This window comes from Sutcliffiella halmapala (assembly GCF_050107295.1).
In the GTDB taxonomy this organism is placed as follows: Bacteria; Bacillota; Bacilli; order Bacillales; family Bacillaceae_I; genus Sutcliffiella_A; species Sutcliffiella_A halmapala_A.
The window spans coordinates 56,110-113,780 of sequence record NZ_JBNIKR010000009.1; the positions used below are offsets into that span (position 1 = coordinate 56,110).

Sequence of the window (57,671 nt, forward strand, 5' to 3'; positions counted from 1 at the left end):
ATATAAAGGTTTTTGTCCTTCTTTGTAGAAATAGTAATGTGTTGAAAGGAGAGAAGGAGGAATCATAGTGAAAATCACAGAATTTATGGGGAATAAGGTATGTACCCTTATTATGGAATCCGATGGTCATAAAGTGAAAATTGAGTTTATGTATTCAGAACATCATCCAGAAATTCTTGACTATAGCTTTCGAATCAATGGCAATCCTTCCTTGCAGACAAGAAACAGAGTAAACGACCTGGCCGAAAAGAAAATGCATGCCCTTTTCTTTGAACTTACACAAAATGTGATCTGAGCGACTCTTCTATGAAGGGTCTTTTTTATGGCTTTTTCTACATCTTTTGTAGAACTATCGCTTGTTTGCATTCACAGAAAAATGAGATAATGAGAATGAAGGGGAGGGGTATATGAATATGAGCATCACAATGGAGGAAATGAAGAAGTGGGATAGCGAGGATGAATTAAGGGGCTATCGCAAAGAATTTTACATAAATGAAAATAGTATTTATCTTGATGGCAATTCGCTTGGATTATTGTCAAAAAGGGCAGAACAAGCATTGCTGGACATGCTTGATTCATGGAAGAAGCTTGGTATCGACGGTTGGATAAAAGGGGATAATCCTTGGTTCTATTTTGCTGAGAACTTGGGAGAATTGAGTGCGCCACTGGTTGGAGCAAAAAAGGAAGAAGTCATCGTAACAGGCTCCACAACCGGTAACCTGCATCAGCTTCTTGCCACTTTTTATGAACCAAAGGGGCGTAGGACTAAAATTGTTGCTGACGTATTGAATTTCCCATCTGATATCTATGCCATCCAAAGTATGTTGAAGTTGAAAGGGTACGACCCTGCTGAACATCTCATCCAAGTGGGAAGCAGGGATGGAAAGCTTATAGATGAGCAGGATATCTTGGCCTCATTGAACGATGAGGTTGCCATACTCATTTTGCCAACTGTCCTGTACCGTAGCGGACAATTATTGGATATTCAAAAGATAACACACGAAGCACATAAACATGGAATTTTGGTGGGGTGGGATGGCTGTCATTCAGTTGGTGCCATTCCTCACCGGTTTCATGAGTGGGAAGTCGATTTTGCCTACTGGTGCAATTATAAATATTTGAATTCAGGTCCAGGAGGAGTGGGAGCACTTTTCGTCCATCAAAAACATTTTGGCAGGACCCCTGGTCTAACAGGATGGTTTGGTTCCAATAAAGAAAAGCAATTTGATATGGAGCATCATTTTACACCTGCTGAGACGAGTGGGACCTATCAGATTGGTACACCGCATATTTTCAGTATGGCACCGCTACTCGGGTCACTTAGAATGTTTGATGAGGTCGGAATGGAGAAAATCCGAAAAAAATCGTTGCATCAAACAAGAATCCTGATGGATCTCATTGAACAGGAGTTGTCGGAATACGATTTTATCATTGCGAATCCAATAGATGACCGATATCGTGGAGGACATGTCAGTCTGGAACATCCGGAAGCTGCAAGGATATGCAAATCTTTGAAGGAGCATGGTGTTGTCCCTGATTTCAGAAAGCCATCCATAATCAGGCTGGCCCCGGTTGCCCTATACACCACATACGAAGAGGTTTATCGGATGGTCGCCATTCTGAAAGGTATTATGCAGCACAAGCATTACGAGAAGTATTCAAATGAACGAGAAGTAGTAGCCTAGGAGGATAATGATGATCATATACGATATTTCACGGAAGCTTCATACCGGAACACCGACATGGCCCGGTGATACACCATTCTCCTATTCTCTGAACTGGACAAAAGAGGAATCGGGTTCTGTTAATGTGGGAAGCATCGAAATGAGTGTACATACTGGGACGCATGTGGATGCACCTTATCATTTTGATGAGAATGGAGCAAAGGTCGACCAGCTTGAACTGTCTGTTTTTATGGGTCCGGCAATTGTATTGAAGGTGTCCAAGCTTAAGGGGCTGGATCGTGGGAAATTGACGGAGCTGTTAAAAGGACATGAGAAGAAACGTGTTTTATTTAAGACAGACGCTTGGGAGGATGAAGCGGCATTTCCTGGGAGTATACCCTCTTTAAATCCTGAAGCAGTAGCTGTTATAAAAGAAATGTCAGTTCCATTAATTGGAGTAGACCTCCCGAGTGTAGATCAGTTGGATAGTAAAAAACTAAGCATACATCATCTTCTTCATAAAGCGAACATCGCCATTTTGGAGGGGATTGATCTAAGGGACGTGGAGGAAGGGGAATACCAGTTAATCGCACTGCCCTTAAAAATAGCAGGTGCAGATGGCAGTCCTGTAAGAGCTGTGCTTGTTAGGGAATAGTTATTGTTAGGGAATAGTTACATTGGATGACCTCGGATATCCGAGGTCATTTACCTTATCAGAATTAGTTGATTATCCCGGTACCTGTTATTTTCACACTTATCTTAGGGATTATTTCGATATTTGGATAAGTCTCTCTCCATTTTAATTCTTCCCATGTCGAATGGTGGTGGACCCGAAGTTCTTCCCCTATTTTTAGAACATCACTATTGGCTTCCTGAATCGTTGCCAGGATGGGTTTGGATTTCTCTTCAATCATTGTTACAGCTTTTTCTGCCAGTTTGTCAACCTTTTGTTTATCTAGCGGACTATTCTTGGGGTATTCCGCAACTGAGGTGCTTAACTCCAGATGCACCTCAACCTTTATGGAATCGGGAGAATCTGCCTGGATTTTAATAGTGGGTTTAGACTTATTAATATGTAATGTCATGTACTGATTCCTTACAATCTTTTCATCCTCATGTACCTTAAGAACCATTTGAGTTTTTTTTCCTTTATAACCTGCCATCAAAAGTAATATTGTCGCATCAGAAGGGGGCAGAATTTCTCCTGTAAAGACTTTATCGCTGATTAGTCCGACTCCGCTTATCTGTATATCATGAGGTTCTATTCTCTCGATAACAGGTAAAACAAAATCAGCAGACGGATCAAACATAATAGGACAAATCGTTTGGACAGTTTCATTTGCGATAATGGTATTTTCCTCGCCATTTTCCAAAAGGTCGGTAACTGCTTCGGTCAGCAAAGTTTCTTTAATGGTCCCCATCTTAATAACATTGGAAGCATCACCTTTTGAAATGGCTAGCTTTGCCCCGAGTGGTGCCCGTGGATCGCGGTAAAGAATATCAAGTATAGAGTACAAATCCTCTCTTGCCAGATCTTCACCGATTAGATATACCCTCATCTTACTGGGAGAGAATTCACCAGGTATTTTCCTATCCAGCTGCAACCTGGTATCCCTCAGGGTAATGCCTGAAGCCTTCACAACAGCAACTGTCGCCTCTCCAGGTTCACCGCCGATGCTGACTTTCTTTGATTCCCTTATTGCAATCGTGGAAAGTATTTCGTCGTTTTCCCCTTTGTCAAATCCAACCGTAAACACAAGCTTTAAATCTTTTAATAAACGCTGGTCCCAGCAGGACGTAAGAAGCAAAAGACAGACAATCATGATAATGGTGACAGAAAGCTTACGTAGACGGGACATGTTTTTTCTCCTTTCCGTTTTTTTTCTTGAAAACTCCAAAAATCAAAAAGGTGATTGGCAAGAAAAAGACAAATGAGTAGATGATGTATTGAAATAAGGAGTCTATCTTTTGAATAATGAATTTATCCTGCAAGAAGAACCCTGAAATAAAAATAGGAATAACGATAATAGGTACAAAGGGGGAATGGGAATCTGCATGAAACAGTTCCTTCAACCCTTTGCTGGCTTGGTACAAGAAGATGATAAAAGAATTTGTCATCGGTATGACCCATATGGATAAAAAAATCAAATCAAGCCTTTCAATTATCTCAAACGAAATAGCCTTTAACATATAGAGCACAGGCTCAGGCACTAATGTTATTTCAACTGGACTAAATATAATCAAGCTCGTGAAAACGAGAAAAGTGTAGATGGATATGGTTGTGACGTTCGCTAGGGTAAGTGTTTTGAATGTTTTCTTTTTATCCTTTAAGAGGGGATAAACCATCAGGATAATTTCAAAGCCAGCCAAGGCGATAAGCACATCCTTTACAGCTATGAAGATGTTTTTTATACCGCCATCCCCGACCGGTAGTATATAAGATAAATTTGCATCGCGATAAACGGTTGATACCAGTAGGATGAAAAAAAGAATAACACCGGTGGTCAAACTGAAAAACCTGGCAATCGTTAAAATGTTATCAGTAGCCAGGTATACCGCTACAACGATAATCAATACATAAATAATCCAAAATGGGGTCAAAGTGAGAATCCATTTATTGATGAGACCTGTCTGTAGGACTGCTACAAGGGCAGCTACAGCAGTAAAGTAAAGGATATAGGCAATAATCAGAATCGAACCGATGAACCTTCCAAACAGATGCTTCATGATTTGATAAATGTTTTTCTCAGGAAACCATCTTGATAAAGTCAGAAAAATAAGCAACCATATCTGTAAGACAATACCAGCAAGTATTGTGGAAATCCAGCCGTCCCCTTTGGCTGTACTATGGACAGCAAAGGGGAGGGATAGAATTCCGACACCCATTTGCGACTGAATGATAATAAAATATAGCTGACTTTGGCTAATCGATTTCTCACTTGCCTTTAGCATAAAAAATCTCCTTAGTTTCTCGTCTTTTTCTTCATTCGAGGCTGTGTGTCACTTGGACGGGATTTAAACAGTGGCAGTGGGGTCCTGATAATGGTATCCCTTATTTCCGAAAATCTTAGAGTGGAAAATGGGGCGAAAAATGGTGTCCCGAATGATTCCAATTTGCACAAATGAATTAGTACAAACATGAGAAAGAAACTCATTCCAATAAAGCCGAAAAGTGACGCCAAAATCATGAATGGAAATCCGAGCAAGCGGATGGATGAGCCCATTTCAGAGATTGGAACAATGAACGAAGAAATGGCAGTGATGGCGACAACGATAATCATCGTATTGGATACCAGGTTTGCTTCCACTACGGCTGTTCCGATTACAAGCCCGCCAACGACCCCGATAGTCTGAGCAATGGGGTTTGGAAGCCTGATCGAGGCCTCCCGCAGTATCTCCAACGTTATTTGCATCGCCAGAGCTTCCACGAGTGGAGGATACGGTACATATTCCAGTGAAGATTTGATGGAAACCACAATCTCCGTCGGGAGCACTTCATAATGGTAGGAAACAATCGCTATATAAGTTGCAGGAAGAGCGATTGTTATGAGGAATCCCATAATTCTTAAAAACCTGATAAAAGAACCGAAATACCATCTGCTATTATAATCATCCGGAGACTGGAAGAAGGAAAAAAATGTGACAGGTGCTATCAATGCGCTCGGACTATTATCTGCAATAATTGCAATCCGCCCATCCATGAGGTTTGCTACCGTCCTGTCAGGCCTTTCTGTACTTAACAGGGTGGGGAATATGGATACATTATCGCTGATATGTTCCTCAATATGCCCTGGTGCAAGAATGAAGTCTGCATCGATATCGGATATGCGCTTTTCCAGTTTGCCGACAGTTTTCCCATTTGCTAAATGATCCAGGTAAATCATCGCCACTTTTGTATGCGAGTCGTTGCCGATTGAAAAATATTTGATTTTTAGTTTTGGGTTGTGAAGCCTTTTCCGTATCAGATAGATATTGGTACTTAAAGTTTCGACAAAGCCTTCATGTGCGCCTCTGATAATGGTCTCGCTTCCGGGTTCAGTGATGTTTCTTTCAGTCAGCAGCTGTGACTGGAAGATCATCGCAAGAGAGTTATCTCTTTGTAAAAGGATAGAATTCCCTTCCAAAAGGAACTTTGAGATTTCCTTAATACTGCTTGTTTCTTTGATGAATGCCTGAGGAAGCAATTCCTTAACATTGTCCGCGTGGCTGATATGAATGGGTTTTATTATCTCCTGTTCAATTAATTTCCTTTCTGTAATACTTTCTATGTAAATAAGAAACGCATCTTTTTCCTGATATGGTGTATAATCCACAACGAAGTCTTCGGAATGGACAAACACTTCCCGCAGAATCATGATATTCTCATCAAGATTAGAAGAAAGCACCGCAGTCGGTTCCTTCTTAGTCATGAAAATTACACCTCCGATTTTACTAAACTATCCAATTACTATATTTTCCTGAGTTCCTGAAATAATTATGCATTACTTCCAATATTCTTTTGTTATACTTGACCTATTATGTGAACGGTAGGGGTAATAGAATGGATAAGAATGTCTCCCTTAAGGTATCAGTCAGAAAGCTTGTGGAGTTTGTAGCGATGGGCGGCAGCATAGACTCCCGCTTTGTTGGAACAAATATCATGCAGGAAGGTACGAAAACTCATCAGCGGCTTCAGGGCAGCCGTGGAGAAGAATATGAAAAAGAAGTGCATCTGTCAATCAACTATCCATATCAATCTCTCCTTCTTCAGATCGAAGGTAGATGCGATGGGATATACCGGAATGAAAAAGAAACGATCATCGAAGAGATTAAGACAACTTCAAGAGAGCTGTCCAATTTGACGGAAGAAGATTTTCCGACATACTGGGCCCAGGTTAAGATGTACGCCTATATTTATGCCAAACAGCAAGAGCTTGAAAATATATCTGTACGCCTCCTTTTTGCTAAACGGGACAGCCTGGAGGAGAAGCTTTTTACAAAGACATATTCCTTGAATGAACTGGATGACTATGTGGAAGGCATTATATTGGAATATATGGACTTTATGGGAACCATACTTGAATCCGAACAAAAAAGAAATGAGAGTCTAAAACAGCTGTCTTTCCCGTTTCCCAGCTACCGTGAGGGGCAAAAGGATTTGTCCAAAGCGGTATTTAAAACTATTAAGGAAAAGAAGCGGCTTTTCGCCAAAGCTGCGACAGGGATAGGAAAGACGATTTCTACCATCTATCCCACTCTGCTTGCCATCGGAGAAAAAGAGTGCGAGAAAATGATTTACCTTACCGCCAAAACGGTCACAAGGCAGGTGGCTGAAGAAGCCTTTCAACGGTTAATAGAAAACGGTTTGCATCTGAAAGTAGTTACCATAACTGCAAAGGAAAAGATATGCTTTCAGGAAGAGGTTCGCTGTCAAAAGGAATTCTGTCCTTTTGCCGATGGCTATTATGACAGACTTAAAGATGGCCTGAAAGACATCCTGGCCAATGAGCTGATCATGAACCGACGGGTAATAGAGGCATATGCCAGCAAGCATAAACTTTGTCCTTTTGAATTTTCCCTCGACATTGCGATGTATGCAGATGCCGTTATCTGTGACTATAACTACTTCTTTGATCCAAAAGTGAGGATGCAAAGATGGAGTGAGTTCCATAGAGACACCATCGTCCTGATTGATGAAGCGCATAATCTTGCAGACCGCGCCAGGGAGATGTACTCTGCCTCCATTTCCAAATCGTTGTTCCTTCAAACAGCCAGAATCGTGAAAGATGTAGACAAAGCGCTTTATGGAAGGCTTAAAGCGGTAAATGATGGTCTATTGGATTGGAAAAAAGAGCTTTTGGACAAAGATTTGTTTGTTTTATCAGAGAAGCCGCACCACATTGTCGAGCTTATGGCAGCACTAGTGGAAGAATGTGAGAGGTGGCTCAAGGCTCATCCTTTAGGTGCTGGGTATGAAGAAGTATTGACTTGCTTCTATGAGGGACAGGCCTTTGTCAGAGTGGCAAAAGAATATAATGTGAACTTCAAGACGATAGTCACCATATATAAAAGTGAAGTGCATGTGAAGCTCGCGTGTCTCGACCCTTCTTCTGTGATTAGATCTTTAACGAAGAAGGTTTATGCAACTGTGTTTTTCTCAGCAACGATGCAGCCGCTCGGCTATTATCAGACATTGCTCGGCGGGGAAAAAGAGGACTATCACATTTCCATTGAATCGCCTTTCAAAAGAGAGCAGCTTGAGGTATATGCTAATGCAGTTTCCACCAAGTACCGAGATCGGGACAAATCCATCGAGCCGATTGTAAAATCGATCATTACAACCTTTCATTCAAAGGAAGGGAACTTTTTGGTGTTCTTTCCTTCATATGAGTATTTAATGCAGGTATATGACGCTTATATGAAAAACGATTTGCCTGATCATGTAAGGACGATTGTCCAACAGCCTGCTATGTCTGAGACTGACAGAGAAGTCTTTTTGAATAATTTCCAGGCACGTAAGGATACGCTGCTCGGTTTTGCTGTTCTTGGTGGAATATTTGCAGAGGGCATTGATCTCGTTGGAGACCGGTTAAATGGAGTGGTCATCATAGGGGTCGGTCTACCCAAAGTCACCTTGGAGAGAAATGTCATGAAAGAACATTTTCATGAGCAGGGCTACGACGGTTTTGATTTCGCCTACGTATATCCCGGTATGAATAAGGTGCAGCAGGCAGGCGGTAGATTGATTCGAACCGAAAAGGATTCTGGCTTTATACTGATTATCGATGACCGCTACTACACCTCCAAATATCGAAATTTGCTTCCCCCTGAATGGCAGAACTTCAAAGACCTGAGAGTTTAACAGAACAAATTTTTTAAAAAATTCTTTTTGTATGGGTTGTTGCTTTAAGAATAGGGTTGGCCTAAAGATAAGGTGTCAACAATAACACCCTGTTGGTCTCCGTTCCAGGCGTTCGCTTATCCAGGGCGGCCTCGGGAGCCTCCTCGGCGCTTTTGCGCCTGCGGGGTCTCCCTTGACACGCTGCTCCCGCAGGAGTCTCACGCCTTGCACTCCAACCAACAGGGGTGACTCATAGTAAAATATTCGCCTTACTAAAGGTACAATAAATGCATTTTATCTTAAATTTTCGTTTCAATAGCGAATTTAATTAATTTAAGCCTCTTTCTAGTAGCAAATAACGTTTATCCCGTGAGTTGATTGTAGCGGAGGACACTTGACTCCTGCGGGAAAGTAGAGGGCATGGGAGACCCCACAGGCGAAGCCGAGGAGGCTCCCATCCGTCCCCGCGGAAAGCAAGTGTCCGGAGCGGAAATCAACGGACTACATTTGATGTGTATATTTCATCTAAAGCAACAATGAATTCGAAAACAATCTTTTTAAAAAAATTTACATTCCCTTTATGTGAAATCAATATTTCTTGGCTATGATATGGTTAAACAATCATTTGAGGGTGATGGCCCATGAAGGGGAATTTAAAAAAGGCTTTGGAACAGCAAAGGGAGTATTATATCAATAAGCTACTTTTGATTGGAGTATATGACTCGCTTATATTGGAGGGCATGACGACAACCGAATTAAATGCTGAATATAACTATTTTTATTATGATGTGCCTAGCAGGAAGTGGAATGAAAAACGGAAAGAAAGTTAAAAAACCTAGTCTCCCAAGGAGGACTAGGTTTTTTAGATTAGTTAACGCTATACTCTTTTTTTAGTTCCTGCTGTGCATCTTTCCCGATATGAAGCGTGCGAGTAGGGAAGGCGATGACCACATCTTCCTCTTCCAAGATTTCCATGATCTTGAAATTGACGTCCTCTTTTACCTTCAGGAATTCTGCCCACATGACAGTGCTAGTGAAGAAGTAGATAAATACATTCATGCTGCTTGCCCCAAAATTATCAAAACGAACGAGAATGGTTTCCTGATGCACTTCCGAATGACCGCGGAGCAGCTGCTCGATTCGGCGAGTTACTGTTTTCAGTTTTTCTCTTGTAGTGTCATATTGAAGTCCAAGCTCGAAAGTGATTTGACGCTTGCCCATTTTCGACCAGTTTGTGATAGGCTCATTCGAAAGCGTCGCATTTGGAACAGTAACGACTGCTTGGGCAAAGGTGCGGATTCTTGTGCTTCGGAAAGAGATATCCTCCACAACACCCTCTACACTTGGTGTTTTGATCCAATCCCCCATAGTAAAAGGCTTTTCTGTCACGATGATGAATCCACCTAAGAGGTTTTTTATTGATTCCTGAGCAGCAAGTGCAAATGCCAGACCTCCAAGTCCAAGTCCTGCAACAAAACCGCCTACATTATAATCCCACTCTTCAAGAACAATGCTCAATGTCAACGCAATTAAAATGAAGCGTAATACCTTGGTGAAAAAAGGCATCACAATTTTGTCCACTTCAAAGTCCAATTTAGTAGAAAGCTTAGAAAAAAGGACGGATGAAGAAGGGATGAAATTGAATACTCCCCATGCAATCAAGTAAATGACAGAAGAGCGCATCAGCCTGGATAATGTTGCTGCCTCCATCAGTTCAAAAGGAGCCGCCTTTAAAGCGAAGAACAGACCTAATATCACAAAGAAGGTGCGTACCGGTTTATTAAATGCTATGACGATGTAACTAAATAGATCGGTAGGTGTCTTTTGGGATAGCGACAGGATCATTTTGAAAAAATATTTGGTGAACAACTTCCTCCATAAGAGAAAGAGGCACAGGATCAGAAGTGCAATACCCAGATCCAGCCAGAAATCCATATCTGTCCAGAATTCATAAGTAAATGTTTCGGTAAAGCTATTTATAAATTTGCTCAAAGGCTCAGACCTCCCATAGATCAATATGTGCGAAGTGGCATAGCTGAGAATTTCATCATGTCTATCAATCTATTATAAAGCATTATAATACTACTTTCGGGTTCGTATTTCAATTGATTAAGAACTCTCTGTTTTTTGAAAAATTAATATTTTTATAGAATTCAAAATAATTTAGTGGTAGTATTTTACTATATTTATTTCGGTTTTCGTAAAGTGGGGGCTATGATGCAGATAACATGGAATATCATGAAATCGTTTCTATTTTTTCTTTTTGTAGCAATTCTTCTGATTTTGGCAGTTCTATTCCCTAGGTCTCCTGATATTGGGGTATCCGGAAGTGCAATGACGCTCGAGTATGGCTACGAATTTTCTTGGGAGGCCTATAGGCATAATATATCCTTGTTTTTGGATGATGTGTCAAATAGGGGGACGCTGGGTTTTACCAGATACAATAACCCCGCAGAAGAAGAAATTGGTTTACATATGGCAAGAAGCCTGAAGGTTATCATCACCGCCTTTATGGTTACGATGATTTTCGGGGTGCTGAAGGGAATCTATGATTTTTATGATCGATGGGGAGGCTGGAATATATTTGGTAAAGGGCTGACTTGGATCGTTCAGTCGATTCCTGATTTCTTTTTATTAATCTGTCTGCAATGGCTGATCATCTTTTACCTACCATCGATAAGGATCTTCGGGCATGATCATTGGTACAGCTTTTTGCTGCCCTCCTTTCTGGTATCTTTGTATCCGATGATGTATGTGGCGAGGATCACATCTGCTGCACTAAGCAATGAAAAAGGAAAGCCTTATATTCAAGTGGCAAGGTCAAAGGGACTGACAGGTAAAAAGGTGCTTTGGAAACATATGCTACGCAACAGTCTCTATCCTATATTTTCTAACTTGCCTGCAATGATGCTATATCTCCTGTCAAACCTTTTGATTGTGGAGTATTTATTGGACTACCGGGGAGCAGCCTATCGGATGTTTCAGGCATTTGATGTAAGCAGTGCCCTTTCAGGAAGTATGAAGTTTATCAATGAGTCCGGTCTGATCATCGGGTTCGGGTTAAGTTTTATGATGATTGTATTTATTTCGCAGCTTATCAGCCTTTTCGTGCTGAAGCTTGTAGAACCGAAGTAGGTGATAGATAGATGAAACGGAATTGGACGTTGATTGTAGGTAGTTCCTTTTTACTCTTTTTAGTATTGGTAACGTTGGTAGGTCCATTCTTACCCTTCATTGATACGGTACTGGAAAGCAAACGGGTCGTCTTTACTAAGGAAGGTATTGAAACCGCACCATTTGAACCTTCAGAAAAACATTTTTTTGGCACAGATAGAGAGGGCAGGGATTTACTGAGTGTCATCGTTGTAGGTGCAAAGGATACGCTGCTGCTGATTTTGGGCGTTGCTTTACTGAGGTACAGCATTGCCATGCTGCTAGCATTATTGTCGATTAACAAAAAAGGTCCTGCAAACTGGATCCTGCAGGGCTGGCACCAGATTTTCTCTGCACTTCCCGTTATTTTTTCTGCAATCATCCTGTTGAACCTGCCAATATTTGTGTTCAACGATAATCGCTTTATCTGGGCTATTATCATTCTAGCTTGCATTGAAGTGGGACGAGTCGGAACGGTTCTGCAAAACCAGTTTTTTCGAATCAAACGCACCCCATATGTGGAAGCGGGCATCACAGTAGGAGTTTCCTCTTTTACTTTGTTTACGAAGTACTATATTCCGAATGCATTACCTGAACTGATCGTTCAGTTCTTTCTTGATTTGGGGAGGATCGCGTTATTGATTGGACAACTGGGGATCTTCAGTATTTTTATCACACAGGAATTTGTCCAGCTTTCCTACGGCTCCGGGGAAATTATGAATACGAGTTTCAACTGGGCCACTCTTCTGGGTGAAGCAAGAGGCGATGTCCTCCGCTCGTTCTGGATACCGTTCTTCCCCGCCTTGGCACTAGCGTTTGCTGTACTGACATTCAATATTTTTGGTGAGGGCCTGAGAAAACATTTCCATCGTTTAGAAGCCTAATGACTGTCGAAAATTCTCGACAGTTTTTCTTTTGTTCTTTAAAATAATAAAGGTGTTTGGAAAAAAGTTCGTTAGGAGAAATAACGATAATGGGAAAGAATCAAGATAATCTACTAAAACTGACTCATAAATTGCCTGCATGGTTGCCTGGAACCATTTTCGTCTTCCTGATTGCTATGGTAGGAAAAGCTTTGGGGAATCTTTTTCCGGCCATAGGTGGAGTCATTTTTGCTCTATTGCTTGGGATTGTAATACGGAATAGTTTAAAGTTGAGTGAGAGGTTTCTACCAGGAATTCAATTTGTTGTAAAAAAATTGTTGAAAGTCGCGATTGTATTGTTAGGTGCGACGTTAAGCATAGGTAGCATATTGGATATAGGCTCACAGTCCATATTTGTTATTTTGCTGGTAGTGATCGGGGGAATCCTAGTGACACTATTGGCAGGAAAATTTCTGAAAATCGATAAAATGCTGAGCTTGCTGATTGGTGTAGGTACAAGCATTTGTGGAGCAACGGCGATTTCGGTTGTGAAAGGGGTCGTCCAGTCAAAGGAAACAGTCACAGCCTATGCAATCTCCACGATTTTCTTCTTTAATATATTGGCTACTTTGCTCTATCCTTGGATAGGTCAGTGGCTCGGTCTTACGGTCCTGCAGTTTGGAATCTGGATTGGTACCTCCATCCATGATACCTCATCGGTTGTTGCTATCGGTTATCTCGTCGGGGAGGACGTCGGGGAAGTGGCGACAACGGTGAAGCTTGTACGGACTCTGTTCATTCTTCCCTTGGTGCTTGCCATTTCTTTTATCATTGTTAATAAGAGTGATAAAAGTGCCAGCATAAAAGGTGCGTTTCCCCTATTTATCATCGGGTTCCTTGTCATGAGCACTTTGTTTTCTGTTGGTGTTGTTTCAAATGGAGTAAGCGCTTGGCTTGGGTCGGTTGCCAAGTCTCTGATCATCATGGTCATGGCTGGCGTCGGTCTTCAGGTAGAGTGGCGGAAATTTCGTGCATTGGGCTTGAAGCCGTTTATTGCTGGGTTTATCGCCTCAGTGTTTGTAGCGACATTAAGTTTAATCTATGTTTTATATATGATTGATTAGCACCCTGAATTCAGGGTGCTTTTTTGAGCGGATTTGTTTGGAAGCTGTTTCGTCGTTTCCTGAACCAGCACATTTTTATTAAAGGCTGTTATCACATACATTTGTTATTAAGAATAAAGTGTACACCTCAAATTTAGCCCGTTGATTGCAGCGAGGGACACAAGATTCCACGGGGACGGATAGGAGCATCCTCGGCTTCGCCTGTGGGGTCTCCCATGCCGTCTACTATCCCGCAGGAGTCAAGTGTCCTCCGCTACAATCAACTCACGGGTTAAACATTATTTGCTAAAATGAAGAGCCTTAAAGTCAATCAAATTCCGTATCTGAAAAAATTGAAACAAAATCCGATTTTTCTATCTTAGTAAGGCAAATTAATTCTTTGAGTCATCCCCTTTTGGTTGGAGTGCAAGGCGTGAGACTCCCGAGGCCGCCCTGGATAAGCGAATGCCTGGAACGGAGACCAACAGGGTGTTTAATGTTAATATCTTATCTTTAGCCCAGTCCTATTCTTAAAGCAACAATCTAAATGAGAGCCTTATTAAATACAATTCAACTCACAAAAACCAAGCTCACCATGTTGAAGGGCAGCTTGGTTTTTATGAGATGATATCCTCTCTTTCAGACGGCATATCGATCTGCTGTAAGAGTACATTGCGGAGAGATGCCAGATAAAATGGAGATAGCATGGATGTGATGTCCTGCCAGTTATCCAGATTTGGCCGATAGACAATCAGCTTAATTTCCTGCAACGTCGTTTTTTGGAGAAAAAGCCGGTATCGACGACTTTCCACAGGCTCCGTTTCATCTACAAATTCCAATATTAAGGTCTGGTCCATTTCAATGATAGGATGGACAATCGCAAAGGACTGCAAATTGATCACCTTTCCCAATTAGAAGCCGATTCACAGACTGAACAGAACTTCATTGTTTTAATGATCATTTTTTCCAAACCACTGACATCCTATACTTTTTTCAAAAAGGAGAGAACCTGTTCGAAGGGCTGCTGAGATTGGATTTTTAGATAGTCCTTGAAAGGGTCGCCCTTTTCCTTCAAACGCTCCATTACGCTAAAAATAGTGAAAAATTCCGGTCTGAGTTTTGTATCCACTTCCGTCCAAAACAGGGGAGCGGCCACTGTAGGCTTAGTATTTCCTCTTAAAGAGTAAGGGGAAATGATGGTTTTCCCTTCTCCATGTTGGATATAATCTACATAGACTTTGTTTCCCCGCCTCTTCTTTAAGCGCTCAATCGTAAATACGTCCGGCTCTGTGCTTACAAGATACTGTGCGATAAATTCAGTAAAAATTCTTGTGTCTTCATAAGTGAACGTCTTTTCTGGAAGAGGGAGATAAACTTGCAGCCCTTTTCTGCCTGAAGTTTTCACAAAGGCATGAAGCTCCAGTTGTTCAAATACCTTTTGCATCAAAAGTGCGCCTTTTACAGCTCCAGAGAAATATTCCGCGGACGGAGGGTCTAAATCAAATACAATTTCACAAGGGGAACTTTCTCCTATTTTCTGAAAAGGGATGTGGAATTCAAGAGCCAGCTGATTTCCAAGCCATAGAAGGGTCTCAAGATTGTTGCATACAATATATCGGATGCCTTCTTCAAGAGCTGTATCTACAAATGGTGGGGCATAATCCGGACAGTTCTTTTGGTAAAAGCTCTCACCGAACATGCCATGTGGAAATCGGATTGTGGTCAGTAGCCTATTTTTCAGAAAAGGGAGAATGTATGGTGAAACCTCTTTTAAATATTGAAGATAATCTAATTTTGTAACAGATTCATCCTTCCAAAGTGGTTTCTCCGGGTGGGTGACAGTCACCGAATTAGGGAGGTTGAGGTCTGTTTTCTGCAGGTTTTCCATTCTGCAATCCTTCACTTGTACGTCAAACCTGAAGCGGTAGAATTCCGGGTGCCGTAGTTGCCCCTGGTACAACTCCAGATAGAAAAGATCCATACAAATTCCAGGCTCTACATGGATGAATTGACTATCTTCATTATAGCTGTTCTCTTTGATAACCGATAAGAGCGCCTGGCGTTCATCCGTACTCATCCCATGTGAAAATAACCCGATAGGGACGATGTTGGAATTTTTATAGAGTCCCACATGAAAAAAACCATTTTCCTTTTGATAGGAAGTAATGAAGCAGGTAATGATTTTATAGTTTTTTATTTTAATCCAGTCATTGGTTCGTTTGCCTTGACGGTAAAAACTGCTAACCTTCTTAGCAATCATGCCTTCTCCATCCTCCAGCTTTATTTTCTCCCAAAGCGTGTCTGCTTCTTTATGGTAAGGGACATATTGTATAGGAAAGGAGCTGTCTTCAGTTGGAGATAATGGAAGTTGTAAGGTTGAAAAAAGATTCTTCAGTTTTTCCTTTCTTTTGAATAAAGGTGTATCAAAAAGTGATTCGTTCTTCATGTGCAGCAAATCAAAGACCAGATATGTTGCAGGATTTGATTGAGCGAGTGCTTTAACTTTTTCTATTTTTTGGGTTCTGCCCCGCTTTTGAATGGAAGAAAAATCGGCTTTCTCCGAAGTGGTGAGTATGGCTATTTCTCCGTCTAATATTAATGGGACCGCCTGCTGGATAACTTCATTTTCCAGTAGGTTTCCCAGGAAGTTTACCACTTCAGGAAACTGATTGTTCAACGGCTTTCCATTTCTGCTTTGCAACAAGATATTATCCTTTTCAAGGAAGGCGAGACACCTAAATCCGTCGTATTTGACTTCATAAACCCAGTCTTTTCCGGTTGGAGGATCGCGGTGTAAACTCAATAGCATAGGTTTAACCATTGTAGAATTCCTTTCATCTTGATTATCTTTACATCTATTTTGCTTTAGAAAAATAAAACTATGTCAAGAAGGTGATGTTTTGTACCAAGGAGTGTTTCTGGATCGGGATGGCGTTATCAATGAAGTACTGACTAAACGGGTCAAATTTGTAAATAAACCAGATGACTTCCACTTTCTTCCTGGAGCTTTGGAAGGGATACGGTTACTGACTGAAGCGGAATTCAAGCTATTTGTCGTTACTAACCAGGGAGGAGTGGGTCTCGGCTTTATGAAGAGTCAAATGCTTGAAGAAATTCATCGGCATATGGTCAAAGAAATCAGCGCTGCCGGGGGAAGAATTGAGGAAGTGGCTGCTTGTATCCATAAGCCGCATGAAGGGTGTTTATGCAGAAAGCCTGGGCCGAAGATGATTGTTGATCTTGCGGAAAGACATGACATCGATTTGCCACGGTCATATATGATAGGGGACAGGGCAGTCGATATAGAAGCAGGAAAAGCGGCAGGGACAAGAACCGTATTCATCGGGGACGAAGTCGGGGTGGGTGATTACCATTTCTCTTCCTTGTTGGATGCTGCGCAATGGCTAGTTAACCATAAGTAAAGCGACCAGCTTGTTTAGCTGGTCGCTTTCTTGCGTGTTGTACGTTTTTTAGGTTTCGCTTTTTCATTTTCGCTTTTTGACTCGGCAGTTTTCTTTGCTTCTGTTTTCTTTTTGGCAGGTTTCAACTCCTGATCCTTAGTACGCTCTATACTCGCCTGAAGGGCGCTCATAAGATCAACGACATTGGTTTTGCCGCCAGCTTCCTTCGGAGTTGCTGTACCTTCCTGGTTGTTCACTTTTTCTTCGATTAAAGCAAGGACAGCTTCCCGATAATCATCATGGTATTTTTCTGGATCGAATTCGGTGGTCAACTGGTCGATCAGCATGATGGCAGTCTTCAATTCCTGTTCATTCACATCCGCTTTTTCCGGCACACTAGGTACTTCGCCAACTTCTCTCACTTCGTCCGGATAATGGACGGTTTCCATGACCAGGCAGTTTTTGTATACCCGAACTATCGCAAGTTGCTTCTTGGAGCGGATCGTAATTTCCGCCACCCCGATTTTTTTGGAGCTTTCCAGCGCTTCACGGAGTAGAGAGTAAGCCTTGCTGCCATTTTCTCCAGGTCCCAGAAAGTAGGATCGGTTGAAGTAGATGGGATCAATGTCCGCAAGCTTCACAAAATCAATGATTTTCACGCTTTTATCCTCGTGTTGTTCTTTCAATTGTTTCAGCTCTTCGTCATCCAGAATGACATATTTCCCTTTTACATATTCATATCCTTTAACAAGGTCGGATGTATCCACCTCTTTATCGCAATTGGGACAGACCTTTTCATACTTGATTGGGGTATTGCACTCTTTATGTAGAGTGCGAAGCTTGATATCCTTGTCTTCGGTTGCAGAATACATTTTTATGGGGATATTGACAAGACCGAAGCTGATTGAGCCCTTCCACATTGTATGCATGGTTCTCACCTTACTTTTCACATTATTTGACTGACACCATTAAACACTGTTGATTTCCGTACTAGGCGCAGCGACCCAAGGGGCGGTTTTTGACCCTCCTCGGCTTCGCCTGCGGGGTCTCAACTAAACGCAACTCCCGCCGGAGTCTCCGCCTATTGCTCCAATCAACAGGGAGTCAAACAGACTAACACTCATTCTTTAAGTTATTATTTGAAAATTTAGATAAAAGCACTTTCTTTGTGCTTCCTGTTAGTTTATCCTGAAAAAAAAGAGAAGAGTATTTCAAATTTTGGAAGGGGGAAAATTATGTGCGGATATTTTTTTACCGGGTTTCCAGGATTCATCTGTCAGGAGCTGGTGAAGGAATTACTGAGTGAAGATCAGCAGCTGAAAAAGTTGTTTTTGTTGGTGCTTCCTACAATGAAAAGCCAGGCAATCCCCATAGTACAAAACCTGCAGATTCAATATCCTGATACAAGCATCACGCTCATTGAAGGGGATATTACTCAGCCAAATATGATGATTAGTGACAAGGATCTCACGATTTTAAGGCAAGAGGTGAATTATGTATTCCATTTAGCAGCGGTCTATGATTTGGCTGTGAAAAAGGAAATCGCCTATCATGTAAATGTTATTGGGACAAAGCGGGTCCTTGAATGGCTTAAAACATTTTCAAACCTGAAGAGGTTTATATATTTCAGTACAGCATATATCGCTGGCCTAAGGGAAGGAATCATCTATGAAAAGGAGTTGGAGCATTCAGCGGGTTTTAAAAATCATTATGAGCATACAAAATACCTTGCCGAGGTGCTGGTTGAGATGGAGAAACAGGTGATTCCTACCACCATCATCCGTCCAGGGATCGTTAAGGGGCATAGCCAGACTGGGGAGACAATAAAGTTTGATGGACCCTATTTCATGCTGAATTTTCTTGATACCTTGAAATTCCTGCCTTTTATTCCACACTTAGGGCGAGGTGTAGCAGAGTTTAATGTTGTACCAATTGATTATATTGTAAAGGGAACCTGTCATCTTGCATTTTCGGAAAAGGCTGAAGGGAAAACCCTGCATTTAACGAATCCGTCGCCTATCTCCATTAGGGAGGCTTACAGTATTGTGACTGAAATTCTTCTTCAGAAAGCCCCTAAAGGATCAATTCCTCTCACACTTGCAAAATCATTTCTGCGGGTGCCAACAGCAAGAAAGTGGTTGAAGGTCGAACGACAGGCATTAGACTATTTCACTTGGAAGGGAAGCTTCGATTGTTCAGAAGCGAGAGGAATATTAACGGAAGCCAATATTTACTGTCCGTCCTTTAAAGAAACGGCAGATAATATGGTGAAGTATTATAAACAGCACAAAAGTAACCGGTTGAAACATGTTCAGATTAGCTAAATTAGGAAGGAAGTTAGCCTTAATGTCCGGGTTGGCTTCTTATTTTTTGTAATTTAATAAACATATTGACACGGTAGGGTTGGGTAATTCGAAGTATTATAAAATTATTTTTTGTTTCTCCCCCGCAAAAATTGAAACATTCACGTAACATTTGGGGAGAGTGAAACAGCTTTCATAAAACGTAAAAGGAGGAATTAAACAGAAATAGCAACTTTCATGGTTAAAAATGGATAAATTTATTTGGATTTAGGGTCAATACATAAGAAAGGGAAACGAAACAGCAAAAAGGGTTTGTGCAACTTTTTTGCACAAAAAGCGTCTTAACAGGTTTTTACATTGACATTTTCTAGAGAAAACGTCACCTTTATATATAGAAAGGTGTCTTTTTCGAGATAATGAAAAAGCCTCCTTCTTAAAATTTGCTTAATATACGGACTCATAGATGCTAATATCATGATTCTTTAAGCAGGGAGAGAGGTGAGGCCAGTGCTGAGCCTACTTTTTAAAATCGGCAAGCGACGCACCAAGTCCCTCGAGGATGAAGTGCTGGAGATTCAAGCTGGCAATCTACAATTACAAAACCAACTAATTAATAAATATAAACCATTTATCGCTAAGGCTGTATCTTCTGTCTGTAAAAGATATATAAACGAGACGGATGATGAATTCAGCATCGGATTGATTGCTTTTAATGAAGCAATTGAAAAATACTCAAAGGATAAGGGAAGTTCCCTATTATCCTTTGCAGAATTAATCATCAAGCGCAGAGTGATCGATTATATAAGAAAAGAAAGTAAAAATATAACGGTAACGATGTCAGAGCAGGAAGTCGACCAGGATGATTATGCATCAAATAAGATTGAAGCAACGTTATCAGTTGAAGAATTCCAGAAGCAAATTGATCAGGAGCAGCGTAAAGAAGAAATTCTTTACTATCAGACTGTCCTAAAAGATTTTGGTCTTTCTTTTTCAGACCTGCTCGAATGTTCACCAAAGCACGCGGATGCCCGCCAAAATGCTATAGAGGTTGCGCATACATTGGTCCAGAACCAGGAGTTGAAGAAGCATCTCTTTGAGAAGAAGATGCTGCCGATGAAACACCTTGAAGGTTTGGTTGATGTGAGTAGAAAAACAATAGAACGTAACCGGAAATACATTATCGCGGTATCCATCATATTATCGGGGGATTATATATATTTGAAAGATTATTTAAAAGGGGCGGTTACGATTGAGAAAAGGGATTGTGCTCGAAGTTCATGACGACTATGTCACAATGCTCACCCCGGATGGAGAGTTTTTGAAGTCCAGAAAACAAAAGGGGCAAGTGGATATCGGGGAGGAAATCATTTTTTTTCCTTTGCATAGGGGCGCAGCGGAAAAGAGGAAACTGACATCTTTTTTCAGGATGAAGTGGGCTATTGTTACGATGCTAACTGCTGCTGTTTTGTTTATGTCCTTCTATCCGAAATATGTAAACAATCAAGTTTATGCTTACGTTTCATTGGATGTGAATCCAAGTCTGGAGTTGGGATTGAATAAAAATATGCAGGTCGTTTCCATTGATGCTTTTAACGATGAAGCAAAATTGCTGCTACCCCGCTTAGGCGATTGGAAAAATGAAGATTTAAGTAAAGTTTCTTCTGACATCATGGAGTTGATTCGCCAAGAAGGTTATCTCAAGGCGGGTGGGGAGATCGTCATCGCATCTGTTCTCGCAGACAGCGAAAACCTGGTGTGGAAAAAGAAAATGCAAAATGAACTAACATCAGTCTCTAAAAATCTCCAGGTGGAAAATGTAAGTGTAACTACAATTGAGACAACAAGTGAAAAACGTGATGAAGCGATTAAGCAAGGGGTTTCTCCTGGTACATATGTACAAAACGAACGAAAAACGGAATTGGTCGATTCGGAAGATACCTCAAAAGCAACTGAATTAGAAGAAATTCATGTTGTACCAAGTAAAGTCACCGATGTTGATAAACTACAGCTGAAAACAGAGCCGGAAAAGCCGGTGCTACCTGATGCAGTGCCGAACAAAAATTGGAAAGATGCAGAAGGCAAACAGCTCCACGATGAAACTAAAGAACAAAGAAAAGAAAATCGTGACAAGCTTAAAGATGAGAAAAAAGAGTACCGCGAGCAGGAAAAAGGGGAAAAGCGGGATCAAAGAGAAGAACGTAAACAAGAACGGGAACAAAGACGTGAGGAAAGAAAAGAAGAGCAGAACCAACGTAAGGAAGATAGAAAAAATGAGCGTGGGCAAAACAATAACGACCACCCTAACAGAGACAGAGACAGAGACAGAGACAGACACTAATTAATTTTGACTAATGCTATTTTACAACTTATAATATTTCAGAAAGACTCCTGAAATCGGGAGTCTTCTTCTTGTTTATTTTTAATCTGCAATAATAATAAATCCCAGAGCCAAAAGCCCTGGGAGTCGCCAATATATTTAATTATTTTCCTTTAAGTTGGGATTGTGCTTGAGCTACTAGGCGTTTCGTAATTTCTCCGCCAACAGATCCGTTGGAACGGGATACTGTATCGGAACCAAGTGTTACGCCAAACTCTAGAGCGATTTCGTATTTGATTTGATCTAAAGCCTGTTCAATTCCAGGAACCAGTAACTTGTTGCTGCTTCTAGCCATGGTAATCACTCCTTTTTTATATACAACTTTTATAGTTAAGTTGTATAGTTAGTATGAGGCAATAGAAACGATCAATACTAGTAAGTATCAGACAAAACATGTAATATAATGAGGATTATGAAACTTTTTCAAAAGAAAGTCGTACATAAAATAAGAAATCAGAAAACAGAAAACAGTTTCGCATTGAAAGGGTTCCTATGATAAAAATAAAAAATGCATTCAGTAACAAAATACATCATTTTTCACCTGCACAGTTGATTTTCACCTTCTACTTAGTAGCGGTAGTGATCGCCGTCTCCTTGCTGAGCTTACCGATTGCCAGACAGGATGGTGCTGATTGGACATTTATAAATGCATTGTTCACTGCAGTCAGCGCTGTCAGTGTAACAGGTCTTACAACTGTAAGTATAGTGGATACCTTCACCGTACCAGGTATAATTATTTTAGCTTTTGTTCTGCAGTTTGGTGGAGTAGGAGTAATGGCAGTTGGTACGTTTATCTGGCTCATCCTGGGAAGAAAAATCGGCTTGAAAGAAAGAAGATTGATGATGATTGACCAAAATCAATCAAATTTATCTGGAATTGTGAAGATGATAAAGCACATCCTTATTCTCATTCTTACCATTGAGATTATCGGAGCCTTGATATTGGGAACATATTTTTTATCTTTCTATTCAACATGGCAAGAAGCCTATTTGCATGGTTTCTTTGCATCTGTCAGTGCCACAACAAATGGAGGATTTGATATAACAGGGGAATCGTTGGTGCCTTTTGCAAAGGATTACTTTGTTCAATTCATCACCATGATTCTTATCATTACTGGAGCCATCGGTTTTCCCGTTCTGGTGGAAGTCAAAGAATTTATCGCAAATAAAGGGGGACGATTCAGGTTTTCCCTTTTCACCAAAATTACTACTATTACGTTTGCTTGTTTGATCACCTTTGGAACAGTTGCCATTCTTCTAATGGAATTCAACCACTTTTTTAAGGGGATGTCCTGGCATGAGTCCTTCTTTTATGCATTGTTTCAATCTGTTACAACAAGGAGTGGGGGGCTCGCAACCATGGATGTTAGCGAATTTACGCTTCCTACCCTGCTGATTATGAGTGGACTGATGTTTATTGGTGCCTCGCCAAGTTCAGTTGGTGGCGGGATAAGAACGACTACTTTTGCTCTGAATATCTTGTTTTTATTCCACTTTGCACGAGGCAACAAAACCATTAAATTATTTCGAAGAGAAATTCATGAGGAGGATCTGATCAAATCGCTCGTAGTATTACTGCTTGCTATATTTATTTGTTCCTCCGCAGTAATCATATTAAGCATTACAGAAAATTTCACCCTGATCCAAATCCTGTTTGAGGTGTGTTCTGCATTCGGAACCACCGGGCTTTCCATGGGAATTACCCCAGATCTAACCACCATCGGAAAATGCGTGATCATGTGTCTGATGTTTATTGGGAGAGTAGGTCTACTCACATTCCTGTTCATACTCGAAAGCAGGCAAAAACCGCCAAAGTACCATTACCCAGTTGAACGGGTCATTATAGGATAGCTAGGATAGCAAATACGTAAATGGCCAGTCACTCTCAAAAAGCAGAGTGACTGGCCTTTCGACGTTGTGGAGGAAATTCCTGCAGGGGTCTGGCCCCTAATCGTAATATTTTTTGCCTTTTGGTTTCATATTAAGAGGGATGAAATAATTTAAGGTAGGTACGTGAGATGGAACATGAGAAAAAATGGGCAATTGTTTCGCTTGCATCGATACCATTGGTCATGACTCTTGGTAATTCGATGTTAATTCCTGTTTTGCCTACTATCGAGAAGAAGCTTAAGATAACTTCTTTTCAAGTAAGTATGATTATTACAGTGTATTCTATTGTTGCGATTATTTTAATTCCTATTGCAGGATATTTGTCAGACCGACTGGGACGAAAAGCTGTCATTATTCCAAGTCTGATCATAACGGCAATTGGAGGTGTCATTTCAGGCTGGGCGGGCTGGAAAATGAATGACCCATATTGGATGATACTTGTAGGACGGACTTTGCAGGGGGTGGGAGCTGCTGGGGCGGCACCAATTGTCATGCCTCTTGTCGGTGATATGTTCAAAAGTGACTCTGAAGTAAGCAAAAATTTAGGGATTATTGAAACCTCCAATACACTTGGCAAAGTGTTAAGTCCTATATTAGGTGCGGTACTTGCCGGTTTTTTCTGGTTTCTTCCTTTTTTCTCCATTCCAGTCTTTTGTCTCGTTTCTATTCTATTAATGATTTTTCTGGTGAAATCGCCAAAGAAAAAAGAAGAGCCATTGCCATTTAAAGAATTTCTACAAGCCGTGAAAGCAATCTTTAAAAAGGACTGCAAATGGTTATTAGCCATATTCTTTATCGGTTGTATATTAATGTTTGTCCTATTCGGGGTTTTATTTTATTTATCGGATTTATTGGAGAAAAAGCATCAGATCGATGGAATCAAAAAAGGACTATTCCTGGCAGTTCCATTGGCATCCCTTTGTATTGCCTCCTTTGTCACAGGAAAGAAAATCGACAAAAATAAAGTATTGATGAAATGGCTGATTGTCATCAGTATTGCTGTTTTAGGCGGGGCGGTTTTCGCCAATAGTTTCTTTTCCAATGTATGGGTCACAATGGGTCTTTTTCTAATAGGTGGGATCGGAATCGGAGTGGCGCTGCCAAGTCTTGATGCGCTTATCACCGAAGGAATAGAGAAAGAGGAAAGAGGGACAATTACTTCCATCTATAGCTCCATGCGATTTATTGGTGTGGCATTAGGTCCGCCAATGGTAGCGTTATTGATTAAAAAGTCAGACAATATGATGTTCTATGTATTGGCTGGAACTTGTGCCGCTGCTCTACTTATTTCTTTTAAAGGGATTGATCCGCCTAAAGGTGAAGAAACTCCACCGGATGATTGTTAAACAACAAATGGAAAAAGCAGCCAGTGTAAATGATCTGGCTGCTTTTTCCATTTTTTTCAGTCTCTTCCGTAACTCACGTCTTTATCGGGATGTGTGAAAGGTACTCCTTGAGGCTTCTTTGACTTTTCCACAAGCTCGCGATTTTCACTAGAGTTCCATCCAATATCATTAGTCGGATGCACCCATTGGTCTCCTGCCATGACAGAGGGGTCCACCTCATCGGTCCAGTTGTTCAAGGGGGATTGTTCGGAATTATACAAGCTATCCCCTATTACAACACCATGCTCATTCACAAATGGTGGCTGCATTTTAATACCTGACCCTTTAAATGAGGGGGAATTAATTTGATGGGGCATCGTCTCCTCCATAAAAGGGTTTTCGAGGTCTTTATTCTTTTTCGTCATCAGTTTTCACCTCCGTGGGGGTATAGTTTTAGCATTTCTATAAAATAAATAAGTATGTAAGAAATGAAAAGGAGATGGGCTAGATGAACAAGGAATATGGATATGCAAACATTCCACAAGAGAAGCTTGGGGCCATTACAAAACTCGAAAACCAGATGAGGGAAGAGCTAGGGGAAGAGATTGTCTTAATCGCTTATGAAAAAAACGCAAACGGGCAAGATAAACATAATTCAAGGGGGTGAAGAGTATGGCAAAACGGAAAGTGGCACATGATGCAGCAAAAAATAATAACAAGACACCGAAGGAAAGTCTGCCTGACACGGAGTTTGCAGCAGAGTATCAGACAGAGGATATGATTCGTGGTGCAAATCGCAACTCGAAAAAGGGAAGACAAGGCAGGTAAGGAGGATAAATAATGGACAAAGGTGCAAAAAAGAAAAAGCAGAAGCAGGCACATAAAAAAGATCATGCCATTCCTGAAAACAGATTAAAAGAGGAATTCGGTCCTGAGTTTGGAGATCCGAATGCCGCGAAAGCGTTTGAGGGTGCCATCGAGTCTAAAAATAAAAGCAAAAAATGCTAGCATCAGCTAGCATTTTTTACTGTTGAATTTGGAATGGGAAACACTTCAGTCTGATTCGTGGACTGATTGAAATACACGAGCAGATAGCTTTCCGCTTGTTTGATTTCACCCGTCAGCATATATTGAGAAAGATCGAAGGAAACAGATTCAAGCATGGTGTGCTTATACAATTCTTTTTCGTTAAGCTTCAGTGCTGTGAATTTTTCTCCTAAAATTTCTGGTGACTGCAAGACGTTTTGATAAAGTGAAGATCGATACTGCTTTGTCACCTTGTCCTGCCACCAAGGCTTACGTGGTTTGAATTTCTGATGAAGAAGATAGTCGTACTTCATCAGACCTTCTACAACTGTAAGAGAATTCCGATCAGTTTCCTCGAGGAAGGCATAAAGACGTTTGTATAGATCCTCGAGCTGATGGCCGATTCTCGCCCATCCCTGCTTATCCCAAAAAGAGCCGAAGCCCTGGAAAAAGTCGAAAGGCGTAGGGAAGACATTTGTCACCAAATGCTCCACAGTCGTATCCATTCTATGGTCATTCCAGAACTTCTCCAATACATCCTCAACCTGCTTGATTCGAATGATATCATCAAAGCTCAATATGTTATTGCCCAAGATTTCATATGGAGCATGGTCCATGTAGATATAGTCATGCTCGTGGGCACGAATTCGGAGTCCTGTTCCACGAAGCATTTTCAAAAAGCCAAGCTGAAGCTCCTCAGGTCGAAGCGCAAATACATCGTTGAACGTATTCTTGAAGGAATCGTAATTTTCTTCTGGCAGGCCTGCAATTAAGTCGAGGTGCTGGTCAATTTTGCCGCCTTCCTTGACCATCGTCACCGTTCTAGAAAGCTTTGCGAAATTCTGTTTACGCATAACTAGCTCATTGGTCGCATCGTTCGTGGACTGCACGCCAATTTCAAAGCGGAATAATCCGGCAGGAGCCTCTTCATTTAAAAATTGAATAACTTCAGGACGCATGATATCTGCAGTGATTTCAAATTGGAATACAGTTCCCGGCTTATGTTCATCGATCAAAAAGCGGAACATCTCCATGGCGTAGCTGCGGCTGATATTGAAAGTCCGATCGACAAATTTAATTGTTTTTGCTCCGTTATCCATCAAAAATCTGATATCATCTTTTACTTTCTCACGGTCAAAGTAGCGAACGCCCACTTCAATGGAGGATAAGCAAAATTGACAGCTGAATGGACAGCCGCGGCTTGTTTCAAAATAGGTAACGCGTTTTCCAAGCTGGGATAAATCTTCCTCGAAACGATATGGAGAAGGAAGCTCCTTCAAATCGACCTTATTGCGCTGTGGAGAAATTTTCTTTTCCCCGTCCTTGCGGTATGCTAGGCCACTGATGGAAGAAAAGTCTTTATCCCCATTCAATTGCTCCAATAGTTGCTTGAATGTAATTTCCCCTTCGCCGATGACAATAAAATCGGCATCGCTCAGGCGGTCCAGCCAGTAGGAAACATCATAGGTCACCTCAGGTCCGCCAAGGACAATAATAAGCTCCGGGTTTACCTTCTTTAACATACTTATGACTTTTATGGTCTCTTCGATATTCCAGATATAGCAGCTGAAACCGATGACATCGGGCTCTTTCTGAATGAGATCGGAAACGATGTTCATGACGGGATCCTTGATCGTATACTCAACAAGATCCACTATATATTCAGGTTCTGCATATGCTTTCAAATAGCGAATGGCAAGATTCGTATGAATGTATTTGGCATTGAGAGTTGTCGCAATTATTTTCATTTTAAGTCCATCAAACTCCTAGTAAAATAATCTGGTTTTACAAAATTAACTATAACTAATATATCTTATCATAATAAGGACTACAGGTTAACGAATTCCTCATTTTCGGCATCAGAGTAATAATCCCCTCCCCTGCCATTTACTACCTACCATTATCTACAAAAAAACTCGTAATATTACAAAAATATTTCTGAAATGACTTTTTTATTGCTTTGTGTGTCGTAGAAAAGGATTTTAGGGGTGGGCGTAGAAGTTGTTAAAGGGATATAAAAATAACTTTTTTTATGGGGGAAGAGTGATGATCCAACACATGGTGAAGGAAGAAACCAAAAAGTTGGAAGCAAAAGTGGAAGAGCTACAGCAAAAACTCCGTACCATGGAGAAGCAGAATATGTTTTTACAACTTACTTTTGAGCACGCCAATGACGCAATCATATTGTTTAATAAAAATCTTGAATTTTTTCAAGTTAACAATAAAGCCTGTGAGCTATTTGAGCTTTCCAAAGAACAATTGCTTCAACGGAATCTCTATGAATTCCTTGATCTGATGTCAAAAGAGGAAGTGAATTACCAGGAAGCTCAGTTGGATAAACTGGGGGAAGCCGAAAATGAGCTGATTCTGCGATTGGATAATGGAAAAGTTAAGTTTGTCGAGTATTCGGCAGTTCGAAACCCTGATGAAAGTGGCCTGGATATCTGCATCATTAGGGATGTCACCTCCAAAAAGAACCTGGAAAATGAAACGAACAAAAGCAAGCAAATGTATCATGATGTATTCAATAGGGCTGTTGATGGTATCGTCGTTTTTGATAAAGAAGGGTTCTTCATTGATGTAAACCCAGCTTTCTGTTCTAATTTTGCCATGTCAAAACTGGATTTACTACAGGCAAAGCTGGATGATTTTGTAGAGAATGATGCGAGATATAAAGTGGAGAAAATCTGGCTCTTACTGGACAAATATGGACGCGTGAGAGGTGAACTTCCTGTATTGCTTCATAATGGCGAAAGGAAGAGATTTGAGGTCACCATCACCGCAAACATCTATGATGACTATTATTTGGCTATTATGCGAGACGTGACCGAAAAGCGAAATATGGAGCTGCAGCTTCAAAAGAGCGAGGAGAGATTCAGGGAAATGTTCCAGCATGCATTGGATGCCATTGTACTAGTGGACAATTTCGGAAATATTATGCGTGCGAACCCTGCTGCAAGCAGAGCGTTCGAATTGCCTTTGGATGAATTGGAGAAATCAAAGCTGCAGCAGTTTATCCAAAGGGGAACAAGCAAAGTACCCACCATCATCAAAGAGTTCAATAAAAAAGGCGAGATTCGTGAAGAGCTCGAGTTCCATATGCCGAATGGACAAAAGAAGCTCTTGGAGTTTACCGCCAATAAGGGCATCATTGATGGATATAATATGATTATTTTCAGGAATGTCAGTGAGCGAAGAAAGATGGAAAAGGATCTTCGCGAAAGTGAACAGAAATTCCGCAAGATTTTCAATAACGCGATGGATGGTATTATCCTTTGGGATGATTCCTGCACAATCATTGATGCAAATCCAAATGCCAGCAAGATCTTTGAACTTTCACGGGAAGAGTTGATGGCGCAATGCCTGAAACAATATATTCCGATGGAACGGATAGAAGAATTGAAGCAACTATGGGTTCAGTGTGAAGAAAATGAAGAGTTAAGTGGAGAGCTGTGCCATGATTATGGTAAGGGTCCGCGTATTTTTGAGTTCTCGGCAAAAAAGAATGTAGTGGAAGGTCTTCATATGACCATTTTCCGGAATATTACGGAAAAACGTGAAATGGAAGACCAACTCCGCAAGTCAGATACACTGACGGTGGTGGGGGAGCTTGCGGCAGGCATCGCACATGAAATAAGGAACCCCATGACAGCATTAAAAGGATTTATCCAACTACTGCAAAATAGTATGGAAGACGGTCAGTATGCTATGTACTTTGATGTCATTACATCAGAACTAAAACGGATTGAGTCGATCATTACGGAATTCCTGGTTCTTGCAAAACCCCAAGCCATTTCCTATCAGCAAAAGAGCGTGGTCAAAATTATGCAGGATACCCTGGATCTATTAAGCGCACAGGCGGCACTTGAAAATGTTCAATTTGCCAGTCTTTATGAAGAACAGCTTCCAGACGTTTATTGTGAGCCGAATCAGTTGAAGCAGGTTTTTATCAATATTCTAAAGAATGCCATAGAGGTAATGCCAAAGGGTGGGACGGTCACTGTAAACCTTCAGCAAGTGGAGAGCAGGCACCTTTTAATCTCCATTAAAGATGAGGGATTGGGCATACCAGGGGATAAAATAAAAAAACTTGGCGAACCTTTCTACACTACAAAAGACAGGGGAACAGGCCTGGGTCTTATGGTAAGCTATAAAATTGTGGAAGAGCATAATGGTACAATAGAGGTAGAAAGTGAATTGGGTAAGGGAACAACTTTCCATATCAAGCTCCCAATTAACCAAACCTTTAAAAGCTAGGCAAAATAGGAAAAGGAGATTTTCATGTATACCTTTAAAAAGATGAATTCCCCGATCGGCTCATTATTCATACTTTGTGATGAAAAAAGTCTAGTTTCCATCCTGTTTGACGAGAAGGAGCTATTTGACAAATATCATTCTGCGACAATAGATGAAGATTCAGATCATGCGATGTGTGCAATGGTGGAAGAGCAATTAACCGAGTACTTTAATGGAGAGAGAATGGAATTCAGCCTTCCGATGAATATGAATGGTACACCATTTCAGATGGAAGTATGGAATGCACTGCGAGATATACCATATGGAACAGTAAAAAGCTATCAGGAAATTGCTGTAGAAATCAAACGCCCACTGTCTGTAAGAGCAGTTGGACAGGCAAACAGGAGAAATTCTTTGCCGATCATCATTCCATGCCACCGGGTGATAGGGAAGAATCAGGCACTAGTCGGCTATGCCGGAGACAAAATCGGGATGAAAGAACAACTATTAAAGTTAGAGGGTGTACGATAGGGGAAAGCCCCTATCGTATTTTTTTGTACAATCTTTTGTATAACCTGTATCAATTTCAAAAATAATTCATATAATTTACTAACACTAAAAAAGTTGCGTCAGTGCAAAAAAAGGAAGTGGAAGGAAAATGGGGAAAGTAAATAAAATCGCCTTTTATACCAATGTTTTAACCAAACTTCAAATAATCAGTGAAGAGGAAAAAGAAATAATTTTAAAGAAGATGACAAAAAAAGGTTGAAATGAGGATTGAGTTTGATTATTATCTAATTAGACAGATATCAAACTTAAGGGGTGTTTCTTCTGCAGTTAAATAAGTTGGTCAGTTTTCATAAGGCGATGGGAGATCAGACAAGGATTAAACTTCTGGTATTGCTGGCTGCCGAGCAGCCTTTAAGCGGGCAAGTGCTGGCAGAAAGGTTGGGAGTCAAAGCACCGACCATTTCACATCACATTGCAAAACTGAAGGAAGTAAGTGCCGTTTATGAAAGAAGGGAAAAGAATACCATTTTTTATTTTCTGAATGAAAAATCATTGAAACAGCATTCCGAGGCGCTGTTTCATGTGCTAAACAGGGGGAGAAGTGAGGTGGAGAACATGGAGAAGGATAAAGAAAAAACTCAAATACTACAAAATTTCTTATTGCCGAGCGGTTTGCTGAAGACGATTCCGGCACAGAGAAAGAAGAAGCTGATCATTTTTGAATATATCATCAAGAATCTAGAAATAGGAAAAAAATATACAGAAAAAGAGATTAACGAACACATCAAACAATACCATGAAGATTACGCAACAATCAGAAGGGAATTCATCATCAACCATTATATGTACCGGGAAAATGGAATCTATGAATTGAATCCGAAAGAGATGTGGGCAAAGTAAAGGACATGGCGCATAAAATGTGCGTCATGTCCATTATATTTCAGAGGAACAACTCTTTTATTTTTGAGCGATAATCTCCTTTTATGATGCCTTTTTCGGTAATGATGGCGGTAATGTATTCATTAGGTGTGACATCAAATGCGGGGTTGAAGACGGAAATCCCCTGAGGAGCCACCAACTGCCCTCCAATATGGGTCACCTCTTCGGGATCTCTCTCTTCAATGATGATTTCCCTTCCCGTTTCCTTCGACAGGTCAAAAGTGGAAAGTGGGGCCGCAACATAGAATGGAATGTTCAATGCATTTGCCAATATAGCAAGTCCGTATGTCCCAATTTTATTGGCAGTATCACCATTTGCGGTAATTCTGTCAGCACCAACAATAATGGCGTTGATCCCTTTTGATTGGATGGTATGAGCAGCCATATTATCCGTAATCAGCGTAACATCCACACCAGCCTGCTGAAGCTCCCATGCCGTAAGCCTGGCACCCTGTAGAACAGGACGTGTTTCACATGCATAGACACTTAACGGAAAGTTCCTTTCTTTTGCAAGGTAGAAGGGGGATAGGGCTGTTCCATATCTTGCCGTTGCAATGGATCCAGCGTTACATATCGTCAGCACTTTATCACCTTTATGGAATAGGCTTAGCGCATGCTCCCCGATCTCCCTGCATGTTGCTTCATCTTCCATTTGGATATTAATAGCTTCGTGGATTAGGATTGTTTTTGCTTCATTCACAGAAGAAGCTGTTGCAAAAGCGGATAGAAGGCGCTCCAACGCCCAGAACAGATTGACTGCAGTTGGTCTCGAGCTAGCAAGGTAATCACTGTCCCTTTTTAGCCTAACCTGAAAATCAGTGATACTTGAAGACTCGTATCCTTGAGCGGATAAGGCAAGTCCATAGGCAGCCGTAATGCCAATGGCAGGTGCTCCCCTAACTTTTAAGGTAAGAATAGCATCAAATACATCCTGAAGGGTACGCAGTTCTAGAAAAACAGTTTCCTGCGGCAATTTTTGCTGATCGAGTAATCGGATGTGGGTATCTTTCCATTCTACGGAAAGTGGTATGTTTGTCAGGGTAGTCATGGTGTTTCATTCTCCTCTTTTTACTTTCTCTAATAAACACTCTATATTTCTTGTGCTAGTAATGGTTGATTGCTGCATTATTAGTTGACGTCCGAGTGTAATCGCAATTTCTTTACTAGCCAATCTCCTTGTTGAATCCTCGATTCCATCCAGGTCCGCTACATGTGCCAACCCAATAGTGCGGCGGATCAGTTCACATCCGGCAAATCCAAGGGAATCCTTGAAGTAGTCCTTGAGAACATACTCGAGATACCCTTTTGTTCTGGTGAAAGTTTCTACGCTTGAGGTATGCCAAAGCGTAGTGAAGGTCTCCTCGAAAGTTTCCCAAACCTGATGAAGATGAGAAAGGATAATTTCATTGTTTTCGGTCCGTGTGATTGCCTGAAACAAAAGGTTGGCAAAAAATTGACCGATATCAAATCCGATTGGTCCGAAGAAGGCGAACTCGGGATCAATCACTTTGGTGTCTGTTTCATTGGCAAAAATACTGCCTGTATGTAGATCCCCATGAAGCAGGGCTTCTCCATGCGTCAAGAATTTATACTTCAGCTTAGCGACTTCGAGTTTCAGTGAATCATCCTTCCAAAGTCCTTCAACCGTTCCTTTCAGTTCAGGCTCAAAATCATTGGTGTCGCTCTCATGGAAAGGGTCGGTGAAAACAAGATCCTCAGTGATTTTGCAGAGCTCAGGATTGCTGAAAGCTTGCTGCAATCCTTTTTTGACTTGCTGATTACAGCCGAAATCGGATGTGGAAAATAATGTTTTAGCCAAGTATTCACCGATATGGCGTGATAAATTCGGATAAGCTTTCCCTGCTATGAATCCGGTTCTCACAATGTCCAAATAGGAAAGATCCTCCATGATGGTTAGAGCTTTGACTTCATCTGTATGGTGAACTTGCGGAACAAGCTCTGGAACTAATGTGATTGCGTTTTTAAGGTAGTTCCCCTCGATGGTTGCACGATGCAAGGTCAATGGCCAGCTTTCCCCGACAACCTTGGCATATGGCAGGGCCTGTTTGATGATGAGTGTTTTATCGTTCTCATCCTGTATGTGAAAAACGAGGTTTAGATTTCCGTCCCCGATTTCCCTGCAGCGAAGTTGATCGTGTGCCTGGAAGTATCCCAATTCCTTTATTAATTGAATAGCGGTAGCTTCCGTTAACGGCTGATAGCCTTCTTTTATTGCAATTGTCATGTTTATTCCTCCGTTTTATAAAGTGTAAAAGGAGGGGCAGTGAAAAATAAAAAGCCCCTTTCCATAAGAAAGAGGCTTGAAGATTTGTTCTTCTCCCCTCTTATCTGCCAGAAATGATTTCTGCTGGAATTAGCACCGTGCCTTATGGAACTCAAGGTTCCGGCGTTAAAAGTTAACGCCCCGTCTCGCGACGGTATTACAGTCGGTTGCTGGGTTTCATCGGGCCAAATCCCTCCACCTGCTCTTGATAAGAGATCGTGAAAATATATCTCACGAAAGTATTGAATTGTTGGAAAATTATCACTTGTTGAAAATAATACCAAGCACAAAAGAGTATTGTCAATAACTTTTTTTGATAAAGCTTTTGATTTCCTTTTGGTGGGGGGACGTGGAAAACCGTTAGGAAAGCGGAGGTCTAACAACTAGAATAGTATGAATTCTTTGGATAAAACCTTGAAAAATAATTTCTCACCTGTTATTATTAAACTATTATTTTTGTTCGTCATGATGCAAAGTCAGAAACAAGTTTTCGTCTTAAAGTGGAATGTAGAGCAAGAATAGTAATATTATTTACGTGGGTAAACCACAAGGAGGAACAAACATGTTACAAGGTAAAGTAAAATGGTTCAATGCAGAAAAAGGTTTCGGTTTTATCGAAGTTGAAGGTCAGGACGATGTATTCGTACACTTCTCCGCTATCCAAGGCGAAGGCTTCAAAACTTTAGAAGAAGGTCAAGAAGTTTCTTTCGAAATCGTTGAAGGTGCTCGTGGACCTCAAGCTGCTAACGTTACAAAATAATGCTAGCCAAATAGAAAAGGACCCCAACTTGTTGGGGTCCTTTTTGTTTTTGGTTTGTATGTGTAGATAGTTTTCTAGCATGGAGAGTGTCGGTTGAAATTGGAGGGTATGGTCAATAGACTGATATCTGCCATAAGACGACCGGTTGAGACCACGATAACGGGAAAATACAAGAATGATGGTCTCAAAACAGCCGGTTGAGACCACGATAATGGGAAAATACAAGAATGATGGTCTCAAAACAGCCGGTTGAGACCACGATAACGGGAAAATACAAGAATGATGGTCTCAAAACAGCCGGTTGAGACCACAATAATGGGAAAATACAAGAATGATGGTCTCAAAAGGGCCCTTTTGCTGAGGTCAGTATTAAAAAAGATGTTAAACATATCCCTTCTCCTTCCAAGCCTCCAACTAAAGTATAAAAACTAAAAAACTCCACCCTCAACAAAAAAGGTGGAGACATGAATCACTATTTTAATAGTATTGCGGTCTTCTATCCTCAAAGATAGGAATCTGCTTTCTTACCTCATCAACCTTTGCCAGATCGATTGTGGCTGAGATGGTTTCAGCTCCTTCGCCTGCTTCAGCAAGAATCTCTCCCCATGGATCGATAATCATGGAATGCCCGGCGAACTCATTCTTAGGGTCGGACCCGGATCGGTTGCAGGCAATTACATAGCATTGGTTTTCAATCGCTCTTGCAATTAATAGTGTTCTCCAATGCTCGACTCTTGCTAATGGCCACTCCGCCACAACGAAAATGGCTTTGGCATTTTTCGTGGTATGGGCGCGGATCCACTCGGGAAACCTGATATCGTAACAGATAAAGCCTGCGCAGTTTTCCCCATCAAGCTCAAACATTCCATCCGTTTTTCCAGGTTGAAGGAAATGGTGTTCATCCATCAGGCGAAACAGATGCAATTTGCTGTATTCCCCTGCAACCTCTCCGTCCTTATTAACTGTAAGCATCGTATTGTAGATTCCACGGTTGGTCTTTTTTGCAATGGATCCCCCGACAATATGGGCATTCTGTTCCTTTGCGAGCGATTTGAGGAATTTGGTCGTTACAAATCCCCCGGAGTCTGCAATTCTATCAAGTCTTCCCAGATCATAGCCTGTGGACCAGAGCTCGGGTAGAACGATAATGTCCGGGTTATCTTTTCCTGCTTCTTTTACTAGCTCACACACTTTCTCTATATTGGCTTCGGGATTTCCGAAGGCGATATCAAATTGAATGCATGCAATCTTCCATTTCATGTGGTGGCCCCCCTTTTTGAGAACAAATAATTATTTATTTTTTGAAAAAATTTCTTTACAAGTTGTTTTTAACATTATATGATTTGTGACTAGGATTTCAAGAATTTTTTAAGTAGGTGAGCAAAATGAAACATTTCCAAAAATCCGAACTATTAGGTCAGCTGCCGACCCAATTCTTTGCCTCCCTGGTGCAAAAGGTGGGAAGAGTGGTGGCCGAGGGGCATGATGTCATCAATCTTGGACAGGGAAACCCAGATCAGCCGACGCCACAACATATCGTAAGTTCCTTGCAAAAAGCAGCGGAAAATCCCATTCATCATAAATATTCACCATTCAGGGGCAACGACTTTTTTAAAGAGGCGGTAGCTGAATTTTATAAAAGAGAATACAACGTAACGCTCGACCCGAAAACGGAAGTGGCAGTACTATTTGGCGGCAAAGCTGGTCTTGTTGAAATTCCGCAATGCTTGTTGAATGAGGGTGATACCGTGCTTGTACCAGATCCCGGCTATCCCGATTACTGGTCAGGGGTTGCTCTTGCAAAAGCAAAAATGGAATATATGCCGTTAGAAGAAGTATATCATTTTTTACCAAATTATGAAGACATAGATGAAAGAGTTTTGGATAAAGCGAAGCTGATGTTTTTGAACTATCCCAATAATCCCACTGGTGCAGTTGCCACATCAAAATTTTTCGAGGATACTGTAGAAATGGCGGATAAGCATGATATTTGTGTTGTACATGATTTCGCTTATGGAGCAATCGGATTTGAAGGGAAAAGGCCGATAAGCTTTCTGCAGACCCCGGGATCTAAAGAAGTTGGGATTGAGATTTATACCCTATCGAAGACATATAACATGGCAGGTTGGCGTGTTGGATTTGCTGTGGGCAACCCCAGTGTCATCGAGGCAATCAATTTATTGCAGGACCATATGTATGTGAGTATCTTTGGAGCGGTTCAGGAAGCTGCTGCAACGGCACTGTTGGAATCGCAAATATGTGTGGATGAGCTTGTGGACCTTTATGCTGAAAGAAGGGAAGTACTCATTACAGGACTACGGGATATTGGATGGGAAGTAACTGCGCCGCAAGGTTCTTTTTTTGCCTGGTTAAAGGTTCCAAAAGGTTTCACATCCACTGAATTTGCCGATAAACTGCTCGGTGAAGCTCATGTGGTCGTAGCACCAGGTATTGGATTCGGTTCCTATGGTGAAGGATATGTGCGTGTAGGGCTCCTGACTAGTACAGAACGTCTGAAAGAAGCGGTGCAAAGGATTCAAAAACTAAATATTTTCTGAAAACTTTATTGACATCTACACAGAAGGATGTCATAATTCCTGTTAGATTTCCTTTATTTTAAACTTAAAAATATTATATATATTGCGTTTTCTTATCAAGAGCAGGTGGAGGGACTAGCCCGATGATACCCGGCAACCGACTTATGTACATAAGCACGGTGCTAAATCTTGCAGCTTTTATGCTGGGAGATAAGAGGATGTTAGGATGCCTAACCTCTTCTTGTCGAAGAGGTTTTTTACGTTTACATACCATTTCACGTGTTTGAAAGGATGATAGATATGAGTGAAATTATTGCCACATACCTGGTACATGACAGAAAAGGGAACTTGGAAAAAAAAGCGGAGGGTATTGCCCTTGGTTTGACAGTAGGTTCTTGGACAGATTTGCCGTTGTTGGATCAGGAGCAGCTGAAAAAACATAAGGGCAGGGTGGTGTATGTACAGGAACTTGAATCATGCGTGAGGGTGAACAGTTATTTTGGAACCGCCATTACAAGAGGGATCATCCAAATTGGTTACCCAAGCTTAAACTTCAGCAATGATCTACCTGCCATTTTAACGACCGTGTTCGGGAAGCTCTCCTTGGATGGTGAAATCAAACTGTTAGATTTGGAGTTTTCAAGTGAACTGAAAAGCCTATTCCCTGGACCAAAGTTCGGTGTGGATGGGATCAGGGAACTGACAGGTATCTCCGATCGTCCATACATAATGAGCATTTTTAAAGGTGTAATTGGTAGGGACCTCACATTTCTTGGAAATCAGCTTCGGGAACAGGCACTTGGGGGAGTAGATTTTATCAAGGATGATGAAATCCTTTTCGAGAATCCACTCACTCCATTTGAAAAGAGAATTGCAGTCGGCAAGAATGTGTTGGAGGAAGTTTACGAGGATACAGGGCATCGCGCCTTTTATGCTGTAAATCTTACCGGCCGAACGTTTGACTTGAAGGAAAAAGCGAAGCGGGCAGTGGAACTTGGTGCAGACATTTTACTTTTCAATGTTTTTGCTTATGGATTGGACGTGTTGCAATGTCTAGCTGAGGATGAAAATATCCAGATACCAATCATGGCACATCCTGCTGTAAGTGGGGCAAGTACTCCATCAGAATTTTATGGTATTTCCAATGAACTTCTTCTTGGAAAACTTGTACGGTACGCTGGAGCCGATTTTTCCCTGTTTCCGTCACCCTATGGCAGTGTCGCGTTGCCAAGAAAGGAAGCACTGGGAATCCGAGACAGCTTAACAAAGGTGGAAGAAGGAATGAAGGCTACACTGCCTGTCCCATCAGCTGGAATCCATCCAGGCCTTGTAGCGCAGCTCTACGACGATTTCGGTATGGATTCTGTAATCAATGCCGGTGGTGGAATTCATGGGCACGCTTTGGGCGCCATTGGCGGTGGTAAGGCTTTCAGACAGGCGGTTGATGGAGTGTTGGCTGGAAAAACATTAAGAGAACAGGCTGAAACGAAACCGGAACTAAAACTGGCAATTGACCAATGGGGCAGTTTGGAGGTTGCAAAATGAGTGCAGGACAGTCAATGATATTTTGTGATTTTGATGGAACGGTGACAGACAGTGACAACATCATTGCCATTATGAAGAAATATGCCCCACCTGAGTGGAATGATTTAAAGGATAAAGTACTTTCGCAGGAGATATCCATTCGAGAAGGAGTCGGGAAAATGTTTTCCCTGCTTCCCTCAAGGCATAAGGAAGAAATCAGCACGTACATTTTAGAGCATGCCACGATCAGAAAAGGATTTCATGAATTTGTGGAATACACGAGGAGCCAGCAGATTCCACTTTATATTGTGTCCGGAGGAATAGACTTTTTTGTGGAACCCCTGCTGCGTGGAATTGTGCCCCGGGGCCAAATCTACTGCAATGAGTCTGATTTTTCAGAAGAGAGCATCAAGATTCACTGGCCGCATTCTTGTGATGAGGATTGCCAAAACGAATGCGGGTGCTGCAAACCATCTGTTATTCGTAAACTTGCAGACAAGGACATTTATAAAATAGTGATTGGTGATTCCATTACAGATCTACAGGCGGCGAAAATGGCGGATCAGGTAATAGCCAGGGATTTTTTGATTGAAAAATGCGATGAGCAATCCATTAACTATGAAGCATTTGAAGATTTCTTCGATGTGATTAAGATACTGAAGAAGCAGGAGGTGCCATCATGAGTATTCAGATTACGAGGTGGAATGAGCTTGCAGACGTAAAGGAGGAGTTGGCTGGCCGCGATTGGTTTTTTGGAACAAGTGGAAATCTTTCCATCAAAGTATCAGATGACCCTCTGACTTTTTTTGTATCAGCAAGTGGAAAGGATAAGAGGAAAAGAACACAGGAAGATTTTCTGCTAGTAAACTATGCAGGGGAAGCGGTGGAAGAGACACATCTGTTGCCTTCCGCGGAGACACTGCTTCATGTGGAAGTGTACGGCAAGTCAAATGCCGGTTGCTCCCTTCATGTCCATACGGTCGATAATAATGTCATTTCGGAATTATATGCCGAGCAGAAGGAGATAGTCTTTACTGGCCAGGAAATTATTAAAGCTTTAGGGATTTGGGAAGAAGGTGCCTCTGTCAGCATTCCAATTATTAAAAACCATGCTGATATTCCAAAACTTGCGAGGGAGTTTTCGAAGCATATCCATGGAGACAGTGGTGCTGTGCTGATCCAAAATCACGGAATTACGGTCTGGGGAAAAACTGCATTTGAAGCAAAAAAACACCTGGAAGCATGGGAATTCCTATTTTCCTATCACTTAAAGCTTTTAAGCGTGAAAAACAGTATTAGAGGAAGCTTGCAGGTCCAATAAAAATAAACCTTGAGGAGGAAAAAAGAATGGCTGAAATCAGAATTCATCAAACAAACGAAAGAATCATAGTGCAGGAAGAAGTCGAGTCCTTTTTGACTGAAAATGAAGTGATTTATGAAAAATGGGATACCTCTAAGCTGCCTGATCATCTTCAGGAAAACTTTGCCCTTACAGATGAAAATAAAGAGGAAATCCTATCTGTCTATCATAGTGAGATTGCGGACATTTCGGCACGACGTGGATACAGAGCACAGGATGTCATCTCCTTATCCGATGCCACTCCCAACCTGGAACAGCTTTTGCAGAATTTCAATAAGGAGCACCATCATACAGATGATGAAGTCCGCTATATTGTGAGCGGTCATGGGATCTTTGTCATTCAAGGCAAGGACGGCAACTTTTTCGACGTGGAACTGGAGCCTGGAGACCTGATAAGCGTACCACCAAATGTCCGTCATTATTTTACCCTCATGGAGGACAGAAAGGTCGTAGCCATACGGATCTTCGTTACGACTGAGGGGTGGGTACCAATTTATGAGAGCCAGACAGAACAGATAAATAACTAAGTGGCAAGAGGCAATTGAGTGGAATGAATTTCACTCAATTGTCTTTTTTTTATGAGTAATCACCCCATAAAGAGGGAATATAATGGGAAGTGGTGAACTGTTGCAAATAGGAGGTTATTTTATGGAGCATATAGTGATAATTGGAGGAATAGCAGGGGGTATGAGTGCGGCTTCCAAGCTTAGAAGACTAAAGGAAGATGTAAAAATAACCGTATTTGAAAAGGATGAACATATTTCATATGGTGCCTGCGGTCTACCCTACTATATATCTGGAGTGACAGAGTCGCACGAAGATCTGTTGGCGAGGACTGTGGAGGATTTCGAGAAACGGAATATCCGGGTACATATCCAGCATGAAGTCAAAAAAGTATTGCCAGAGCAGAGGGTAGTGCTTGTCCAAAATCTCCAATCCGGGGAAACGATGGAAGTGAACTATGATAAACTACTGATAGCTACCGGTTCAAAACCAATTGTTCCTCCATTTGTACCAAAGGATGCAGAGAATGTCTTTACGTTAAAAACCCTTAATGATGGAATGGTTATGAGAAAATACTTTCAAGAAAGGGAAAACGTGAAGAGGGTAGCGATAATCGGTGGTGGATATATAGGGATGGAACTGGTCGAAACGATGATGGAATTACAAAAAGAAGTAACGGTCATTGAATTACAGCCACATATTCTTCCTAACTATGATTCCGATATGGCTGAAAACTTGGAGAATTCCTTAAAAGACCAAGTGGAAATCCTGACTGGCGAAGAAGTCAAGGAGCTTCACGTTGAGGAGGGGCAGGTAACTAGCGTAAGCACGAATAAAGGGAAGTATGATGTGGATGCAGTTATCGTGAACATCGGGAATAAACCTAACACGGAATTTGTCAAAGGTATTGGATTGAAGATGTTAGAAAATGGAGCCATCATTGTCAACAAACAGCAACAAACCAGCATTCCTGACATTTATGCTGCCGGGGACTGTGCGACAAGCAACCATATTGTTTTGAAAAAACCGGTTAATATCGCTTTAGGAACTACAGCCAATAAACATGGAAGAGTAGCAGCGGATAACATGGCTGGAATCTCAAATTCTTTTCAGGGAATACTTGGAACCAACGTCGTCAAAATTATGGATTGGACAGCTGCGATGACTGGATTGACAGAAAAATCTGCTAGAGATGAAAATTTAAATTTCAAAACAGTAAAAATTGAAACGAACAGCCATGCATCCTATTATCCTGATGCAAAGCCTTTTCACATAAAACTTGTCTATGAAGCACAGTCAAAAAAATTAATTGGCGCACAAATACTTGGTCAGGATGAAAGTGCGGCAAAACGGATAGATATCTATGCAACAGCCATTACATGCGGATTGACGACAGAGCAGATTGGAATGCTGGACTTAAGTTACGCACCACCCTATGCAACAGTTTGGGATGCGGTTCAGGTTGCGGCAAATGCAGCAAAATAAGAGAAAAATTAACAAGGTTTAAAAGTGTTAATATTATGAATTTTCTTTACCTTTGCAGAGGAATATGCTAATGTAAAAGTAGTTTTATCTACATAAATAGAAGTGTTTTGGAGGAGTGAGGGAATGAAAGTACGTTATAATTTTGTGCCTAAGCAGGATGTTCAGTATTGTGAGCCGAACTATTCGGTGAAGGACGCGTATGAGAAAATTAAAGAGACAGGTTATCGCTGCATTCCCATCTTGAAGGATAATGGGAGAAGCTTTGTGGGGCTTGTCTATAAAGTGCACTTACTGGATTATCTTTACGAAGGCAAAGGGTCGGAAAACGATTCTGTGGAGTCCCTTATCCAAAATAAAGATGCATTCATTTTCGAGGAGGACTCCTTTTTTCAAGCGTTTTTTACAATCAAGCGATTGCCGTTTATTGCAGTGCTGAACGAGGAAAATGAATTTCTCGGGATTCTGACTCATGCAAACGTCATGGATGTACTTGCTGATTCATTTGGAATGAAAACGGGAGGCTACACCTTGACCATTGCAACAATTGAACATAAGGGGGCAATCAAGGATCTTGTTTCCATGCTGAAGGACATCAACATTGACGGGATGCTTACGCTGGATAACGGGGAGAAATATTTAAGGCGGATCATTGTGAACCTGCCTGCAGAGCTACCTGAGGATAAGCTGAATAAGATTGTGAAAAAGCTGGAAGAGAAAGAGTTCCGGGTGACCCATGTCGATCAGATTGATGTAATGAAATAATCTAACAGAAAACGAGCATCTTCCCATGAGGAAAGGATGCTCGTTTTTTATTGTGGAGTGGTAATCAACTCTTTTTCTATGAGGATAGTTGATAAAGTGACAGGCTCCGCTTTTTTCTTGAGTGCAGGAATATATTGTTTCAAAACACTTGCAGTCTTTTCGCCTGCAATGCCCACATGACCGATGGCAATGATACTATCATCCACTTCTGTTTTTCTGATCAGCTGGTTCGTCTGCTTTACGATATGGTTGGTTGTGTAAACCTCATCAAAAAACAATTCATTTTCCAAATAAGGTACAGAAAGTTCTGTGGCAATTTTTGAAACGACACTTTTCCTAGAGGTTTTACTGTCCAGATAGTAGAGGTGTCTTTCTTTGCAGATACCAAGGATAATCCGCATCACACGCTCGTCAGAAGTGGCTTTTGATCCCATGTGGTTATTGATTCCAACGGCGAATGGAACGGCATCAATTGCTGCATTTACTCGTTTTGCAATTTCTTTGTTGGAAAGGTCCGTTGTGATTGCTCCGGGACCAAGCCAACTCCTCTTCCCTTTAACGGGTTCCATTGGCAGATGTAAAATGACCTCGTGTCCCAATTCATGTGCAAGCTCCGCATCCTCTTTTGTTGTAGAAAGAAACGGCATCACGGCAATGGTCAACTTGACTGGAAGATGAAGGATTTCTTCGGTCCCCTTCATGTCATTTCCGAAATCATCAATTACAATGGCTACTCTATTGCCGTGCGGAACGTGCTCCTCTGCATGAATGACAATGCTGCCTAAAAACACTGATAATATGGATAAAATAGCGATGAGATTTTTCAACTTTACCACTCATTTCTATGATGCTGTATAAGGTTTGTAAATTTTTTAGGGTTTAGTTGCGGCTCCATTCGACAAGATTCTTGTTTTTTATTAATTCCTTGCTGGCAATTGTGCATTATTACTTTCATTTTGTACAAAATCTGAGTAATCATGCGGTCGGGTGAAAAAACTCTGTGAAAAGATTGTCTAATATTGCGATTCTATTTACATTAATAGAAATTTTTGTAATAATTCGAAAGGGAGAGCAGAGAGATAAAAGGAGCGAATTATATTGTCGTATGAAGGGTATGTAGAGAACCTTTTGATTCTGATTAAGGAGAAAAGGGACTCTATGATTGTTTCGGCCAATAAAACGGGTTTTATCAGTGATCAGACAATTAAATGCAGCCAGGATTTAGACAAACTAATTTATGAGTATCAAAAAATGGTCTACCAAAAGAAGTCCATATAAAAAAACCATTCCAAAAAAGAATGGTTAGAAGATTTGAATCAGCCATATCATGAATAACAGCCCAAATATGAAAGAGTAGGTGGAAGTGGTTTCATATCCATCACCATGGCTCTCGGGAATGAGTTCTTTATAGATGATATAAAGCATCGCACCTGCTGCAAACGCAAGACCATAAGGTACCAAAGTAGAGACAATGGAAGTAAGGTAAAAACCTAATAGGGCCATCGGAATTTCCACTGCTCCGGTTAATGTAGCTACAAGGAATGCTTTAACTCGATTGATTTTTTGATTCATCAGGAAAAGCGCAACCAGAAACCCCTCAGGAGCATTTTGCAAACCAATTGCAAAAGCTATCAAATTTCCCGTATCATTTGCATCCGACGCATAACTAACCCCAACAGACAACCCCTCAGGTATATTGTGCAGTGTGATGGCAGCAACGATAAGCATGGCTTTCTGGTCAAACTCGATACCTTTTCTATTATGTTCTAGGTCTATATGTGGAATGGATTTTTCCAGTAAGGTTAAGGTAAAGACACCCAATAATAGTCCAATCGATAAGGGAAGAATCCCTCCGTAGTTCAGTGCCTCAGGTATAAGGCTAAGGGTGGCGGCTGCCATCATGATGCCGGCAGTGAACGCTAATAGTATATCCTTCCATCTGTGTGAAATGGAGTTTTTAAGAAAGAGAATCGGTAATGCACCTATACCTGTTGACATGGCAGCAAGGATGCTGCCGGTTAATGCTTCATTCATCACTAATTTCCTTTCAAGGCTTTTCTTTGCCAGTAAGTAAATTTAATTTGACTAAATTAGAAACGGCTGCTAATTTAATCAGCCGTTTTTTTTTTGAAAGAGGAGGCCTCAACCTTATTTGTGATGTTATTACTGTTTAATCAAAGTTTTAATCAGATCGTCCTTCAACATCATTCATCAGACGTCTCATTCCATATTTTAGCATAGTTCCGTAGAATTTATGACGAAATTTGAGAGAATCAGAAGAATAATATTAATTCTATGTAAATTTTTGCTGATAAAACCCTTTGTTTCATGTAACTTTAATTTAAATATTTTAATGTTTTGTAAAAAATCTGAAAAAAACGTAGCGGTTTCCATGGGAATTTCTATATACTTGAAATTGTGAGATAAAAACATTTTATGGGGGAATAAGAAAAATGAAAAAGTTTCTGACAATCTTTTTGGTTGCTTTATTGGCAATCAGCTTAGCAGCATGTGGAAGCAGTGACTCAGGAAGTGGAGAAAGCAAGCCTGAAAAAATCGTTATGGGATTTGTTCCATCTCAGGAATCTGACACTATTGCAGATACAGTAAAGCCTTTGGCTGACCGTCTTGGTGAAGAGTTGGACATTGAAGTGGAAGGCCGCGTAATGACTGATTATACAGCGTTAATCGAAGCAATGGGTTCTAACGAAGTACATGTTGGTTTTATTCCGGCATTCGGTTATGTTCTAGCAAATGAGCAATATGGTGCAGAAGTTATTCTTAAGTCCATCCGTTATGGAAGTGGCACATACAAAGCTCAATATATTGTTAGAGCTGATTCCGGCATCGAGTCTTTAGCTGATTTGGAAGGGAAAATCTGGGCTTACCCAGACGCAGCTTCAACATCTGGATTCTTATTCCCTGCTGCACAATTAATGGACGAGTTTGACATTGAGAGTGCACAAGATCTACAAACAAACTTCTTCAAAGAATCCTTGCAGGCTGGTGCACATGATACTGCCGCAGTCGCTGTCTATGAAGGAGACGCTGATGTAGCTACTACTTTTGATGATGTGCGTACAGGCCTTGAAGAAGAATATCCGGATATTATGGAGAAAACGAAGATTCTAGGCTATACCGAAGAGATTCCGAACGATACCATCTCTGTAACAAAAGAGTTGGATGATGAGCTAGTACAGCAAATCAAAGATGCATTCCTTTCTTTCAATGATGATGAGGAAATGATCGAAATTATGAATGAAGTATACAGCTGGGATGAAATTTCTGAAGCTACTGACGAAGAATACCAGATTGTAAAAGATACGTACGAAAAATTCAAGGATTCTATTTCATTCTAATTTTATAAGTTTGCAATCTAGGGGGAGGTTGCTTCCCCTATTTTGTTTTGTGCATTTGTTATTGAGATGAGGGGGTTTGCAACATGATTGAATTCAAAAATGTTTCCTTGGTGTATCCAAATGGAACGCAAGGGTTGAAAAATGTTAATGTGAAGATCAATGAAGGTGAATTTGTTGTTATCGTCGGCCTTTCTGGTGCCGGTAAATCCACATTTATAAGAAGTATCAACCGATTAGTGACTCCGACAAGTGGAGCATTGAATGTAGATAAAGAAAATATACTTGCATATCGAAACAAAGACCTCAGAAAACTTCGAACTAAAGTGGGAATGATTTTTCAAAACTATAATCTTGTTAAAAGATCTAATGTATTGAAAAATGTTCTTGCTGGTCGTTTAGGATATACAGGAACATTGCGTTCCATGGTCAACTTATTTAAAAAGGAAGACCTTGCACTTGCATATGAAAGTTTGAAGCGTGTGAATATTGAAGAAAAATTGTATAACCGTGCAGATGAGCTAAGTGGTGGACAGCAGCAACGTGTGAGTATTGCACGGGTATTGACACAAAGACCAAAATACATTCTTGCTGATGAGCCGGTAGCTTCACTAGATCCTCCAACATCTCATCAGGTTATGACCTACCTTAAGAAAATCAACAAAGAAGATAAGATAACAACTATAGTCAATCTTCACTTTATTGATATGGCGATGGAATATGCAGACAGAATCATTGGAATGAGAGCAGGGGAAGTAGTATTTGACGGGCCTGTTTCAGAAGTGACAGAAAAGACATTTGAACAAATATATGGTCGTGCGATTCGTGAGGACGATTTGCGCGGGGGTGCCGAAGAGTGAAAGTAGAAAACAAAAACCCAGTGCCTTCCCTGCTTCCTTCAAAAACGAAAGCGAGACTCACAGTCATTTTCTCACTTGTCATCGGATTCTATATTTTAAGCACCATAAAGACAAATGCAACATTTACCGATCTGATTCAAGGCATTCCGAACATGGGACGAGTAATCGTGAAATTCTTCCCGCCGAATTTTAATGTATTCATGAATATCCTGGAGCCATTGGCCACAACCATCCAAATGGCAATTATTGCTACTACAGTAGCAGCGATTTTATGTATTCCATTAAGCTTGCTTGCTGCACAAAACGTTACGGCAAACAAGTTTGTTTATACGGCAGTTCGCTCATTCTTGAATATTTTACGTACCATCCCCGATCTTGTTTTGGCGGTTATTTTTGTTGGATTATTTGGTATCGGAGTATTACCCGGAATTCTTGCACTCATCATTTTTTCGTTGGGTATACTTGCAAAATTGATTAGTGAAACGATTGAATCTGTTGATATGAACCCGATGGAAGCCATGAGTGCCTCTGGTGCAAATACACTGCAAAAAATTTCGTTTGCATTGGTACCACAAGTCCTGCCTCAATTTACTTCATTTGTTCTGTATGTGTTTGAAATAAATATTCGTGCTTCCGTGGTATTAGGTCTAGTTGGAGCGGGCGGTATCGGAATTGTACTTAGCCAGCAATTACGTTTTTATAATTATCCTAATGCCATGCTAATCATTTTAGTAATCTTTGCAATGGTAGTAATCATTGAATACATCTCAACCAAAATCAGGGAGGCGATTGTATAATGGAATTGGTTCTACCTCCCAAAAGAAAAAAATCCGGTCTGAGAATATTGCGTACTTGGGCAAGCGTCCTTTTTTTACTGGCGATGTATATTTGGACCTTTACAGGAATCAATATTGATTGGATAAGGGCCTATGAGAGAATGGTCAATAATTTCCAACGAGTGATACCTAAACTGTTTAATCCTGAATGGTCTGCCTTTGGTAAGGTATGGACTGCTATGGTCGAAACTCTTTATATTGCATTTGCCGGTTCGTTGATGGCAGCTATCCTGGCCATTCCGCTTGGGTTCCTTGCTGCCCGGAATATGACTAAGAGCAAAAACTTCACTACGCTAGGAAAATGGCTTTTGAGCGGAATTCGTGCATTTCCCGATTTGATTCTGGCTATCCTTTTTGTGGTTGCTGTTGGGCCAAATCCCTTTGCTGGAGTTCTTGCGATTGCAATCGGCTCAACCGGTATGCTTGGCAAACTTTACTCCGAAGTTCTGGAATCCATCGATATGAATATTGTGGAGGCTATGGAATCTAGTGGTGCCAACAAAGTGCAGATCCTGTTCCATGGGGTTATTCCTCAGATAATTCCCGAGTTTCTTTCCTATGCCATTTACCGCTTTGAGATAGATGTTCGTGCTTCCACCATTCTTGGAATAGTTGGAGCGGGGGGGATCGGTACACTCATTCAATTTGCTCAAATGAATCGTAACTGGGAAGAGATGGGTCTGATTCTATTGGTTATCGTGGTTGTAGTAACGGTCATTGACTTCCTGTCTTCATCTATTAGAAAAAGGATTGTATAAACTCAATTATTTAAAGGGTTGATCGAATTGATCAGCTCTTCTTTTTTATCCTACATCCTTCGTGATAATATAGCGATTACATATTTTCCAACTTGGATTGACGAATGAAGATGTTTACTATAACATTGGTCTTAATTCAAGATATTTGAAAAAGGAATGAAGATCATGACAAATAGAAACGATTTAGATGTCTCTTTAAAACTATTCATAGTACTTTCCAGAGCATACCGAGCTATTACGGATAAAGCCAATCAGTCCATTCAACGCTTTGACCTGAATCCAACTGAATTTGCAGTGCTGGAGCTTCTCTATCATAAGGGCGATCAGCCATTGCAGCAAATAGGTGGGAAAATCCTGTTGGCAAGCGGAAGTATCACTTATGTAGTGGATAAACTAGAAGGCAAAGGCTTGCTTGCCCGTAAGGCATGTGCAAAAGATCGCCGAGTAACCTATGCGCAAATTACGGACGCCGGAAAAGATCTACTCCAAAACATCTTCCCACAACATGAACAACAAATACACAACCTGCTTGCCGGACTTCAAACAGAAGAAAAAGAGCAGGCAATCGACCTAATAAAAAAACTCGGGCACTTTGCTGCCCAAACAGAAAAAAACTGACGGGAGTCAGTTTTTTTGTTTTAATAAAGTGCCACTAAATAAAGGGCCAGACCCCTGCAGGATAATGCCGATTTATGTAGAATATTAAAGGGTGAATATTGTTTGCAAAGGGGACGTTTATTATGAGATTTGAAGAGTTTGCATATACACGGCCAAATATGGATGAGGTCGAGAGCAGGTATAATGCTGCGTTGGTAAGGTTTGATGGGGCGAGTTCTGCTCAGGAGCAGGAGGATGCCATTAAGGAAATCAATGAAATAAGAAATGAGTTAAGCACGGATTTTAATCTTGTGTACATTCGCCATTCCATTGATACGACAGATGAATTCTACAAGGAAGAACAAGATTTTCTGGACGAAATAGAGCCGTTGACAAAAGCATTGGATACAAAATATTATAAAGCACTTGTCAAATCTCCATTCCGGAATGAGCTGGAGAAAAAATGGGGGACTCAGCTTTTCTCATTGGCTGATTGTGAATTGAAAACATTTGATGATTCCATCATAGAAGACCTTCAGCAGGAGAATAAGCTAACGACAAAGTATTCCAAGCTGATAGCATCAGCAAAGATCCCATTCAATGGGGAAGAGCTGACGTTGGCGCAGTTGGACCCGTTTACGGAGTCCACAGACAGAGAAGTGCGTAAAAAGGCTAGTGAAGCGAAATTCGGCTTCTTTAATGAGAATAAAGAGGAATTTGATAATATTTTTGATTCACTGGTCAAACTCCGTACCAAGATTGCCCAAAAACTTGGTTACAAGAACTTTGTAGAGCTTGGTTATGCAAGAATGACACGTACGGACTATGATGCAGATATGGTAGCTAAATTCCGTGAACAGGTGAAGGAATATATTGTTCCATTGACTGAAAAACTGAAAGAAAGACAACAAGCTCGCATTGGTGTCCAAGATTTGAAGTACTACGATGAGGGCTTTAAATTCCAAACCGGAAATGCTACACCGAAAGGGACTCCTGAATGGATTATTGAGAATGGAAGCAAAATGTATGAGGAGCTTTCACAGGAAACAAAAGAGTTCTTCCAGTTCATGATCGACAGGAACCTGATGGATCTAGTCGCGAAAAAAGGGAAGGAAGCTGGAGGGTATTGTACCTATATCCCAACCTACAAAACACCTTATATCTTTTCGAATTTCAATGGTACAAGCGGCGATATCGATGTGCTCACACATGAAGCAGGACATGCTTTTCAAGTATACATGAGCCGAGATTTTGATGTGCCTGAATATAATTGGCCAACCTATGAAGCCTGTGAGATCCATTCGATGAGTATGGAGTTCTTTACATGGCCATGGATGGAGCTTTTCTTCAAGGAAGATGCGGAAAAATACAAATTCTCCCATTTAAGCAGTGCTATTTCATTCCTTCCTTATGGTGTTGCTGTGGATGAATTCCAGCATTTTGTATATGAAAATCCTGAAGTAACTCCTGCAGAGAGAAATAAAGCTTGGCGGGAAATTGAGGATAAATATCTTCCTAACCGAGATTATGATGGGAATGATTATTTGGAATCGGGCGGTTTCTGGCAACGACAAGGCCATATTTATCGTACACCTTTCTATTATATTGATTATACATTGGCTCAAATCTGTGCATTACAGTATTGGAAGCTTTCACAAGAGAACCCTACAGAAGCATGGAAATCCTATTTGGAACTGTGTAAATTGGGAGGAAGCAAATCCTTCACGGAACTGGTGAAGTTTGCACAACTTCGTTCTCCATTCGAGGATGGCTGTGTGGAATCAGTTGTAGGGGAAATTGAAAACTATTTAAACAAGGTAGATGATAAAGTATTATAAAAGGCTGTTTTCGCATAAATTGTTGTTTTTGACGTACTCAACGTAATCACGTAATATACTAGCCATCGTGCTCTTTTCTGTGTAGTTGTTTCTTTATCACTGTGAATAATATGGGAAGAATTGCTGTAAAAAATCCAAAAGCCGATTTTTTACGGTCATAGAGCAACAAACTTTATGAAAAGAGCTTTATAAAAAGAAAGCTGTCGATATATCGGCAGCTTTTTCCAACGAAATCAAGGCATTTCCGACAATATTCTACTTTCCCTTTTTCCTTTACTTTTGTAGAATGGTAGATATATAGTGTATAAATGGCTTTGGTATTGATTTTATTTTTAGTTTGTCAATATTCGGTTAAATACATATTCAATTAATTGAAGATACTATACAAAAAACACATTGACTTCGTTTAGAAATAATATTTAGTATCAGAAAAGGAAGTGACCCTATGAATACAAATTCTTTGTTTTCAAAAGTGCAAACACAAAAAATATATGGGGAATTCCCGATTTCCATTTCTAATATTTTTTCCGATTCCAGGCAGGTGACAGTGGATTCCGTCTTTGTCTGCATAAAAGGATACACCGTTGATGGCCACCGATATATTTCCTCTGCCATTGAGTTGGGTGCGAAAGTGATCGTGGTCGAGGAACTGCCCGAAATGCTGCATGAGGATGTCTGCTACGTGAAGGTGAGAGATACGGAAAGAGCACTGGGACAGCTTGCGAATGCATTTTTTGACTACCCTTCCACCAAGCTTAGAATTGTCGGAGTTACAGGGACGAACGGGAAAACGACAGTGACAAGCGTCATCAATAAAGTGATGAGAAACGAAGGCTATAAGACTGGCCTTAGTGGAACGATCGAAATCGATATCGATGGGGAAAAGTTCGAAAGCAAGAACACAACAAGTGATGTACTGACCATGCAAAGAATGCTGAAGGACATGGTGGATGCAGGTGTGACGGATGTTGTAATGGAAGTATCTTCCCATGGACTTCTGCTTGGACGTTTGGCCGGGGTGGAGTTCCAGAATGGAGTGTTTACCAATCTGACACAGGACCATTTGGATTTCCATGGTACCATGGAAAATTATAAAAACGCAAAAGGATTGCTCTTTTCGCAGCTCGGACAGGATCTCCGTAAAGACAAAGCTGCAATTCTAAATATGGATGATGAAGCTTCCAAGGATTATATCAGTATGACGAGTGCCAGAATCATTTCATACGGGATCAAAAATGATGCGGATTTCAGAGCGAGTGATCTGGAGTTTTTCGAAAATAAAACAGCCTTCACTTTACATACGGATTTCGGGGAATACAGACTGGAAGTTCCGTTTGTAGGTGAATTTAACGTTTATAATATTCTTTCCGTTATTTGTGTACTTTGGGATAAGGGAATGCCTTTTGAGAAAATTCTTAAGCATCTAAGTGAGGTAACACCACCTAGTGGCCGGATGGAAACGTTGCAAACAGGTGATCAACGAACTGTCATTATTGATTACGCCCATACGGAGGATGCAATCGGGAAGGTGCTCGAAAGTATCAAGATGTTCTCCAGAGGGAATATCATTTCCATAATAGGGACAGGCGGTAATCGAGATAAGGATAAACGACCAAAGATGGGCAGGATCGCAACAGAGAAATCAGATTACGTCATCTTCACCACTGATAATCCATTGGACGAGCCATATGAGGAAATAATAAATGGAATGGCAGCCGGGGCAGTGGATGACAAATTTGAATGTATCGGTGATCGTGAACAGGCGATTTTCAGGGCCATCGAACTTGCTAAAGAAGATGATGTAGTATTAATAGCAGGCAAAGGGCATGAAAATTATCAACTGATTGGAAGCGAGTCTGTACCCTTTAACGATGGGGAAGTAGCATTAAGAGCAATCAGAACATATCCACTTACAGAAAGTATTCCAACAACATAGAGTTTACACATATCAACTGACTGAAGTGCATGGATTTTCCATGAAAAACGCTTCAGTCAGTTTTTTTTCTCTTATTAAAGATTTGTGATGCTTATTAGAATCTAGCTGTTGATTGGAGCAATAGGCGAAGACTCCAGCGGGAGGCAGCGTTTAGTGGAGACCCCACAGGCGAAGCCGAGGAGGCTCCACAAACGCCCCGCGGAAAGCGAAGCCTAGTGCGGAAATCAACAGCGGTCTTTAACGGAGCCATTTCATAAAAAAGTATATTGTCGAAAAGGGATGTTGAAATGAGGGGAACCATTGGGGGAGTTTTCTTCATCTGTATCTTATTGTCGGTTGCCTGTAGTGGTGTAGAAGTTAGCACAACAAAGGAACCTGTAAGAGAGGATGGAAAAGTAAAAGAGGAGAAACCTGTTCAAAAAGAAGAAACAAAAGTGGAGGAGTTGCCGGAACTAACGGAGGAAGAACTCCAAAAGAAAGAGGCCTTGGAGGAACTGACAAAAAGGGAAAACCATGTTCTGAACGAGAGTGATTATGGGGAGTCCAATGAATTCCATGAATTTGTTTCAGGTGTAAAAACAAGGATGAAAACCGATGAAAAAGTCATAGCATTAACATTGGATGCATGCGGAGGAGAAAATGGCAGCGGATATGATGATGAACTGATTGGTTTCCTGGACCAGCATAACATAAAGGCGAATCTTTTTGTGAATGCCAGATGGATAGAGGCGCAGCCCACTATTTTTATGGAGCTAGCAAACAATTCTTTATTCACAATAGAAAATCATGGTACAGAACACCGGCCATTATCCACCATCCCCCGTTCTGCTTGGGGCATAGAGAGTACAACTTCAAAAGAGGAAATCGTGGAGGAAATTATCGGGAATCAGAAAATGATATTGGAGCATACAGGAAAGCTTCCAAAACATTTTCGCTCGGGAACAGCTTTTTACGATGATGTTTCGGTTAAAATAGCCGAGGACCTTGGTTTGGAAGTAGTGAACTTTGATATTCTAGGTGATGCTGGAGCGACTTTTACCGCGGATCAAGTGAAAGATTCCATGCTTCAAGCATCCTCTGGATCGATCGTGATCCTTCACATGAATCACCCGGGAAGCGGGACAGCTGAAGGAGTAAAGAAAGCGGTTCTGAAATTATTGGAACAGGGCTTCAGCTTTGTTCATTTACAGGATTATGACCTGGAGTAATGTGTTCTATTACAGTTTCGTTACAGCTACATAAAAAATTTGATGCAGGTCACGATAACAGTGGGAGGTTGATATCGTGGCCTGTTTTTTCCATCTGTTATTTTCGGCAATGCTGTTTTTAAACTTTTCTGCGTGCCAATCAATAATCAAGATAGATCAAGCACAAGAGAAGATGCCAAATTCGTATGTTAGTGTCCCAATAACAAACTCGAATGCAGAAAATCAATTGGGATTAAAGAATGATAATACACAGAAACAGAGAAGGCGTAATCGTGTACCTGAGTTCAAAAGCCGGGGATTTCGTTTAATCATTATAAATAAAAAAAGCTTGTTGATCACCAATTAGAAATGGTGACCAACAAGCCTCAAATCGCATATTAGTTAACATTTACTTTCAATTCTTCCTGTTCAACCTCCACTTGAAGAGAAGTAGGGATGTAATCAAGCTCCAGTAAAACATCAGCGATGGCATCTTCTACATGTTCCTGAATAAGTCGGCGTAATGGTCTAGCCCCAAACTGAGGATGGTAGCCCTTATCAGCCAACCATTCTTTTGCAGCTTCCGATAAATAAAGTTTACACTGATGCTCTTCGATCAGCATACCTGATAAATCATTAATCAGAATATCGACAATCTTACGCATATGCTCTTTTTCAAGCTTTGCAAATTCAATGATATTATCAAATCGGTTAAGGAACTCCGGTTTGAAATAGGACGACAAGGAATCCAGTATAGAACCTTGCACTGTATTTTCGTGCTTCTCAAAACCTACTGTAATCCTCTTGTCTGTAACACCTGCGTTACTTGTCATGATAATCACAGTGTCTTTGAAGCTGACAGTTCTTCCTTGGCTGTCCGTCAGCCTGCCATCCTCCATTACCTGAAGGAACAGCTGGAGCACATCTGGATGGGCTTTTTCCATTTCATCAAGCAGTACAATGCTGTAAGGGTTGCGGCGAACCTTTTCTGTCAACTGTCCAGCTTCCTCATGCCCGATATACCCTGGTGGAGATCCAATTAGTTTGGATACTGAATGCTTTTCCATGTATTCACTCATGTCAAAACGGATAAATGCATCCTTTGAACCGAAAAGCTCTTCGGCAAGTGATTTGGTAAGCTCTGTTTTACCAACCCCAGTAGGACCGACAAAAAGGAAGGAACCAATAGGTCGTTCTTTTCTTTTAAGACCTGCACGACTTCTGCGAATTGCTTTTGCAATCTTATGGACTGCATCTTTTTGTCCAATCACTTTTTTATTTAAATTTGCCTCGAGATCACGAAGCTTTACTTGTTCTTCCTGTTGCAGCTTTCCAACAGGAATGCCAGTTTTTTCTTCTATGATTGCATAGATGTCATTCAGTGTAACTTCAAGTTTTTTCGAAGTGGAGCTATTTCTACTCTGTTCAAGCTTTGCTTCTTCATCTCTCAGCTTTGCAGCGTATTCATATTTCTCTTCATCCAAAGCTTTTTGTTTTTCCTTTTCAATCTGTGCCAGTCGGTAGTTAATTCCCTCCACGTCCATTACATCCAAGGTTAAATTCTTCTTAGATCCTGCTTCATCAAGCAAATCAATGGCTTTATCAGGTAGGAAACGATCCTGAATATAGCGGTGTGACAGGCTGACGCAGGCATTTATCGCTTCTTCTGTATAGGAAACTTGATGGAATTCCTCGTATTTGGATTGGATACCTTTAATGATCTCAACAGCTTTTTCAGGAGTAGGCTCTTTTACCATAACAGGTTGAAAGCGTCGTTCCAATGCTGCATCCTTTTCTATTTGCCGGTATTCCTTCAAGGTTGTAGCCCCGATGAGCTGCAGCTCTCCTCTGGCCAATGCCGGTTTCAACATGTTACCTGCATCCATGGACCCTTCCGCAGAACCTGCTCCCACGATTAAGTGCAATTCATCCACAAATAGGATGACATTTTTTCTTTCCTGCAGTTCCTGGATGATCTGCTTCAGCCTTTCTTCGAATTGACCTCTAATACCAGTATTGGCAACAAGTGAGGCAACATCCAACAGATAGATTTCTTTATTCTGAAGCTTGGCAGGAACATCTCCAGTACTAATATTAAGAGCAAGTCCTTCCGCAATAGCTGTTTTACCTACTCCAGGTTCCCCGATTAGTACAGGATTGTTCTTGTTTCGTCTATTTAGAATTTCAATTACTTTCTTGATTTCTTTTTCTCTTCCCACCACAGGGTCAATCAATCCTGCTTTAGCCAGATTCGTAACATTTTTGGCTAATTTGTCCAGAATTCCACCACCATGTTTGGACTCTTTAGCATCTTTGAAATTTGACTCTTTAATAGGTCGATGATCCTGCTCCCAAAATGGAGTCTGTCCGGAAAATCCTTGCAAGAATCCAGATGGCGTCTGTAATTTTGCTCTTTCTTCTTCAAAGCAGGAAGAGCATAGGACAAGTTGCTTTTGTTCTGAATTAAATTGGAACTTAACATGAATAGTTGCTTGATTCTGTTCGCATTTTTGACAAATCATTCTTTGCTTCCTCCTTGAGAATAGTTTGACTTTCTTTGACCATTAAGGTTTAGCCTTAGTATACTTTGACCTTTTTTGACTTTCAAGTATTTTGTCTATTGGAAAATAATGTATATATTTTATTCGGTATATTTAGAAAAGTTTGTTGACTTCAGCTTGAGACTGTTGTTATAATTGCAAAAAGTATCAAGCTTATTAAAATCAAATAGCAAAACTTCTTATTAAGAGTGGTGGAGGGACAGACCCTGTGAAGCCCGGCAACCTTCAATGATGTTGAAAAGGTGCTAATTTCTGCAGAATTTTTTTCTGAGAGATAAGAAGAGGACCTTCAATGAAAGCCTCTTCTTATCGAAGAGGCTTTTTATCTGTTTAAAAAGGGGGAAAATTAAAAGTAATATTATCCGTTATTACTCAATATGGTAGATAGTAAATCAATTATCCATTTAATGAATTAACGTAATGTACAAAAAACTGAATATCTCTTATCGAGAGTGACCGAGGGATCAGGCCCTATGAAGTCCGGCAACCATCAGAAAAAGTTATTTTTTTCTGAAAAGGTGCTAATTCCTGCAGGCGGACTATGCCTGACAGATAAGAGGAGGAAAAAAACCTCTTCTTATGAAGGGGTTTTTTATTTTTATATATAAACGGAGGTAATGACATGACCAATCCAAATGAATCTTATCAAATAGAAACACTATTGTTACATGGAGGCCAAACTCCTGATCCGACTACCGGTTCCAGAGCGGTTCCCATTTATCAAACAACATCCTATGTTTTCAATGATACAGAGCATGCCCAAAATTTATTTGCTCTAAATGAATTCGGCAACATCTATACGAGAATTGGAAACCCGACAGTTGATGTGCTGGAAAAGAGAATCGCGCTGTTGGAAGGTGGAGTGGCGGCTGTTGCAACCAGCTCAGGCATGGCTGCAATAGCATTTGCTATATTA

Annotated in this window: 54 protein-coding genes and 4 riboswitches (1 of these 58 running past the window's edge); of the genes, 38 read left to right on the forward strand and 16 right to left on the reverse strand. The window is 40.9% G+C overall.

The window, feature by feature from the left end; translation table 11 throughout:
- The first annotated feature begins 67 nt into the window (after positions 1-67).
- From ACQCT5_RS15460 to kynB, 3 genes are all read left to right on the forward strand, one after another.
- A complete protein-coding gene (locus ACQCT5_RS15460; RefSeq protein WP_386636065.1) occupies positions 68-295 on the forward strand; it encodes a hypothetical protein in 228 nt (75 codons plus the stop codon).
- Positions 296-407: 112 nt separating this feature from the next.
- Positions 408-1,685 (forward strand): kynureninase, encoded by a 1,278-nt coding sequence (gene kynU, locus ACQCT5_RS15465; RefSeq protein ID WP_499642896.1) that lies wholly within the window; start codon positions 408-410, stop codon positions 1,683-1,685.
- A gap of 10 nt (positions 1,686-1,695) precedes the next feature.
- Positions 1,696-2,319: an arylformamidase gene (kynB, locus tag ACQCT5_RS15470; protein ID WP_499642897.1), complete on the forward strand. Its 624-nt coding sequence runs from the start codon at positions 1,696-1,698 to the stop codon at positions 2,317-2,319.
- A 64-nt stretch (positions 2,320-2,383) separates the two neighbouring features.
- Here the strand turns inward: kynB and ACQCT5_RS15475 are convergent, their stop codons facing one another.
- The 3 genes from ACQCT5_RS15475 to ACQCT5_RS15485 are packed head-to-tail and all read right to left on the reverse strand — an operon-like array spanning position 2,384 to position 6,073.
- Positions 2,384-3,523, reverse strand: coding sequence for a Ger(x)C family spore germination protein (locus ACQCT5_RS15475; protein ID WP_499642898.1), 1,140 nt, complete (start codon positions 3,521-3,523; stop codon positions 2,384-2,386).
- Positions 3,507-4,616 carry a GerAB/ArcD/ProY family transporter gene (locus tag ACQCT5_RS15480; protein ID WP_499642899.1) on the reverse strand — a complete coding sequence of 370 codons (1,110 nt, stop codon included), beginning with the start codon at positions 4,614-4,616 and terminating at the stop codon, positions 3,507-3,509. The genes ACQCT5_RS15475 and ACQCT5_RS15480 overlap by 17 nt, the downstream gene beginning before the upstream one ends.
- Positions 4,617-4,627: 11 nt before the next feature.
- Complete coding sequence (locus ACQCT5_RS15485) at positions 4,628-6,073, reverse strand: spore germination protein (RefSeq protein ID WP_499642900.1); 1,446 nt, start codon at positions 6,071-6,073, stop codon at positions 4,628-4,630.
- 131 nt (positions 6,074-6,204) lie between these two features.
- Here ACQCT5_RS15485 and ACQCT5_RS15490 point away from each other — a divergent pair, with 131 nt between their 5' ends.
- Both ACQCT5_RS15490 and ACQCT5_RS15495 read left to right on the forward strand, forming a co-directional pair.
- Positions 6,205-8,505 carry an ATP-dependent DNA helicase gene (locus ACQCT5_RS15490; protein ID WP_499642901.1) on the forward strand — a complete coding sequence of 767 codons (2,301 nt, stop codon included), beginning with the start codon at positions 6,205-6,207 and terminating at the stop codon, positions 8,503-8,505.
- Between the two features lie 620 nt (positions 8,506-9,125).
- Positions 9,126-9,314: a stress protein gene (locus tag ACQCT5_RS15495; RefSeq protein ID WP_499642902.1), complete on the forward strand. Its 189-nt coding sequence runs from the start codon at positions 9,126-9,128 to the stop codon at positions 9,312-9,314.
- Positions 9,315-9,351: 37 nt separating this feature from the next.
- Here the strand turns inward: ACQCT5_RS15495 and ACQCT5_RS15500 are convergent, their stop codons facing one another.
- Positions 9,352-10,476 carry a mechanosensitive ion channel family protein gene (locus ACQCT5_RS15500; RefSeq protein ID WP_499642903.1) on the reverse strand — a complete coding sequence of 375 codons (1,125 nt, stop codon included), beginning with the start codon at positions 10,474-10,476 and terminating at the stop codon, positions 9,352-9,354.
- 222 nt (positions 10,477-10,698) lie between these two features.
- On the opposite strand from ACQCT5_RS15500, the gene ACQCT5_RS15505 reads away from it, so the two are divergent.
- From ACQCT5_RS15505 to ACQCT5_RS15515, 3 genes are all read left to right on the forward strand, one after another.
- Complete coding sequence (locus ACQCT5_RS15505) at positions 10,699-11,619, forward strand: ABC transporter permease subunit (RefSeq protein WP_499642904.1); 921 nt, start codon at positions 10,699-10,701, stop codon at positions 11,617-11,619.
- Between the two features lie 11 nt (positions 11,620-11,630).
- Positions 11,631-12,521, forward strand: a complete 891-nt coding sequence (locus ACQCT5_RS15510; RefSeq protein ID WP_499642905.1) for an ABC transporter permease — start codon at positions 11,631-11,633, stop codon at positions 12,519-12,521.
- An 89-nt stretch (positions 12,522-12,610) separates the two neighbouring features.
- Complete coding sequence (locus tag ACQCT5_RS15515; protein WP_499642906.1) at positions 12,611-13,624, forward strand: YeiH family protein; 1,014 nt, start codon at positions 12,611-12,613, stop codon at positions 13,622-13,624.
- A gap of 596 nt (positions 13,625-14,220) precedes the next feature.
- Here the strand turns inward: ACQCT5_RS15515 and ACQCT5_RS15520 are convergent.
- Both ACQCT5_RS15520 and ACQCT5_RS15525 read right to left on the reverse strand, forming a co-directional pair.
- Positions 14,221-14,496 carry a hypothetical protein gene (locus tag ACQCT5_RS15520; protein WP_499642907.1) on the reverse strand — a complete coding sequence of 92 codons (276 nt, stop codon included), beginning with the start codon at positions 14,494-14,496 and terminating at the stop codon, positions 14,221-14,223.
- An 89-nt stretch (positions 14,497-14,585) separates the two neighbouring features.
- Positions 14,586-16,424, reverse strand: coding sequence for a DNA ligase D (locus ACQCT5_RS15525; protein ID WP_499642908.1), 1,839 nt, complete (start codon positions 16,422-16,424; stop codon positions 14,586-14,588).
- Between the two features lie 79 nt (positions 16,425-16,503).
- On the opposite strand from ACQCT5_RS15525, the gene ACQCT5_RS15530 reads away from it, so the two are divergent.
- Entirely contained in the window at positions 16,504-17,025 is a 522-nt protein-coding gene (locus tag ACQCT5_RS15530) for a D-glycero-alpha-D-manno-heptose-1,7-bisphosphate 7-phosphatase (RefSeq protein ID WP_499642909.1), read from the forward strand.
- Positions 17,026-17,039: 14 nt separating this feature from the next.
- On the opposite strand, the gene ku is transcribed toward ACQCT5_RS15530, so the two are convergent.
- Positions 17,040-17,933 (reverse strand): non-homologous end joining protein Ku, encoded by an 894-nt coding sequence (gene ku, locus ACQCT5_RS15535; RefSeq protein ID WP_499642910.1) that lies wholly within the window; start codon positions 17,931-17,933, stop codon positions 17,040-17,042.
- 306 nt (positions 17,934-18,239) lie between these two features.
- Between ku and ACQCT5_RS15540 the strand changes: the two genes are divergently transcribed.
- The 3 genes from ACQCT5_RS15540 (at position 18,240) to ACQCT5_RS15550 (ending at position 21,645) form a co-directional block, all read left to right on the forward strand.
- Positions 18,240-19,328: an SDR family oxidoreductase gene (locus ACQCT5_RS15540; protein ID WP_499642911.1), complete on the forward strand. Its 1,089-nt coding sequence runs from the start codon at positions 18,240-18,242 to the stop codon at positions 19,326-19,328.
- A gap of 477 nt (positions 19,329-19,805) precedes the next feature.
- Entirely contained in the window at positions 19,806-20,588 is a 783-nt protein-coding gene (gene sigI / locus ACQCT5_RS15545; RefSeq protein WP_499642912.1) for an RNA polymerase sigma factor SigI, read from the forward strand.
- Positions 20,557-21,645, forward strand: coding sequence for an anti-sigma factor domain-containing protein (locus tag ACQCT5_RS15550; protein ID WP_499642913.1), 1,089 nt, complete (start codon positions 20,557-20,559; stop codon positions 21,643-21,645). The genes sigI and ACQCT5_RS15550 overlap by 32 nt, the downstream gene beginning before the upstream one ends.
- 142 nt (positions 21,646-21,787) lie before the next feature.
- Here ACQCT5_RS15550 and ACQCT5_RS15555 read toward each other — a convergent pair whose 3' ends face one another.
- On the reverse strand, positions 21,788-21,979 hold the full coding sequence (locus ACQCT5_RS15555; RefSeq protein WP_499642914.1) for an alpha/beta-type small acid-soluble spore protein: 192 nt from the start codon (positions 21,977-21,979) through the stop codon (positions 21,788-21,790).
- Positions 21,980-22,185: 206 nt separating this feature from the next.
- Between ACQCT5_RS15555 and ACQCT5_RS15560 the strand changes: the two genes are divergently transcribed.
- Both ACQCT5_RS15560 and bcbE read left to right on the forward strand, forming a co-directional pair.
- Positions 22,186-23,535: a TrkH family potassium uptake protein gene (locus ACQCT5_RS15560; RefSeq protein ID WP_499643113.1), complete on the forward strand. Its 1,350-nt coding sequence runs from the start codon at positions 22,186-22,188 to the stop codon at positions 23,533-23,535.
- 167 nt (positions 23,536-23,702) lie between these two features.
- Positions 23,703-24,920, forward strand: coding sequence for a bacillibactin exporter BcbE (bcbE, locus tag ACQCT5_RS15565; RefSeq protein ID WP_499642915.1), 1,218 nt, complete (start codon positions 23,703-23,705; stop codon positions 24,918-24,920).
- A gap of 56 nt (positions 24,921-24,976) precedes the next feature.
- Here the strand turns inward: bcbE and ACQCT5_RS15570 are convergent, their stop codons facing one another.
- Positions 24,977-25,324 carry a DUF3905 domain-containing protein gene (locus ACQCT5_RS15570; protein WP_499642916.1) on the reverse strand — a complete coding sequence of 116 codons (348 nt, stop codon included), beginning with the start codon at positions 25,322-25,324 and terminating at the stop codon, positions 24,977-24,979.
- Positions 25,325-25,407: 83 nt separating this feature from the next.
- Here ACQCT5_RS15570 and ACQCT5_RS15575 point away from each other — a divergent pair, with 83 nt between their 5' ends.
- From ACQCT5_RS15575 to ykzE, 3 genes are read left to right on the forward strand one after another with little or no spacing between them, the layout of a single operon-like run.
- Positions 25,408-25,566, forward strand: a complete 159-nt coding sequence (locus tag ACQCT5_RS15575) for a hypothetical protein (RefSeq protein ID WP_499642917.1) — start codon at positions 25,408-25,410, stop codon at positions 25,564-25,566.
- Positions 25,567-25,571: 5 nt separating this feature from the next.
- Entirely contained in the window at positions 25,572-25,727 is a 156-nt protein-coding gene (gene ykzP, locus ACQCT5_RS15580; RefSeq protein ID WP_386636108.1) for a protein YkzP, read from the forward strand.
- A 12-nt stretch (positions 25,728-25,739) separates the two neighbouring features.
- Positions 25,740-25,907, forward strand: coding sequence for a protein YkzE (ykzE, locus tag ACQCT5_RS15585; protein ID WP_499642918.1), 168 nt, complete (start codon positions 25,740-25,742; stop codon positions 25,905-25,907).
- Positions 25,908-25,909: 2 nt separating this feature from the next.
- Here ykzE and ACQCT5_RS15590 read toward each other — a convergent pair whose 3' ends face one another.
- A complete protein-coding gene (locus ACQCT5_RS15590) occupies positions 25,910-27,673 on the reverse strand; it encodes a B12-binding domain-containing radical SAM protein (protein WP_499642919.1) in 1,764 nt (587 codons plus the stop codon).
- 298 nt (positions 27,674-27,971) lie between these two features.
- On the opposite strand from ACQCT5_RS15590, the gene ACQCT5_RS15595 reads away from it, so the two are divergent.
- From ACQCT5_RS15595 to ACQCT5_RS15605, 3 genes are all read left to right on the forward strand, one after another.
- Complete coding sequence (locus tag ACQCT5_RS15595) at positions 27,972-30,182, forward strand: PAS domain-containing sensor histidine kinase (RefSeq protein ID WP_499642920.1); 2,211 nt, start codon at positions 27,972-27,974, stop codon at positions 30,180-30,182.
- A 24-nt stretch (positions 30,183-30,206) separates the two neighbouring features.
- Positions 30,207-30,692: a methylated-DNA--[protein]-cysteine S-methyltransferase gene (locus ACQCT5_RS15600; protein WP_499642921.1), complete on the forward strand. Its 486-nt coding sequence runs from the start codon at positions 30,207-30,209 to the stop codon at positions 30,690-30,692.
- Positions 30,693-30,992: 300 nt separating this feature from the next.
- A complete protein-coding gene (locus tag ACQCT5_RS15605) occupies positions 30,993-31,571 on the forward strand; it encodes a DUF2087 domain-containing protein (RefSeq protein ID WP_499643115.1) in 579 nt (192 codons plus the stop codon).
- A 40-nt stretch (positions 31,572-31,611) separates the two neighbouring features.
- Here the strand turns inward: ACQCT5_RS15605 and mtnA are convergent, their stop codons facing one another.
- Both mtnA and mtnK read right to left on the reverse strand, forming a co-directional pair.
- Positions 31,612-32,658 carry an S-methyl-5-thioribose-1-phosphate isomerase gene (mtnA, locus tag ACQCT5_RS15610; protein WP_499642922.1) on the reverse strand — a complete coding sequence of 349 codons (1,047 nt, stop codon included), beginning with the start codon at positions 32,656-32,658 and terminating at the stop codon, positions 31,612-31,614.
- A 6-nt stretch (positions 32,659-32,664) separates the two neighbouring features.
- Positions 32,665-33,855, reverse strand: coding sequence for an S-methyl-5-thioribose kinase (gene mtnK / locus ACQCT5_RS15615; protein WP_499642923.1), 1,191 nt, complete (start codon positions 33,853-33,855; stop codon positions 32,665-32,667).
- Positions 33,856-33,952: 97 nt separating this feature from the next.
- Positions 33,953-34,109, reverse strand: a riboswitch (SAM riboswitch).
- A 347-nt stretch (positions 34,110-34,456) separates the two neighbouring features.
- Between mtnK and cspD the strand changes: the two genes are divergently transcribed.
- On the forward strand, positions 34,457-34,654 hold the full coding sequence (cspD, locus tag ACQCT5_RS15620) for a cold-shock protein CspD (RefSeq protein WP_010192350.1): 198 nt from the start codon (positions 34,457-34,459) through the stop codon (positions 34,652-34,654).
- Positions 34,655-35,131: 477 nt separating this feature from the next.
- Here cspD and ACQCT5_RS15625 read toward each other — a convergent pair whose 3' ends face one another.
- Complete coding sequence (locus ACQCT5_RS15625) at positions 35,132-35,914, reverse strand: carbon-nitrogen family hydrolase (RefSeq protein WP_499642924.1); 783 nt, start codon at positions 35,912-35,914, stop codon at positions 35,132-35,134.
- 125 nt (positions 35,915-36,039) lie between these two features.
- Between ACQCT5_RS15625 and ACQCT5_RS15630 the strand changes: the two genes are divergently transcribed.
- The 7 genes from ACQCT5_RS15630 (at position 36,040) to cbpA (ending at position 42,826) form a co-directional block, all read left to right on the forward strand.
- The gene (locus tag ACQCT5_RS15630) at positions 36,040-37,212 is read left to right on the forward strand and encodes a pyridoxal phosphate-dependent aminotransferase (RefSeq protein WP_499642925.1); all 1,173 of its coding nucleotides are present in this window, start codon (positions 36,040-36,042) and stop codon (positions 37,210-37,212) included.
- 89 nt (positions 37,213-37,301) lie between these two features.
- Positions 37,302-37,408: riboswitch (SAM riboswitch) on the forward strand.
- An 83-nt stretch (positions 37,409-37,491) separates the two neighbouring features.
- Positions 37,492-38,736 (forward strand): 2,3-diketo-5-methylthiopentyl-1-phosphate enolase, encoded by a 1,245-nt coding sequence (mtnW, locus tag ACQCT5_RS15635; protein WP_499642926.1) that lies wholly within the window; start codon positions 37,492-37,494, stop codon positions 38,734-38,736.
- Positions 38,733-39,398, forward strand: coding sequence for a 2-hydroxy-3-keto-5-methylthiopentenyl-1-phosphate phosphatase (locus ACQCT5_RS15640; RefSeq protein WP_499642927.1), 666 nt, complete (start codon positions 38,733-38,735; stop codon positions 39,396-39,398). Before mtnW ends, ACQCT5_RS15640 begins: the two co-directional genes overlap by 4 nt.
- Positions 39,395-40,036 (forward strand): methylthioribulose 1-phosphate dehydratase, encoded by a 642-nt coding sequence (locus tag ACQCT5_RS15645; RefSeq protein ID WP_499642928.1) that lies wholly within the window; start codon positions 39,395-39,397, stop codon positions 40,034-40,036. Before ACQCT5_RS15640 ends, ACQCT5_RS15645 begins: the two co-directional genes overlap by 4 nt.
- Before the next feature lie 26 nt (positions 40,037-40,062).
- A complete protein-coding gene (locus ACQCT5_RS15650; RefSeq protein ID WP_499642929.1) occupies positions 40,063-40,602 on the forward strand; it encodes a 1,2-dihydroxy-3-keto-5-methylthiopentene dioxygenase in 540 nt (179 codons plus the stop codon).
- A 121-nt stretch (positions 40,603-40,723) separates the two neighbouring features.
- On the forward strand, positions 40,724-42,064 hold the full coding sequence (locus ACQCT5_RS15655) for a CoA-disulfide reductase (protein ID WP_499642930.1): 1,341 nt from the start codon (positions 40,724-40,726) through the stop codon (positions 42,062-42,064).
- Between the two features lie 123 nt (positions 42,065-42,187).
- Positions 42,188-42,826, forward strand: a complete 639-nt coding sequence (gene cbpA, locus ACQCT5_RS15660; RefSeq protein ID WP_499642931.1) for a cyclic di-AMP binding protein CbpA — start codon at positions 42,188-42,190, stop codon at positions 42,824-42,826.
- A gap of 47 nt (positions 42,827-42,873) precedes the next feature.
- On the opposite strand, the gene ACQCT5_RS15665 is transcribed toward cbpA, so the two are convergent.
- A complete protein-coding gene (locus ACQCT5_RS15665; RefSeq protein ID WP_499642932.1) occupies positions 42,874-43,653 on the reverse strand; it encodes a divergent polysaccharide deacetylase family protein in 780 nt (259 codons plus the stop codon).
- 301 nt (positions 43,654-43,954) lie between these two features.
- On the opposite strand from ACQCT5_RS15665, the gene ACQCT5_RS15670 reads away from it, so the two are divergent.
- Positions 43,955-44,104, forward strand: coding sequence for an aspartyl-phosphate phosphatase Spo0E family protein (locus ACQCT5_RS15670; protein ID WP_499643117.1), 150 nt, complete (start codon positions 43,955-43,957; stop codon positions 44,102-44,104).
- Between the two features lie 24 nt (positions 44,105-44,128).
- Here ACQCT5_RS15670 and ACQCT5_RS15675 read toward each other — a convergent pair whose 3' ends face one another.
- The gene (locus ACQCT5_RS15675) at positions 44,129-44,860 is read right to left on the reverse strand and encodes a ZIP family metal transporter (protein WP_499642933.1); all 732 of its coding nucleotides are present in this window, start codon (positions 44,858-44,860) and stop codon (positions 44,129-44,131) included.
- Between the two features lie 419 nt (positions 44,861-45,279).
- Here ACQCT5_RS15675 and ACQCT5_RS15680 point away from each other — a divergent pair, with 419 nt between their 5' ends.
- From ACQCT5_RS15680 to ACQCT5_RS15715, 8 genes are all read left to right on the forward strand, one after another.
- On the forward strand, positions 45,280-46,185 hold the full coding sequence (locus ACQCT5_RS15680; protein WP_499642934.1) for a phosphate/phosphite/phosphonate ABC transporter substrate-binding protein: 906 nt from the start codon (positions 45,280-45,282) through the stop codon (positions 46,183-46,185).
- A gap of 83 nt (positions 46,186-46,268) precedes the next feature.
- Positions 46,269-47,042, forward strand: a complete 774-nt coding sequence (gene phnC, locus ACQCT5_RS15685; protein ID WP_499642935.1) for a phosphonate ABC transporter ATP-binding protein — start codon at positions 46,269-46,271, stop codon at positions 47,040-47,042.
- On the forward strand, positions 47,039-47,839 hold the full coding sequence (gene phnE, locus ACQCT5_RS15690) for a phosphonate ABC transporter, permease protein PhnE (protein ID WP_499642936.1): 801 nt from the start codon (positions 47,039-47,041) through the stop codon (positions 47,837-47,839). Before phnC ends, phnE (ACQCT5_RS15690) begins: the two co-directional genes overlap by 4 nt.
- Positions 47,839-48,636, forward strand: a complete 798-nt coding sequence (gene phnE, locus ACQCT5_RS15695; RefSeq protein ID WP_499642937.1) for a phosphonate ABC transporter, permease protein PhnE — start codon at positions 47,839-47,841, stop codon at positions 48,634-48,636. Before phnE (ACQCT5_RS15690) ends, phnE (ACQCT5_RS15695) begins: the two co-directional genes overlap by 1 nt.
- A gap of 165 nt (positions 48,637-48,801) precedes the next feature.
- Entirely contained in the window at positions 48,802-49,254 is a 453-nt protein-coding gene (locus ACQCT5_RS15700) for a MarR family winged helix-turn-helix transcriptional regulator (protein WP_499642938.1), read from the forward strand.
- A gap of 122 nt (positions 49,255-49,376) precedes the next feature.
- A complete protein-coding gene (locus ACQCT5_RS15705; RefSeq protein WP_499642939.1) occupies positions 49,377-51,071 on the forward strand; it encodes a M3 family oligoendopeptidase in 1,695 nt (564 codons plus the stop codon).
- Positions 51,072-51,516: 445 nt separating this feature from the next.
- The gene (locus ACQCT5_RS15710; protein ID WP_499642940.1) at positions 51,517-53,007 is read left to right on the forward strand and encodes a UDP-N-acetylmuramoyl-L-alanyl-D-glutamate--2,6-diaminopimelate ligase; all 1,491 of its coding nucleotides are present in this window, start codon (positions 51,517-51,519) and stop codon (positions 53,005-53,007) included.
- Positions 53,008-53,294: 287 nt separating this feature from the next.
- Entirely contained in the window at positions 53,295-54,215 is a 921-nt protein-coding gene (locus ACQCT5_RS15715; RefSeq protein WP_499642941.1) for a polysaccharide deacetylase family protein, read from the forward strand.
- 377 nt (positions 54,216-54,592) lie between these two features.
- Here ACQCT5_RS15715 and ACQCT5_RS15720 read toward each other — a convergent pair whose 3' ends face one another.
- Positions 54,593-56,716 carry an ATP-dependent Clp protease ATP-binding subunit gene (locus ACQCT5_RS15720; protein ID WP_499642942.1) on the reverse strand — a complete coding sequence of 708 codons (2,124 nt, stop codon included), beginning with the start codon at positions 56,714-56,716 and terminating at the stop codon, positions 54,593-54,595.
- A 215-nt stretch (positions 56,717-56,931) separates the two neighbouring features.
- A riboswitch (SAM riboswitch) is annotated at positions 56,932-57,036 on the forward strand.
- Between the two features lie 159 nt (positions 57,037-57,195).
- A riboswitch (SAM riboswitch) is annotated at positions 57,196-57,314 on the forward strand.
- A 63-nt stretch (positions 57,315-57,377) separates the two neighbouring features.
- On the opposite strand from ACQCT5_RS15720, the gene ACQCT5_RS15725 reads away from it, so the two are divergent.
- On the forward strand, positions 57,378-57,671 hold the 5' end (the start) of the coding sequence (locus ACQCT5_RS15725) for an O-acetylhomoserine aminocarboxypropyltransferase/cysteine synthase family protein (protein ID WP_499642943.1). 1,026 nt of this gene lie beyond the right edge of the window; the window shows 294 of its 1,320 coding nt (coding positions 1-294); the start codon lies at positions 57,378-57,380; its stop codon lies off the right edge, out of view.

What these genes read in the sequence shown, in the direction of transcription:
- ACQCT5_RS15575 (WP_499642917.1), top strand. Translation starts at nt 25,408, where the DNA reads ATGAACAAGGAATATGGATATGCAAACATTCCACAAGAGAAGCTTGGG.
- phnC (WP_499642935.1), top strand. Translation starts at nt 46,269, where the DNA reads ATGATTGAATTCAAAAATGTTTCCTTGGTGTATCCAAATGGAACGCAA.
- ACQCT5_RS15490 (WP_499642901.1), top strand. Translation starts at nt 6,205, where the DNA reads ATGGATAAGAATGTCTCCCTTAAGGTATCAGTCAGAAAGCTTGTGGAG.
- ACQCT5_RS15595 (WP_499642920.1), top strand. Translation starts at nt 27,972, where the DNA reads ATGATCCAACACATGGTGAAGGAAGAAACCAAAAAGTTGGAAGCAAAA.
- ACQCT5_RS15485 (WP_499642900.1), bottom strand. Translation starts at nt 6,073, where the DNA reads ATGACTAAGAAGGAACCGACTGCGGTGCTTTCTTCTAATCTTGATGAG.
- ACQCT5_RS15570 (WP_499642916.1), bottom strand. Translation starts at nt 25,324, where the DNA reads ATGACGAAAAAGAATAAAGACCTCGAAAACCCTTTTATGGAGGAGACG.
- ACQCT5_RS15510 (WP_499642905.1), top strand. Translation starts at nt 11,631, where the DNA reads ATGAAACGGAATTGGACGTTGATTGTAGGTAGTTCCTTTTTACTCTTT.
- ACQCT5_RS15505 (WP_499642904.1), top strand. Translation starts at nt 10,699, where the DNA reads ATGATGCAGATAACATGGAATATCATGAAATCGTTTCTATTTTTTCTT.
- ACQCT5_RS15710 (WP_499642940.1), top strand. Translation starts at nt 51,517, where the DNA reads ATGAATACAAATTCTTTGTTTTCAAAAGTGCAAACACAAAAAATATAT.
- ACQCT5_RS15645 (WP_499642928.1), top strand. Translation starts at nt 39,395, where the DNA reads ATGAGTATTCAGATTACGAGGTGGAATGAGCTTGCAGACGTAAAGGAG.
- kynB (WP_499642897.1), top strand. Translation starts at nt 1,696, where the DNA reads ATGATCATATACGATATTTCACGGAAGCTTCATACCGGAACACCGACA.
- ku (WP_499642910.1), bottom strand. Translation starts at nt 17,933, where the DNA reads ATGCATACAATGTGGAAGGGCTCAATCAGCTTCGGTCTTGTCAATATC.
- ACQCT5_RS15590 (WP_499642919.1), bottom strand. Translation starts at nt 27,673, where the DNA reads ATGAAAATAATTGCGACAACTCTCAATGCCAAATACATTCATACGAAT.
- ACQCT5_RS15630 (WP_499642925.1), top strand. Translation starts at nt 36,040, where the DNA reads ATGAAACATTTCCAAAAATCCGAACTATTAGGTCAGCTGCCGACCCAA.
- ACQCT5_RS15555 (WP_499642914.1), bottom strand. Translation starts at nt 21,979, where the DNA reads ATGGCTAGAAGCAGCAACAAGTTACTGGTTCCTGGAATTGAACAGGCT.
- ACQCT5_RS15480 (WP_499642899.1), bottom strand. Translation starts at nt 4,616, where the DNA reads ATGCTAAAGGCAAGTGAGAAATCGATTAGCCAAAGTCAGCTATATTTT.
- ACQCT5_RS15540 (WP_499642911.1), top strand. Translation starts at nt 18,240, where the DNA reads ATGTGCGGATATTTTTTTACCGGGTTTCCAGGATTCATCTGTCAGGAG.
- bcbE (WP_499642915.1), top strand. Translation starts at nt 23,703, where the DNA reads ATGGAACATGAGAAAAAATGGGCAATTGTTTCGCTTGCATCGATACCA.
- ACQCT5_RS15495 (WP_499642902.1), top strand. Translation starts at nt 9,126, where the DNA reads ATGAAGGGGAATTTAAAAAAGGCTTTGGAACAGCAAAGGGAGTATTAT.
- cspD (WP_010192350.1), top strand. Translation starts at nt 34,457, where the DNA reads ATGTTACAAGGTAAAGTAAAATGGTTCAATGCAGAAAAAGGTTTCGGT.
- ykzP (WP_386636108.1), top strand. Translation starts at nt 25,572, where the DNA reads ATGGCAAAACGGAAAGTGGCACATGATGCAGCAAAAAATAATAACAAG.
- kynU (WP_499642896.1), top strand. Translation starts at nt 408, where the DNA reads ATGAATATGAGCATCACAATGGAGGAAATGAAGAAGTGGGATAGCGAG.
- mtnK (WP_499642923.1), bottom strand. Translation starts at nt 33,855, where the DNA reads ATGACAATTGCAATAAAAGAAGGCTATCAGCCGTTAACGGAAGCTACC.
- ACQCT5_RS15515 (WP_499642906.1), top strand. Translation starts at nt 12,611, where the DNA reads ATGGGAAAGAATCAAGATAATCTACTAAAACTGACTCATAAATTGCCT.
- ykzE (WP_499642918.1), top strand. Translation starts at nt 25,740, where the DNA reads ATGGACAAAGGTGCAAAAAAGAAAAAGCAGAAGCAGGCACATAAAAAA.
- ACQCT5_RS15650 (WP_499642929.1), top strand. Translation starts at nt 40,063, where the DNA reads ATGGCTGAAATCAGAATTCATCAAACAAACGAAAGAATCATAGTGCAG.
- ACQCT5_RS15705 (WP_499642939.1), top strand. Translation starts at nt 49,377, where the DNA reads ATGAGATTTGAAGAGTTTGCATATACACGGCCAAATATGGATGAGGTC.
- mtnA (WP_499642922.1), bottom strand. Translation starts at nt 32,658, where the DNA reads ATGACTACCCTGACAAACATACCACTTTCCGTAGAATGGAAAGATACC.
- ACQCT5_RS15475 (WP_499642898.1), bottom strand. Translation starts at nt 3,523, where the DNA reads ATGTCCCGTCTACGTAAGCTTTCTGTCACCATTATCATGATTGTCTGT.
- phnE (WP_499642937.1), top strand. Translation starts at nt 47,839, where the DNA reads ATGGAATTGGTTCTACCTCCCAAAAGAAAAAAATCCGGTCTGAGAATA.
- ACQCT5_RS15625 (WP_499642924.1), bottom strand. Translation starts at nt 35,914, where the DNA reads ATGAAATGGAAGATTGCATGCATTCAATTTGATATCGCCTTCGGAAAT.
- ACQCT5_RS15700 (WP_499642938.1), top strand. Translation starts at nt 48,802, where the DNA reads ATGACAAATAGAAACGATTTAGATGTCTCTTTAAAACTATTCATAGTA.
- ACQCT5_RS15715 (WP_499642941.1), top strand. Translation starts at nt 53,295, where the DNA reads ATGAGGGGAACCATTGGGGGAGTTTTCTTCATCTGTATCTTATTGTCG.
- mtnW (WP_499642926.1), top strand. Translation starts at nt 37,492, where the DNA reads ATGAGTGAAATTATTGCCACATACCTGGTACATGACAGAAAAGGGAAC.
- ACQCT5_RS15720 (WP_499642942.1), bottom strand. Translation starts at nt 56,716, where the DNA reads ATGATTTGTCAAAAATGCGAACAGAATCAAGCAACTATTCATGTTAAG.
- cbpA (WP_499642931.1), top strand. Translation starts at nt 42,188, where the DNA reads ATGAAAGTACGTTATAATTTTGTGCCTAAGCAGGATGTTCAGTATTGT.
- ACQCT5_RS15680 (WP_499642934.1), top strand. Translation starts at nt 45,280, where the DNA reads ATGAAAAAGTTTCTGACAATCTTTTTGGTTGCTTTATTGGCAATCAGC.
- ACQCT5_RS15525 (WP_499642908.1), bottom strand. Translation starts at nt 16,424, where the DNA reads ATGGTTAAACCTATGCTATTGAGTTTACACCGCGATCCTCCAACCGGA.
- ACQCT5_RS15675 (WP_499642933.1), bottom strand. Translation starts at nt 44,860, where the DNA reads ATGAATGAAGCATTAACCGGCAGCATCCTTGCTGCCATGTCAACAGGT.
- ACQCT5_RS15640 (WP_499642927.1), top strand. Translation starts at nt 38,733, where the DNA reads ATGAGTGCAGGACAGTCAATGATATTTTGTGATTTTGATGGAACGGTG.
- ACQCT5_RS15600 (WP_499642921.1), top strand. Translation starts at nt 30,207, where the DNA reads ATGTATACCTTTAAAAAGATGAATTCCCCGATCGGCTCATTATTCATA.
- ACQCT5_RS15655 (WP_499642930.1), top strand. Translation starts at nt 40,724, where the DNA reads ATGGAGCATATAGTGATAATTGGAGGAATAGCAGGGGGTATGAGTGCG.